Below are 57,671 nucleotides of genomic sequence, written 5' to 3' on the forward strand. Positions count from 1 at the left end.
AACGATGCCGCCGCCTATGGCTGCCTGGATGGCGATCTTGAACATCTGTCTGGGGATCTCTTCGCTGAGTCGCTCACAGGCGTTCAGGCCCCGTTCCCTGGCCTTGGTGCGATGGGTGAGCTGGGAGAGGGCATCGACCTGGTCTCCGTTGACCAGGATGTCGAGTTTGACCAGGTCACTGGTGCGGTAGTCCAGGAGCTCGTAATCAAAGGAGCCGTAGCCCTGGGTAACGGATTTGAGGCGGTCATAAAAGTCGTAAATCGCCTCGGCCAGCGGCAACTCGCAGGTGAACTCGATTCGACCGGGCATGGGGTAGTGATAGTTGGTGTTTTCTCCGCGCCGTTCCATGCATAGGGTCATTACCGCCCCCATATAGCGTTCCGGGATGTGGATGGTGGCCTTGATAAAAGGCTCTTCGATCCGATCGATGGAGCCGGGATCCGGGAAGTAGGCCGGATTGTCGATCTCCACCTTGGTCTTGTCCTGGAGATAGAAGTAATACTTTACCGTGGGAACGGTGAGAATCAGGGAGATGTCAAACTCGCGTTCCAGTCGTTCCTGAACCACCTCCAGGTGGAGCAGGCCCAAAAATCCACAACGGAATCCAAATCCCAGGGCCGCCGAAGAGTCCTTCTGGTAGGTCAGGGCCGCATCGTTGAGCTTCAGTTTTTCCAGGGCAGTAGCCAGATCCTCGTAATCCTCGGTGGAGATGGGGTAGATCGAGGAAAAGACCACCTGTTGTATCTCGCGAAACCCTGGCAGCGGGGAGGAACAGGGGCTCTCTTTTAAGGTGATGGTGTCGCCTGGTCGGGTGTCGGAGACGGTTTTTACCCCGGCGATGATATAGCCGACCTCGCCGGCAGAGAGTGACTTGGTCTTGGTGCGTTTCAGACCAAAGACGCCCAACTCCTCTACCCGGTATTCGGCCAGGTTGGACATGAATTGGATCTGATCGCCGCTCTTGATGGTGCCATTGATGATCCGCACAGAGATAATCGTACCCCTATAGGGGTCATAGTTGGCATCAAAGACCAGGGCCTGAAGAGGCTGGTCAGTCTCTCCCTCGGGTGCAGGCAGATACTCGACAATAGCCTCCAGCAGCTCCATAACCCCTTCACCGGTTTTTGCAGAACAGCGCTGGATCGATTCTCCGTCCAGGCCCAGATCCTCCTCGATCTGGGCGGCTACCTTTTCCGGCTCTGCCGCAGGCAGGTCGATCTTGTTGATCACCGGAATGATCTCCAGGTCGTTCTCCATGGCCAGGTAGAGGTTGGCCAGGGTCTGGGCCTCGATCCCCTGGGCGGCATCGATCAGGAGCAGGGCGCCTTCGCAGGAGGCCAGGGCCCTGGACACTTCGTAGCTGAAGTCGACGTGACCGGGGGTATCCACCAGGTTGAGGGTATAGGTATTGCCGTCTTTGGAGGTGAACGGCAGGCAGATCGTCTGTGATTTAATGGTGATGCCCCGCTCACGCTCAATGTCCATGTTGTCCAGGAGCTGATCCTTGAATTCCCGGTCAGTGACCATGTTGCACAGCTGGATAATCCGGTCGGCAAGGGTGGACTTGCCGTGGTCGATGTGAGCTATGATGCTAAAGTTTCGTATCTTGTTCATAGGATGATTGTCTGGTGGAGGTGAAAGTGCATCTTAGGCGGCGCGTATGAATAGCATAGTTCAGGTGAAAAAAAAACTCTTCCGCGAATAGTTGCTATATAAAGTGAAAAAAAAGACAGAATGGAGTATGATATTCATAACCATGATTCACAGTATTGCTTTCTGATTCCTCTTTTTTTAAAAGATCCCATCGTACTGTTGAGCTTATCTCTCCCCGGCAGGAGACACAACAGGCGGTTGAGAATTACCTCTTCAGCGCACTGCGCCCATTTTTTTTATTATCCACAACACGGTCTCTTTATATGACGCAATCACGCGATACCGGCAGGCTTGATCCCAACAGTGCCCAACATCACCCTCTGGTGGTGAGCTCCAACGAGGAGAATCTGCCGGCCCTGAGCAACCCTGCTCTGCACAGATATCTGCAGGAGATCAGCCAGTATGAGCTACTCAGCCGGGAAGAGACCGATGAGCTGGCCATCCGCTTTCAGGAAACCGGTGATCCGGATGCCGCCTATCGCCTGGTTTCTTCCAATCTGCGCCTGGTGGTCAAGGTGGCCATGGATTTTCAGAAGTACTGGATGCAGAACTTCATGGATCTGATTCAGGAGGGCAATGTCGGTCTGGTCCAGGCCACCAAAAAATTCGACCCCTATCGAGGGGTCAAATTTTCCTACTACGCCGCCTACTGGATCAGGGCCTATATCCTTAAGTTTATCATGGATAACTGGAGATTGGTTAAGATCGGCACCACCCAGGCCCAGCGAAAACTCTTTTTCAGCCTCAATAAAGAGAAGAAACTGCTTGAAGCACAAGGCTTTAAGCCGGAGGTAAAACTTCTCGCCGAACGCCTCAACGTCAAGGAAAGTGAGGTGATCGAGATGGGGCAGCGGATGGATAACTGGGATGTATCCCTGGAAGCACCGGTCCGCAGCGACTCAGAGGACGAGCAGAAGAGCTTTCTGCCCCACGAAGGCCCAGGCATCGAAGAGATTGTTGCCAGTCATGAGATGCGGGAGCGTTTGATGGAGGTGTTGGCAGGCCTCAATCCGCACCTCAATGAAAAGGAACAGGTCATCCTCAGCAGTCGGTTGTTGAGCGACGAGCCCAAGACCCTGCAGACCATAGCCGATGAATTTCACATTTCCCGTGAACGGGTGCGGCAGATAGAGGCAAATCTTTTAAAAAAGCTGCGCAAACAGCTGGAAAAGGAGATGCCTGACATCCATGATTTTTTCAGCGGTGACAGTACCATCTTTGCCCAGCGACCCCTCAAGGAAACGTCCTAACTCATTTTTTCATCTCTTTCTTTTACCCCATTTTATTTCTAATGAATGTACCTTTACTTGATCTGAAGCCCCAGTTGGAGCCGCTTCGCCGGGAAATTATCGACTCTGTTACCCAGGTTATTGATTCAACCGGATACATCCTCGGGCCTGCGGTCCAGAAGTTTGAAGAGGAGGTGGCCGCATACACCGGCAGCCGCCATGGAGTCGGCGTCTCCAGCGGTACAGATGCACTGTTGGCCTCCCTGATGTCTTTGGATATCGGGGCAGGTGATTACGTCCTGACCACCCCATACACCTTCTTTGCCACCATGGGCACCATTCTCCGAACCGGAGCCCTGCCCCTGTTTGCAGATGTGGAACCAGGTACTCTTAACCTGGATCCGATCCAGGCCGAAGAGGTCCTGGAGCAGGCCTTGAAACGAGGGCAGCGGGTCAAGGCGATCCTGCCGGTGCACCTCTACGGCCAATGTGCCGACATGGAGCGACTGTTGGCCTTGGCGAGGCGCTATGAGCTGCCCGTGATTGAGGACGCGGCACAGGCCATTGGCGCAGAGTACCCCTTTGAAGTGGATGGCAGGGTGGATTGGCGAAAAGCCGGATCCATGGGGATTGCAGGCTGTTTCTCTTTCTTCCCCTCCAAAAATCTGGGCGGCATCGGTGACGGCGGCATGATCACCAGTTCGGATGATGACTATGCCGACATCCTGCGCTACAACCGCAATCACGGTGCTGAACCCAAGTATTACCATGCCAGGATTGGGGGTAATTTTCGGCTTGATGCGATCCAGGCCGCGGTCCTGTCCGTGAAGTTACGGCACCTCGAGTCCTGGCACGCGGCCAGGCGGGCCAATGCCGCTACCTACCGCCTTCTCTTCAAGGAGGCGGGCCTGGTTGGCCAGCCGGTGGAGTTGCCGTCAGCAGCCTTCAGTCAGGTGGCAGGTGCCGACGAGCACAACTACCACATCTACAACCAGTTTGTCATCCATGTGCCGCGGCGGGACCAACTCCGCGAGCACCTCATCACTCATGGGGTGGGTTGTGAGATCTACTATCCCCTCTGTCTCCATCAGCAGGAGTGTGTCAGCTCCCTGGAAGAGGTGAGCCGTCAGTCTTTCCCTGTGGCTGAACAGGCCGCTGCCTCGTCGCTGGCCTTGCCGATCTACCCGGAGCTTAACCCGGAGCAGCTGGCCTATGTTGTAGAAACCATTGCTGGCTTTTTTCGGTAACAGTAAGAGCGAGTACTTTCCTGATGGACCGAATCTCTCCAGGCTCCCTGTTGGCAGCCATAGCCCTGGTGCTGCTCCTCCACTATCCGGGGACGGCGGCTGCAGAATCCCCTGGAGAAGATCCGGACAGTCGGCTCAAGCTGGTTCCTGAGCGTGATATCGCCTATGCAGCTCAGCAGGAACCCGCCTGGAAAACCTCATGGGATGAGGCCAGGGAGTGCTCCCGTCAGGGAAGCTATGATCAGGCCATGGCCGGCTACGAGCTCCTGTTGGCAGCCAAGCCGAATCTGGATGCGGCTCGCTGGGAATACTGCTCGATCCTGCTTCATCTCAAACACTGGGAAGAGGCAGATCGTCAACTCAATATCCTGCTGGCAAACGGCCCGAACAAGGTCGCCTATCGTGCTGCCCAGGCAATGATCGCTCTGCATACCGGCAACCTGCAGCAGGCGACCAGTCTCTACGAACAGCTCTACCTAGAGCATCCCCAAGGGGATGCAGGGCTCAAGGCGCTGGAAGGGTTGACCCGATCCCTGCTCGCTCAATCCAGATGGCTGGCAGCCCTACCCCTGGTTGAAGATCTGGTGGGGCATCAGCCAGAGCAGCCGAGCGCCCTTCGTCTGGCCTTTATCACCTATGCACACCTGGACAAACAACAGGCCGCAAGAGAGATTGCGGCCCAGGTCTATAACAACTTTTCCAGGGACCCGGAGGTGCTGGCCCTCTGCGCTCAGCTGGCGGAGCGGCAACAGTTGCCCGGCGCTGCTGCTGGCTACTGGCAGGAGCTGATCGGGGTCGATCCAGTTAATCTGGCTGCCAACCAGGCCCTGGTGGGCTATTACCGTTCCGCCGATAACCCGATGATGGAACTCCGCCACCTGGAGCTGCTGTCTGCCCAGAATCAGCTCAGCTTTGACCAGGCCCTGCGACGAGGCCGACTCTATCTTCTCACCGGCAGAACAGACAGAGCCCTGGAGGTCTGTGATACTCTGTTGGAGCGCTACCCGGAACAAACAGAGGTCGTTATCCTGCGCAGGGAGGTCCTGGTCGTGCTGGCAAGCGATCTGTTGGTCCTGGTCGAAAACAGGGGCAGTGCGCTGCTCTGGGAAGATCTTCTTCAGGTGACGAACCAGCGGCTGGAGATCTATGCCATCATGGCAGAGCTCCTCCGTAATCAGCACAAGATGCATGAACTGGCCGATGTCCTCCTGGCCATGGCTAAAGAGGTTTCGGCCGACGATCCTGTGCTTGAAGAGTTGAAGGACTTGCTCCGGGCACAGGGAAGATATCATGAACTGGGTACGTTACAGGGCAGCACATCCAGCCGGACAGCTGAAGGTCTGAACTAAAGATAGATTGAAAAATGAGATTCGAATTATTTATCCTGCCCGGGGCAGGGTATGAGCAGTCCTTGGCGAGAGGGGACGACGCCACTTAATGGTGTCAGTCCCCGATGAAGGCCCTGGGCATAAAAATTGAACCGGGAGGGCGGCAACAGCAGCCTGCTGACTCGGTTTATTCATTAAGTATTACCTATGTAGAGGAAGAAGGAATGGTTGAACGGATACCAATGTCCAAAGCAGGAAATCAGCGGTTGCGGGAAGAACTGGAGCAACTGGAACGAGTTGATCGTTTTGAGGTGGTGAGAGCCATCGAAGTGGCCAGGGAACACGGCGACTTGAAAGAGAACGCAGAGTACCATGCAGCCAAGGAACGGCAGAGTATGATTGAAGGCCGGATCATGGAACTGAAGGACAAACTGGGCCGGGCAGAGGTCATCGACTGTTCCAAGGTCTCCATTGATCGAGCCGTCTTCGGTACCGTGATCACCCTCATGGATATGGATAGCGATGAAAGCGTAACCTACCAGTTGCTTGGTCCGGAGGAGGCTGATGTCAAGAAAGGGTCCATCTCGGTACTCTCCCCCTTGGGAAGGTCCATGCTCGGCAAGGAGATCGGTGATGAGGTGCGGGCCAAAACCCCAGGTGGAGTGCGCGAGTTTGAGGTAATGGAGATTGCCAGCGGCACCATCGCCTAGGATTGTAACCTTCCGTAGGCCTGGCCTGTTAGAACAGAGTTGAAACCTGTGGTCGTCCTCGGCATGAGATTTCGGCAACAGGGCTGTGGGGGGGTGTTTATGGCTCGGAGCTGAGCCTAAGTTGCCCTGGATCAAAAGCCTTCATCGGGAGAATTCAAGGCTCGGCTGATCAGTAGCAGGGTAAAAAAGTGCCCCCGCCTTCAGGCAGCGAATAGGGTCTGCCAAAGGCGGGGGCACCAGGAATTGGAGGCGGTTGACCCTTAAAGAGGAACAAGCGGTGAACAGGAAACGGCTACTCAGGCTGGCCCATGACTCCCTGTTGAAAGATGGAGGTCAACTGGGCGCTCACCTCCTCCACGGTGAAATCCTGATCTATATCGTTGCTTGGCCCCCAGATACGGGAGATCTCGTCCAGGGAACCAAAGATGATCTGTTTTGCCAGGTCAGGGACAATATCGTTGCGAAAGACCTTCTTTTCCTGCCCCTCGATGATGATGGACGAGAGAATGTTCAGGTACTGGCTGAAGTTGTTTTTTCGGTATTCGCGGATGAGCTTGTTGGTTTGGCGAAGTTCAATATGGATCACTTCTGCCAGGTTTCTATTTTTCTTCATCTCCTCCAGATGTTTGGTGATGAAGATCTCCAGCTTTACCTTGGGATCATCCTCCTTGTTCAGCAATAGCGTGATCTGTCCGATCAGTTTTCCTATTTCCTGCTCAAAGACCGAGATGAGAATATCAAACTTATTTTTGAAGTAGAGATATATAGTGCCATCAGCCACCTTGGCCTCTTTGGCGATATCTGAGATCCGGGCATTGAAAAAACCTTTTTTGGCAAAGACTTTCGTGGCTGCACGAATAATTTTCCGATGCTTGTCAATAGATTTCATTTATATGTATAAACAGGAAGTTGCTGAGAAAAATGAATGAGCCCTCATTCTGAGCCTAACAGCATCCATGCTATAGTGTCAAGAAAAATGCCGGAAGATCCCGTTGAAAAAGGGGGTCTGGCCTCCAGGGCAGAGCAGGGTCTTGGCAAAGCTTTATATTTTTACTGGACGTATGTGGTAACTTTTTATTACTAATGGGGAAAAATGGCTGAACGCCATGTTTTTCCGCTGTTGACCGGCCACTGGTCGAGCTGATCAATTCCCGCGTCTCCTGATCAGCAATCCGGACGGTGTCTTCCAGGTACGGGAAAGCCCTGTCTCTAGCTCAACCATATGGGGGCATCTGAGCTCAGGGGGTGCATGGACGAAATACACCGTTGCAATCATTGGATTGAGAAGACGCTATTAACACACCTTATCTGTAGGGGAGAGTAACGAATGAAAATTTTGGTAATCGGTAGTGGTGGTCGAGAACACGCCATGGTCTGGAAGTTGAAGCAGTCACCCCGGGTGAGTACGATCTACTGTGCCCCTGGTAATGCCGGTATCGCCAAAATGGCGACCTGTCTTGATATCGCTGCAGATGATATCGAACAGCTGGTTGCCTTCGCAGAAAAGGAAGCCGTGGATCTGACCGTCGTCGGCCCAGAAGACCCTCTGACCCTTGGTATCGTCGATCTGTTTGAAGAGAAGGGGTTGCGTATTTTCGGCCCTGGCAGGGGAGCTGCCGAGTTGGAGGCCAGCAAGGCCTTTTCTAAAGATTTCTTAAAGAAATACAATATCCCCAGTGCCTCCTACAAGGTGTTCAGTAAGGCGGGGCAGGCCAAGAAGTATATCGACAAAATCGGGGCGCCCTGTGTGGTCAAGGCCGATGGTCTGGCTGCAGGTAAAGGGGTGATCATTGCCGAAACCACTGCCAAGGCCAAGCAATCGGTGGATGCGATCATGAAGGATAAGCTCTTCGGGCGGGCCGGCAACCGGGTCGTGGTGGAGGCCTTTCTTCGTGGGGAAGAGGCCTCGTTTATTGCCTTCACCGATGGTAAAACCGTGCTGCCCCTGCCTTCGTCACAGGATCACAAGGCGGCCTTTGAAGGAGACAAGGGGCCGAATACCGGAGGCATGGGCGCCTACTCGCCTGCTCCCATCCTGGATGATCATATGACCATGCGGGTGATGAATGAGATCATGCTGCCCACCGTACGTGGTATGGCGGAAGAGGGACGGCCCTACAGGGGGATGCTCTACGCCGGTTTGATGATCGAGGGCAAGGAGATCAATGTCCTGGAATTTAACTGTCGCTTTGGCGATCCTGAGTGTCAACCCCTGTTGATGCGCCTCAAGAGTGATTTGGTTGAGGTGATGGAGCACTGCATCGATGGCACCCTGGCTGAGATTGAACTGGATATCGACCCCAGACCTACGGTCTGTGTGGTCATGGCCTCAGAGGGGTATCCCGGGAGTTACACCACAGGTAAGGCCATCACCGGCCTGATCAAAAGTTCAAAGATTCGCGATGTCGAAGTCTTTCATGCCGGTACGACGCTGGCCAACAGGCGTACGGTAACCAACGGGGGGCGGGTCTTGGGGGTCACCGCCATTGGCCAGAATATTGAAAAGGCCATTGACCTGGCCTACCAGGCTGTCGATGAAATCCAGTGGTCTGGAGCCTATTACAGGCGAGATATCGGCCATAAGGCCCTGCGAAGATTGCGCCAGAATGAGGGCCCTTCTGTTGGTATTCTGATGGGGAGTGACTCGGATCTGCCGGTGATGGAGGCCGCGGTCGAGGTCTTGAAATCCTTTGAGATCAGCTGTGAGGTGCGGATCGCCTCTGCCCACAGAACGCCGGCCATGGCCATGGAGTACGCCCAGACTGCCCAGGAACGAGGATTGAAACTGATCATCGCCGGCGCTGGAATGGCTGCCCACCTCGCCGGGGTCCTGGCCGCCCATACCACCCTGCCCGTTATCGGGGTGCCCCTGGATGCCTCCCCCTTAAACGGAATGGATGCCCTGCTGGCCACAGTCCAGATGCCTCCCGGTATTCCGGTGGCCACCATGGGCATAGGTAAGGCAGGAGCGAAAAATGCCGGGGTCCTGGCCGCGCGCATCCTCGGGGTCAGCGATGAGAGGATCCGGGCCAAGTTGGAACAGTATGCCCGGGATATGGAAGCCCAGGTGATGGAAAAAAATCGCCAGATCAGGGTGTGAAGGAGCTGCTCAAGGTCAATCCCGCGGCCATTGGCCGGGCTGTAGCGGTCTTACGAGACGGTGGGCTGGTGGCCTATCCCACGGAAACCTACTACGGCCTTGGGGCTGATCCTTTTAATCAAGCAGCCCTGGATAAACTCTATCGGCTGAAAAATCGGGACCAACAGCTGCCCATCCTGGTGGTCGTTGCCGGCAGCATGGCCTGTCAGCGGTTGACGGAAGGCCCTCTGCCGGCCGATTTTCACCGTCTGGCTGCCAGGTTTTGGCCCGGCCCGCTTACCCTGGTCTGTACGGCCCACCGCCAACTGCCCCAGACACTCACCGGCTCCACCGGCACCATCGGGATGCGTCACTCCTCACATCCGGTTGCTCAGCAGCTGACCGAGGCCTTTGGCGGGCCTGTCACGGCCACCAGCGCGAACATTTCCGGGCTGCCTGCGGCCACCACGGCCCAGCAGGTAGCGGCGGTGTTCAGCCAAGGACTTGACCTGATTCTGGATGGCGGGCCCACGCCCGGGCTCAAGGGGTCGACTCTTATAGGCTGCGGCCATGAGCGGCTGGAGTACCTCCGCGAAGGAGTGATTCCCTTTGCAACCATTGACAAGGCAATGCAGGAAGATAAGCCTTAAACCTAAGGAAAAATATGACAAGCGTATCGTTACAGTGGAACAGGGACTTTGCCCTGGAGCAGACCGCAGGTGATGAGGAACTATTGGCAGAGTTGATCACCCTTTTTCAGGATTCTGCGCAGTCGGACTTTCAGCAGCTGCAGGAGGCTGTAACCGCTGGTGACAGCGATCAGGTCATTGCAGCTGCTCACAGTCTCAAGGGAGCTTCAGCCAGCCTGGGGATCGAGGGAATCAGGGCCCTGGCCATGGAGATCGAGGAAGGGGTCCGGGGCGGACAGAGTGAGGTGGATCAGGCCAAGCTTGCGGCCATGGGAACCTTAATCAAAGAACTGCAAGGCTTGTAATCCCAGCTCACGGGGCTGGGCTGCTGAAAAGCGAGCGAGACTCCCGACAGCCGGCCCCGGGTGGTTGTACCCCAGGGCCGGCAGGGCGCTCTTATGGTTTGATGATCTCGCAATCACAGTCAGCATCCGCGATGTTGAGCAGGAGAAACTTGGCGTTATAGCCATTCTTGATCAGCTCACGGTAGGCCATGTCGGCCCGAGCGCCGGTGGCACAGTGGACATAGACCTTCTTGTCCTTGGGGATCTCACTCATCCGGCTGGGGATCTCATCCAGAGGGATGTTGATCGTATTTTTGAAGATGCCCAGTTCTGCGACCTCTTCCTTGGTCCTGGCATCAACGATGACCGCCTCCCGGTCTTCCCCGGAGGCTGCCTTGCGGAAGTCAGCAAGGGTGACCTCGCCCTTGCCCAGTTGACGGACCCAGCGGATCTCGGTGTTGAAGATCGGCCCTTTTTCAACGGGTTCACCCGAGGCGACCCAGCCCGCGAATCCGCCCTCAACCAGGGAGAGATATTTAAAGCCATCCTCGCGCATTTCTTCCACAGCGTCCATCACCTCTGCCTCTCCATAGAGGATGACCGGAGCGTTGCGGGGGATATCATCCAGGCGATCATCCAACTGATCGTAGGGGATGGAGTAGGCACCCTTGATGCGCCCGGCTACGGCATCGGTACTGGGGCGGATATCCACCAGGACAACATTGCCTTTTTTTATAAAGTCATGGTTCGCATAGGTGGGCAGGTTTGCCTTGGACCAGGCAGGCTCGCCGTCCAGATAGACCCGGATGTTGGTATAGCCAAATTTCTTCGCCAGACCGGCGGAGGTAGTTGACATGCCTCATGTAGGGCCTCCACAGTAGAAGATGAGGAGTCTATCCCTGTCCGCAGGCAGCAGTGCCGCCTTCTTTTTCTTGAGCAGGGGAACCGGGATGGAAACAGCTCCAGGGAGGTGGGCCTGACCGTAGCGACGGGCAGGCCTGGAGTCTACCAGATAGAGTTCCTGCTGCTCGTCCACCAGGGCCTGCAGTTCCCTGGTCTTGATCTCTGTGACCCCTTGCGGCAGCTTGGCAAGCTTAGGCTTGATCGAGGTGGCAACGGTTTCTCCCTTGCGTTGTTCATAGGTTATGATAGCGGCATGCCCCTTGGCCACATGCTCCATCCCCTTGGTCTGCTCGTCAAACTTGACCATCATGACCTTGGCCTGCTTGCCCTTGCCGACCTCGATGGAGATGGTCTTGGCCTTGTTGGATTTGCCGACAATCTTGCCCTTATAGAGTTGGGCTGATTTCTTCTGGGTTTCGGTCGGTCCCCCGGCCTTGATCGCCTGGTCCGCACCCTGGTTACCTGCGCAGCCAAAACTGATCAGGCCTACCATGAGTAGCATTGGTACAAATTTACGCATCGTTTTTTGCACGCTCTTCCTCCTGTGGTTATGGATTCGATCTTGATTCGATCTTGCCGTGTCCTCTTATCCGGTTGGTCGCCTTGACCAAGCAGGTCAACCTGGTTGGCAGACCCGGACACCATCCTGGCTCCGAACACCTTAGCGAACACGGTCGATTAGCTGTTCCAGTGTGGTAGCACATTCCATACCGAAAACCGCGAGGGTAGAAATAAATGGCTGAGCCTCCTGGGGCTGACAGGGCCGGGATGATGAGGCCGGCTGCCGTCGCCCTGGAGAGTTCTGCTCAGCAGGAACGAGCCTTGCTGCAATCCTGGCCCCCTGTCGGCAAAAGGATCACCTCTGTGGCTCCCTCTAGAAAAGGGTATCATATCCGCTTGCTGCTCTTCAAGGAATTGGCTTACGGGAGTGCCTGCTCAGCCGGCAGGCGTCTCTCTCCCAGCTCACCCCGGGAGCAGCCGCTCAAGGGGTGCAAAAATACTGGACCAGGCAAGGCCTCCCAGGGGAGGCTTGCGCTGCAGTAGAGGAGCCGCCGATAGGGGGAGGGAAATCGGCAGCCCAGGCCAAGGTTTGGTGGAGAGATTGTTTCTTTCCGGTTGGATATGTCCCCAAAATAAGGTGTCTTCAGGAGGCTCGCGCTTTGCAGGCCGAGGAAGGCGCCGCTGAGCTGCGGGTAGGCTGCGAAAGATATGAGCGGTGGTCTGGAGGAGTGTCCATTATTTTGCACCGGTTGAACCGGTCCCCCGCTTCCACGGCAGGAGAGGCATTGAGAAGATCGATGAAGGTACGGAGCTATATTTTTTTTCTGGTGATCGCCCTGGGGCTGCTGCCCCTCTTTATCCTGGTCAGCCTCAATCTGCCCAGGACCGTGTCCCGTTTTGAATCAGCTGCCCGACTGGAGAGTCAGGCCCTCTCTGCCGCCAGTCTTACCCGGCTCAACGCACGGATCAGCTGTATCAACAAGAGCCTGCTGCGCACGGCCACCCTCCCGTATACGCACCAGCTTCTGCAGACAGGAACCCAGCAGGCGCCTTTGGAGCAGACCCTCTCTGCCTGGTTCAGCGACGATCTCCAGGTGAGCAGTATCCGGCTCTATTCGGCTGGCGCCGAACTCAAGCTTGCCATGGATCGTTCCGGAGATCAAGGGCCCTTACACCATCTGGAGCTGCTGGATGTTCAGCTGCAGGCCGCGGTGAGCGCCAGCCGCAGCCTGGTGCTGCCGGGAGAGGTCCATCCCCAACTGCTGGAGAGTGAGCAGCTGCCGCCCCATCTCAGCGGCCATCAGGACTACCTGCTGATGATGAGCACCCAGGTGGTTGATAGCCAGGGCCAGTCCATCGGCGTGGTGGCTATGCTGGTCAACCTTTCCCGCTTTCTCGATGATTATCGGGATTCCATCTGGGCCAATTTTGCAGGCCTCCCCTTTTATGGCTGCGGAGCCGGGGGGGAGGTCTCCTGTCAACTCACGGCCAGGCCACCTGATATCTCCGTAGTTAACACTGCAGGCAACAACCGGCAACCACGTTTCAGCGCCATGGATGCCGATCAGCAGCGAACGGCATGGCTGCCTCTCTTCTTTGGAACAGAATCAACGCCTGTGATCTGGGTGGGCAGCCCGGTGGACGAGAGCAGTATTCACCGCTGGAAACGCTCGCTGCTGGTCAATGTGCTCACCATTGTCGGCCTGATGACCATGATGGTCTTTGCCCTTGCCGGCGGGATCAGCCGGAGGATCGAAGACTGGCGTCAAGAGCTGTTGAGCGGTTTAAATACCATCATGAGCCAGGAATTGCCGGTGGCGTTCCATTGGCGGGGTCCCAGGGAGTTGCAGGATCTGGGGGCGGAGCTCTCCACCCTCTCCCAACGTTTTGCCCTGGTTGCGGAGGAGCGCAACCAGGCCCAGCGGATCTCCCGTGAAAGTGAGGAAAGATTCCGCGGCCTCGCCGATTCGGCCAGGGACGCCATCCTGCTGATCGACTCCATGGGCAGACTGGTCTATCTTAACGGTGCTGCGCTTGAACTCTTCGGTTTTTCTGAGACCCAGGTGCTTGGTCAAGAAATCGAACAATGGCTGCAGCTCCAGCCGCTTGATCCGGAGGTTTCCCTGGTGCAACTGGTGTCTGAATCTGTGCTCTATCGCTCCGGTCACGGCCTGGAGTGCAGCCTTATAGATACCCTTGGTCGGCAGATACCGGTGGAGCTGGCCCTCTCTTCTGCCACGATCATGGCTCAGTGGTACGGCATCTGGATCATCCGTGACCTCTCGGAGCGGAAGAAAAGTGAGCAACTGGCCATTCGACAGCAGCAGGAGTTGCTTCAGGCCGATAAGATGATTTCCCTGGGCCTGCTGGTATCCGGGGTGGCCCATGAAATCAACAATCCCAACTCCATCTCTCTCTTAAACCTGCCCCTGTTGGCCAGAAGCTGGGAAAGTATCCGGCCGGTACTCGATGAGTACTACGGTGACTACGGTGACTTTACCGTGGCAGGCATCGATTACTCGGAGATGCGTGAGCAGTTGCCCCGGATCCATGGAGAGCTGGCGGAAAGTGCAGCCAGAATTCGGCAGATCGTTCAAGACTTGAAGGACTACGCCCGCCAGGAGTCCTCGGAGAGTTTTGAACGGATCCAACTCAACCAAGTGGTGGAGTCTGCCATCCGGCTGACCACCAGCAGTATCAACAGGGCCAGCTGTGCATTTGAGGTCCACTATGGCAGCGGCCTGCCCCTGATTCTGGGCAATCGCCAGCGCCTGGTGCAGGTGGCGATCAACCTGATCCAGAATAGCTGTGAAGCCCTTGCGGTTCCAGGGCAAAAGATGATAATAACCACCAGGTCCCAGCGACAGCCTGCCATGGTGGAGCTCGAGGTTTTTGACCAGGGGAGCGGGATCCGTGAGGAGCTGCTGAAACAGATTACCGACCCCTTTTTCACCACCAAACGTGCCCAGGGCGGCACCGGGCTGGGCCTGTCGGTCTCGCTGGCTATTGTCCAGCAGCACCATGGCACCCTTTCCTTTGCATCCAGTGAAGGCGAGTGGACCAGGGTCACCCTTCGACTCCCTGTTGCTTCCGTGAGCTGAGAGGCCGCCTGACCAGGGCGTCTCAGCCGCTGACCGGCCCCATAACCCCAGCGAGGTACTCATTCTTGAAAGGCCAATATCCCCGACAACCGATCCTGCTGGTCGACGACGAATCGGCCTGGCTCCATAGCTTCCGGCTCAGTCTCTGCTCTGCAGGAATGAATCATGTCATCACCAGCGATGATCCCCGCACTGCCATTGAGTTGATTGGTGAACACCGTTGTCCGGTGGTGGTCCTGGATCTGAATATGCCCTATCTGGCTGGTGAAGAGCTACTCCCGCAGATCGTAGAACAGTACCCCGGGGTAGCGGCCATCGTCGTCACCGGCCTGGACACCGTGGAGGCGGCGGTCAGCTGTATGAAGCAGGGGGCATACGATTTTTATACCAAGGTCAGTGAGGAACAGCGGTTGATAAACGGTGTCCGCCGGGCCGTTGAAGTTGCAGAACTGCGCTCAGAGAATGCGGCCCTGAAGACCGGCTTCTTTTCCCAGGAGCTGTTTTGCCCCGAGGCCTTTTCAGAAATCATTACCCATAACCGGCAGCTGCACACCATCTTCCAGTATATGGAGGCCATTGCCTCCACCAGTGAACCGGTGCTGATCAGCGGAGAGACCGGGGTGGGCAAGGAGTTGTTTGCCCGGGCTGTTCACCGCCTGAGCGGACGAAGGGGAAAATTTGTCGCCATCAACATCTCCGGTTACGACGAGACCCTGCTCAGCGATACCCTCTTTGGTCACAAGAGGGGAGCCTACTCAGGAGCAGACACCAGTCGCCAGGGCTTGGTCAGCCAGGCAGCAGACGGCACTCTCTTCTTGGATGAGATCGGTGATCTCAACCAGGTGGCTCAGGTAAAGCTGCTTCGCCTGATTCAGGAACGGGAGTACTACCCTCTGGGTTCAGACACCGCCCGTTCAACCAGTGCCAGGATGATCTTTGCCACCCATCAGGATCTGGAACAGCTGCAGCAAACCGGGGCCTTTCGCCAAGATCTCTTTTACCGTCTCTGCACCCATCAGATCCATATCCCGCCCCTGCGAGAACGGCTGGACGACCTCCATCTCTTACTGGAACACTTCCTGGCCGTGGCCGCCAAAAAGTTGGCTAAACCGCAGCCTGCTTATCCAACAGAGTTGCCGATTCTCCTGGGCACCTATGATTATCCAGGCAATGTCAGGGAGTTGGAAGCGATGATCTTCAACGCCCTCTCCAAACATCAGTCCCACACCCTGAGCATGGATGAGTTTAAACACTACATCTGCCAACGCAACAGCTCGCGGAGCATGGTCCAGCAGGAGTCCCCCCCGGAGATGGGACTCTTTTCCGATGTTCACCCCCTGCCGACCCTCAAGCAGGGCAGCGAGTTGCTGATCACCGAGGCCCTCTCACGGGCCCAGGGCAACCAGGCCATTGCGGCGCAGATGTTGGGTATCACCAGGCAGGCCCTGAACTGGCGCTTGAAACAGGCGGGCTCCCAAAGTAAAAAGGTCGCCTAAACCGACACTGCCAGCACCTTTTCCACCGCCCTCTGCAGTTGGTGAAGGCGTCCTTCCAGGCTGCCGGTGTAGCCTACGGCCAGGCGGAGCAGCCCTGGTGCTAAGCCCATCTTTTGCTGGTCCAGTTCGCCAATCTCTGAAGAGGTCGAGGCGCTGGAGCAACTGATCAGGGTGTCAAAGTAGCCCAAGGAGACGGCCAGCAGACCAAATTGCTCCTCGTTCTGCAGCACCCGCATCAACTCTTCGGCCTGCCCTCGGCTGCCGCAGTCAAGGGTAAGCATCCCGCCGTACCCATAGCCCTGATTTACCATTCCAGCAAACAACTGATGCTGGGGATGACTGGCAAGCCCCGGGTAACGCACCGTTAATCCCAGATCTTCGAGGAGCTCGGCCATGGCCATGGCCCTCCTACCGTGCTCGCGCATCCGCAGGGGAAGGTGGGGCAGGCGTTGATGGATATCAAAGGCAACCCTGGGATCCATGGTCGGCCCTGTAAGCATGATCCTGCCGCTGTGCAGATCCATCAACTCCCGGATAAATGCCTCACTGCCGCAGATGGCACCGGCAATGAGATCGCTGGCCCCGTTGATGAACTTGGTTAAGGAGTAGACCACCACATCTGCTCCCAGCAGGGCCGGGGTGACCACCACCGGTGAGAAGGTGTTGTCGACCACCAGTTGCAGTCCATGATCGTGGGCCACCGTGGCCAGGGCTCTGATATCGGCTATCCTCAGGGTCGGATTCCCCATGGTCTCGCTATAGATCACCCGGGTGTGCGGGGTAATGGCAGCCTCCACTGCAGCCGGATCGCTGGAGTCGACAAAGGTGGTGGTGATATTGAGCTGGGGGAGCAGGGTCTCCAACAGGGCATGACTGCCCCCATAGATGGTATCGCTGGCCACGATGTGATCTCCATGGCGGCAGAGCTGGAGCAGGGTGGTGGCAATGGCGGCCATGCCGCTTGCCGTACCCATGGCAGCCTCGGTTGCCTCCAGGGCGGCAAGGGAACGGCAGAGGACATTCACCGTTGGATTGAAGGAACGGCTGTAGAGAAAACCGTCCTCCCTCTCTCCGGAGAAGAGGGCGGCCATGGATTCGGGATCATCGACAACAAAGGTGGAGGAACGGGAGATGGAGGGGGCGACCCCGCCATGTTCGCCCAGGGTTCGGCTGCACTGTTCAAGGGCCTGTTCCGGGTTGTGGAATTGCATGATAACCTCCTTGTTATTGGTCTCTGCTCCAGCTGAATGGTTTTTTGGGAGTCTCACTGCTCGTCCAGAGGCAGCATCCCGGCTGACTCTATCTCAGAAAAGGCCAGAAAGGTTTCGCTGCGGCCAAAATCCGGCAGTGAAGCGATTTCGACCTTGACCAGTTTCCCCAGTTGCTGCAGATCCTCTGCAACCACCTGGAGGAGGTAATCGAAGCGGCCGCTTACATGGTAACAGGCAGTAATGTTGCTGCAGCGCTTAATGGCCTGTTCAAAGGCTTGAATGTCACCGGCCTCATGGCGATCAAGGGTGATGCCCACAAAGGCCTGGACATGTAACCCGATCTTCTCTGGTTCGATTACGGCCTGATAGCCGCGGATTATTCCCCGCTCCTCCAGGCGTCGTATCCGCTCCTGGAGCGTGGTTGCTGCCAGCTGTAACTCCCTGGCCAGCTCACTGTTTTTTATTCTGGCCCGGGTCTGCAGGGCGGCAAGTATCTGACGGTCAGTATCATCCATGGACAACCTCCTCTCTCAGGTATCTCTTAGACAACAAGCTAAGAGTGGAAATCGCAACTGTAAAGGCTTTTTTGTGTAAGATTTACCAGAATAATGCACTGTTACCGTTGTTATGGCCATTTCTGCCCACGAGGTCCTGACCCGCTCGAGAGCGGCAGGGAATCATGGTCTCGGATTTAATCCAGGCTGGTGTCTGCAAGGACAGGGAAGAAGATGGCCCATTTGGGAGAGTGGTTTGAGACGGCGAAGCTGTTCAGCCTGGAGATCGGGCATAGGAGGAATAGGGGGATGAAGAGGTCTCTTGAATAGAGTCATCGGGGGAGCCTCTCGCTCCCCTGTTCGTGCTGCTGGTAGGGGAAAACAACCAGATGGAGAAGGCATGTTCCTGCAGATGCCCGTGCATCGGACTCAACCACGGCGATCAATAGATCTCAGCCTCCATGGCAGAGCTGGCAGGCAGGACTGGCTCTCTTAAAGGAGTCAGCCGAGGATGTAGCCAATCCCATGATGCAATTGCTGGCCTGGCCGATCAGTACAGAACTCTGGGATCAGGAACCCGCCTTGATTGCCCCAAAGGCGGCAAAGCAGGCGTTCTTGTGGAGCAGTTCCACCTGGGAGTAGCCAACCCGGCGGAGCAGGTCCAGTTGAAAGGTGACCGGCCTGGGAGAATCTTCCCTGCTGATATAGGCAAAGACCTTATCCCGGTAGGCGGCTCCCCCCTGTGTCCCCAGATACGCGCCGTAGCGCTGCTCCATCAGAGCCTGCACCGGTGGATGTTCCTGGCTGACCAGGTCGCTTATCCAGAAACCGCCGCCCGGGCTGTTCAGGGAAAAAATCATGCCCAAGGCCTGCTGCCAATCCTGGTCATCACGGAGATGATGGAGTACCGCGGCTGCCAGGATGACATCATAGTGGTTATGCTCCAGGGGCTGAGTGCGGAAATCCCCCTGCAAAAGACGGATCGCGCCCCCGAAGTTGGCCCTGATCCGCTCTTTGGCCCGTTGGAGCATGGGCAGGCTGAGATCCACCAGGGTAATGGTCTTTGGGGAACATAACTCCAGTAGTTTCATGGTGTTGTTACCGGCGCCGCAGCCAATATCCAAGAGATGGTTTACCTCTGGGGTGGAGGCCACGGCTGCCTTGGTGATCAACTCCATGGTTAGAAGAGCATCCATGGTGGCAGCCTGACCGGTGTTGAGGTTGGAAAAACGCTCTACATCCTGGTCAAAACGGACCCTGATCTCTTCCAGGCTCGATTTATTGTCGTATGCATCGGCTTGCATCTGTTTACTCCTTCAGGGGGAATCGACCGGTGGTCATGTCTGACTCGGGGGAGCTGCGCCGGTAAGGCAAGACCCTCGGGCCCCAGCTCATCGAGGACGAACCGGATTGTGGGCTCTTTAGGCTTGGGGATGAATACTCTCTTCTCAGCTCGATCTAGCATGTGCTCACTGATTGTGCAATGACCGTGTTCTCGGGGAGGTCGATCCCAGCAACAAGAAACGTTCGGGATTGCCGTAATTTTTTATGTAGCCTTGTTGGCAGGCATTTTTTTCTAATTGCGTGAAATTACTTACACCTATTCTGGGTCGGGCGTGGTAGGCTAGGGCCAATAGTGGCAGGTTGCAGAAACTCTGTGCTGATTTCCGCAGCCATAGCCTGCAGGGCCTGTCGCCTACCTGTTCTCTGTCCCCAATACTTTTTTCCCAAGGTGGTGATCCTATTAAACAGCTTACTTCGGAGTCAGCACCACATGTACGAGAGGAGGAGTTGACCTCTGCCCTCTGCCAGGCCCTTATCCTGAAAAAACAGGTTTCAGCGGAACGATTTTCCCTGCCGGATTATGCAGAGCCGATGGACTGTCCCGCCGACTGTCACGCCTGCTGCCGCCGGGGTGTTACCCTGGACCTGACCTCGGTGGAGGCCCTTGTCATCTACCTCCTGAACCGAGGGGTTGTGGAACTGGTGGAGGAATATACCAACCTTCATGGAGAGAACGGGTACTGTCCGTTCCTGATCATGGACAGATGCCGAATCCACCACTACAAGCCCACGGCCTGCCAGATGTACATGCCCTTTGCCTACCACGGAGCGCCCATCTGTTACTATCTTGCCCAGGAGGAGCAGCTGTCTCCCAGGGGAGAGGTCAGGGAACCCAGCCATAACTCCCATGCCTACGATATCCACGGTTATATGATGAAGATGCAGTGTCAGGTCGACCGCTATCTCTCCTGCTCTTTTTTTAAAAATATTTACGATGGCATCCTCTGGTGGGAGTGCCATTACCACAGCCTGCCAAAGGCCACGGTCCGCTGTCTGGAATCGATCTTGTCTGAAGAGCCAAGCGGTCAAAAGATCATGCTGGATTTCGATCTTCGCGCGGCTCTGGCCGAAGGGCACGACCGTTATGAGATGCTGCACGCTCACCCTTAACAGAACTTGACCCACTTGTCGGAAAGATCGAGTTTTCAGCCGAGCCTGGACTGGTCAGCGCCAGGCATGGGCTGGATGTCCTTTAACCATTTTATATCGTTTTCCTGAGCCCCATGAAATACTGTTACTCCTTGAGTTGGCTGCTGGCACTGTTGTTCTTCTGGTTGAACACCTGCCCAGCCAAAGGCAATGGCCTTGCCCCCTTTGATCCCGACCAGGTGCCGGAACGGCCTGACTACGGTCAGGAACAGAGTTGGATTGTCCTGCCCGAGTCCCCTGATCAGTATGGGGTGGATGTTTTCTGGGTTTATCCCACCATCCTTAGCGACGAAACAGCTTGGCTGATGGAGATCAGCGATCCGCAGCTCCAAGAGGCGGCGACCCGTACCCTCAGCCGTCAGGCCGGAGTCTTCAGCGGTCAGGCCAACCTCTATGCCCCCCTCTACCGGCAGATGAACCTGGCAGCCCTGGACTTAGACAAAGAACAGCAGGAACTGCTCATGGCCTATGGCTACCAGGATATCCGGCAGGCCCTTTTGTACTATCTCCGCCGCTATAACCGGGAGCGTCCCTTTATCCTGGCCGGCCATAGCCAAGGGGCGAAGCTGTTGACCGAGCTGCTGGTTCGGGAGTGGGGCAAACTGGGAGGGGAAGAGCGACTGGTTGCCGCCTACCTGATCGGCTGGTCCGTGACCAGGGGTGATCTCCAACAAAACAACCGGCTGGGTCTCTGCACAGCTCCGAAACAGACCTCCTGTATCATCAGCTACAATACGGTGGCCCCGGGGATGCAGTCTCAGGCGCCTACCGTCCTTCCCGGGGCCCTGGTGGTCAACCCGCTCTCCTGGACTACAGATCAGGCCATAGTCAGTGGCCGCCAAAACCTGGGTTCGGTCTTCTTCCATGGGGACGACAGCCGTACCGTTATTCCAGGATTCACCTCGGCCCAGATTATTGACGGAGCCCTGGTGGTCAGGCCCACCCAGGTTTCGTTGTTGCCGTCTCCGTCGCCTGCCTTCCCCCAGGGGGTGTATCATCCCTATGACTATGGTCTGTTTTATGAAAACATCCAGGCCAACCTGGCTCAGAGGATCCAGGCCTTTCTGACGCTTCATCCCGAGCAGTCAGGCGGGCCCGGCCTGAACAGGGGATACCCGGCCCAGGACCAGGCAGAGAGGGAAGCTGCGGCAGACGAGTAACCGGGCCAGCAGCCTGTTTGCCCGGAGTCAGGGCTGGTCCTCTAGGATGGGATCCTGTGGCTGGCGTGTTGCTTCGGGCACAGCGGCGGGAGTGTACCAGGGCAATGTACCGGCAGAGGCGGTAAGGATTCTTCTTTACACCTTACAGCAGTTTGAAGAGGACAAACTGCCTGTTCCGCGCTACTCTCCTGGGGTTGTGGTTGGTTTTTCCCGGAGAAGGGTCCTGATCAGAGAGGCGATCTCCTTTTTAAGCAGAGGCTTCATCACAAAACCTTTGATCCCCAATGCCCGGACATCCTTTTCCGCAACAATACTGGAGTATCCTGTGGCCAGGATGATCGGTACCCCCGGCCGGAGCCGAAGCATCTCCCGGGCCAGGTCCAAGCCGGTCATTCCCGGCATGGTCTGGTCGGTTATGACCAGGTCAATGGCGTGTGGTTGCTCCTGAAAGATTCTCAGGGCCTCTGTGCTGCTGGATACGCCGGTTACCCTGTAGCCCAGACGCTTGAGCATGATCCGACCCAGGTCAACCAGCATGGTCTCGTCGTCCACCAGGAGAATATGCTCGCTTCCGGTCAGGGGCAGGTCCTCCTCCTTGAGTGCAGGAGTCCCTTTTTCCGAGAAGACCGGCAGAAGGACCGTAAAGGTGGAGCCCTCTCCCTCCCTGCTTTTGCAGCTGATAACTCCGCCGTAACTCTGGACGATTCCGTGGACAATGGCCAGCCCCATACCAGTACCCTTGCCGGTCTCCTTGGTGGTGAAATAGGGCTCAAATATCTTGGCCATAACCTGGGGCGGGATTCCAAGGCCGGTGTCGCTGCAGCGCAGTTCCAGATAGTGCCCAGGGGGGGCTGTACCGGCCTCTGCCAGTTGTGATAAGTCATCAAGGGAGTAGTATCTTTGCCGGAGAGCAAGAGAAAGCGTTCCCCCCTGGGATTCCATGGCATGAAAGGCGTTGGTGGCCAGGTTGATGATAATCTGGTGGATCTGGGTGGGATCTGCCAGTATGGAGCCGCAGCCTGGATCGATATCCTGGTGTACGCTAATAGTCGTGGGAAGGGAAGAGCGGAGCAGTTTGAGGCTCTCTTTTATGATCGTGGCAGGTTGACACGAAATCCGTTTGCTCTCGGCTTGTCTGCTGAAGGCCAGGATCTGTTGGACCAGCTCCTTGGCCCTGTGGCTGGCGGTAATGACTTCCCCAAGTTCTTCACGGATGGTGGAGTCTGAAGGGCTGTCCTCCCAGGCCAACTCGGCATAGCCCAGTATCGCGCCAAGTATGTTATTGAAATCACGGGCAATTCCTCCTGCCAATGTACCGATGGCCTCCATCTTCTGGGCTTGATTGAGCCGCTCCTGGAGGAGTTTTTTCTCCCGTTCGATGAGTTTGAGCTGAGTGATGTCCCGGGAAATGCCGATCACACCGATGACACGGCCTGCAGCATCCCGGTAGGGATGCTTAGAGGTCAACCAGCAGGTTTCCCCCTGGCTGGTTGTCAACTTTTCTTCGCTGGTATACGACGTTTTCGAGTCAATGACCCGGGCATCGTTCTCTTTGATGGTTTGCAGCTCCTCCGGAGGAAACAAATTCTGGTCGTCCCTGCCTATGATGGCTTCCTTCCTCTGCCCCAGGGCCTCCTCGAAGGCCGAATTGACCAGGAGGTATTCGCCCTTGAGATTCTTGACATAGACAGGATCATCGGTACCCTCGATAACGGTTTCCAGCAGGCTGTGCTTGGCCTTGATTTCCATCTCCCTCTGCCGCCTTTTTTCCATCTCTCCCCTTAACTCGCTATTGGCACGGTCTAGTTCCAGGGTACGGGCTGTGACCAGTCGTTTCAGGCGGGCGTTAAAGAATAGGAAAATTAGGGTACAGAGGACAAGCCCGCTTAGACCGAAGACGAGCAGGATGATAATTCTTTTTAAATCGCCTCTCTCTTTGGTTGGGGTATAAATAAAGCCACTGAGTGCATAGTCGGCAGGGATTAGTCCCTGCTTCGCATAGATCTCGGCGATACGTTCAACCCGGTAGGGATTGATGTGTCCGATCTCCACGATGTCGGCCATGATCAGTCTTTCGATGGCCTGGGCTTCAAAACGCAGCTGTTCCAGGGATTTTTCAGGAGCATAGTGTTCACGGATCAGGGCGATCATTTCCTCCTGGTGGTCCATGGCATACTGCCAGCCACGGAGTGAGGCGCTACGAAATTTGTCCACCACCTCAGGTTGTTTTTTGAGAAGTCGGGCCGAGGTAAAGAGACTATCTCCGTAAAAGTCGATCCCGTAGTTGATTGGTCGGATGGTGGTGTAGGCGAGCTTCCTGCGTTGCAGAAGGTAGGTTTGGTTGCCGATGCTGCCGTTAAAGCCATCGATCTCGCCTGTGCTGAATCGGGAGATTGCGCTCTGGTCTTTAGGCTGGAGGGAAAGCTGACGGTAATCGACCCCCTCGGCAAGGAACATGGCCTGGAATTCGATATCCTCGTTAAGGTTGATCATCAGGCTCTTACCAATCAGGTCTGCAGGGCTCTCCACCCCCAACTCCGCCCTGATCAGGAGGACTCGGGTGGAGTGCTGGAAGAGGGCCGCCAGCAGGACCATGGGCTCCCCCTCGGCTTTTTTCTGGATCAGCTCAGAGGCGAGGACACCGAAATCGGCGTGACCGGAGAGGACCTGCTCATCGACCTTTATCTGGGGTCCGCCTTCCAGGAGTTGAACATCCAGGCCCTGGTCCCGATAAAAACCCTGATGCAGGGCCGCATAGTAACCTGCAAACTGGTATTGATGATGCCATTTGAGTTGGAGGCTGACCGCTTGCAGAGCTGTTGTCTGCTCTCCATGAGCAGCACCGGCTTCGATCAAGAGGAGGAGCAGGACCAACAGAGGAAGGAGCAGGAGGCTGTACCATTGGCGGGAAAAGAGGGGAGAGGCCAGCGTTGTCGTCGTTGGATCCATGGAAGGGATTCCTTGGCAGTGTAGCTGAGAGCAGGTGATCCGGGAATCTAGTCGGCCAACCACCTGGCCGTTCCCTGTGGATAGAGGGTACTATAGATTTAGGGTATTTTATCACATTACGCGGAGGTGAGATCCAGATTTTACTTAAGGGCACCTTGAAAAATCAGATTTTTCGATCAAGATCAGGTCAGCGCAGTCTCCGAGGCGTGGGGATAATTGTACCGCAGGCATTTATCTGGTAATCCGAGCATGAAATGTTAACCGTAACCCAGAGATCGGAAGAAAAAGCAACATTTCAAGTAGCCTCAAGTCAGGAGGCGTGGGCCTGAGGGGCGCCGGACACTGGACACTGGGCAAGGAGCTGAGAACATGGTATCCTACTCCAGTTGTCTGATCTGGAAATCAAGACCCTTTTGGGCGGCTGCCAGGTCGGGCTGACAAAGGTGAGAGGCGAGAGAGGGAGCGGCTGCCAGTTGCTCGCTGCAGTGGCTGCTGAAAAATGTACAGCCAGTAACCCCGGAAGAGAGTGTTATGCAGAAACAGGAGTTGCAAAAGTTTCGTCAGACCTTGCTGGGCCGCCGCCAGGAACTCCTGGCCGCCCAGGAAGCGAACAGGGAATGTACCCAACCCGTTGCCCTGGATCAGTCCAGTGTCGGGCGTCTCTCTCGGATGGATGCCATCCAATCCCAGGCCATGGCTCAGGAGACCAGCAGGCGCCGTGGGGTTGAACTCGTCCGCATTGAGGCCGCTCTGGAGCGGATGGATGAGGACGAGTTCGGTTACTGCGCCCTCTGCGATGAGGAAATCGATCTTCGCCGATTGTCCATCGATCCGGCTAATCCCTTCTGCGTCTCCTGCGCCTCCAAGATGTAGCTCCCCTCCGCCTGGCAGGAGGTCTTAAGCCAGGCTCAACAGAGCCCCCGGGGCGGCCTTGAAAAGCATCATTCCAGGTGAGCTCCTTTTTTCGGCAGGGTCCGGACCTGCATGGTCTAGGCTGGCTGAAGGACCCAGGTGATGGCGCACCGCATCGTACAAGGAGCGGTGCCGATCAATGAGAGACCTCTGAACCTACTCTCCCTCGGCTCAACAGAAAGAGACCCGCACACCTGGGCCAACTATTATTTTAAAAAGTCTTGAAAAATGGCCATTCTCTTGTTGCATAATGGGGGGAACCATGTAATAGTTCCCTTATTACATGTGCACGTTAGAGCATATACGATGATATTAAGGATCGGATTTCAGACTCTAATCCTGGTAGCTTAAGTCTTTGCTCTCTTCTACATGAAAGAATCGGCCCCAACCTCTGGCCTGTGGACAAAGCTGGACACCATGGTAACCACAAGCCGTTAAGCAAATGCGTGCTTGTGGCCGAATTATCCACCAAAGGGTACTTTTTTGTACACCCCAACATGCACAGGCAGCCGGATGAGCGCGCATCTCCGGTCAGTTGCCAGTGATAAAAAAGCAATATTAATAAATACTTGCTTTATAAGAAACCGTAATCTACAGTGTGAGATTACATACCGGGTATTAATAGGAATCACCCGGTTTTTTAAAACAAGGGTGAACACAGTAGCCCTGTAGTTAGGAGTGGTATTCATGGTTGAAGGTACAGTTAAGTGGTTTAACGACTCAAAGGGATTCGGATTCATTGAACAGGATGGCGGTAAAGATGTATTTGTCCACCACTCTGCAATCCAGGGAACAGGATTCAAAAGTCTCCAGGAAGGCCAGCGAGTAAGCTTTGATATTGTTGAAGGACAGAAAGGACCTGCAGCGGAGAACGTTGTCAGCCTTTAATTCCTTGAACAGATAGTTGTAAGAAAAACCCCGCCCATGGCGGGGTTTTTTTTTATTTGCGTTCCATCTCCATCCCCTCGCAGCATCTCCGTTCCCCTGTCTGACCCTCCCTCCCACCCCCCTGAAGCTGAAATGTTAAGCTAAAGTTACTTTTTTTTTGACTTTTAATTTCCTCCAACCATACAATGGCAGAAGTTTAACTGTAGACACTGCAATCACTCCTCTTCTTAAGGGTATGGTTGCCCAAGATCCCATCCAGAGAATGCGAGTCCCCCCTATGAATGTACGATCAATCGGATTTAAACTTATTGTCGGCGGCTGCCTGGCCGTAACCCTGCCCCTGGCTGTTGTCGGGGTTTTAACCGTGCAAAAGGCCTCAGATGCCTTGCAGACCATTTCCAGGGACAATGCTGAATCCCAGGCCGTCAAGGTTGCAGCCATCATCGAGGCAACCCTCAGCGCCCAGAGTCAAACCGCTGCCGCCCATGCCACGGATAAGGGGGTACGTCAGGTCGGAGAAAAGGTCCGTCAGGTGGGGATCGCCAATGCCCGGGAAGAGGTTGCCGAGCTCCGTCTGCTGATGAAGGAGAAATTCAAGCTGCTGGACCAGAACTATCTGGGAATCTTTGTCACCGATGCCGCAGGTCAGATGTATACCGGTGAACTCCACAACGGCAAGGAGTATAAGGGGGTTAATCTGGCGGACATGGAATACTTCCTCAAAGCCAAAAATTCAGGACAGGCCGTTACCGGCAAGATCGTCAACTCCAAGGTGACCGGTGAACGCATCTATGTGGTCAGTTCTCCGATCTACTCGGACAACCGGACCTTCTTGGGTATCTTTGGGATGTCCCTCAAGGCGAAGCCTCTGACCAGCCTGGTCTCAACGGTTAAGGTAGGAGAGAGTGGTTATGCCTTTATGACCGATAAAGATGGAATTATCCTGGCTCATCCCAACCATAAACTCGAGATGACCCTGGACCTGAAGACTCTGCCAGAGATGGCTGCCATCAGCCAGGCCATGATCGCCGGCAAACAGGGGGCCCAGGATTATATCTTCCGGGGTACTCCCAAGATTGCCGGCTATGCCCCGGTCCCCTTGAAAGGTTGGTCCATTGCCATGACCCAGGATGAAGACGAGTTCCTGGCTTCTGTCCACTCCATCCGCAACAGTATCCTGATCGCAGCCGGCGTTACCCTGGTGGTGGTCCTTGTTCTGGTCATCTCGGTTTCCAGATCCATCCTCAGGCCGATCGGCCATGCCGTGGAAGGGCTCAAGGATATTGCCGAAGGCGAGGGGGATCTCACCATGCGACTCCAGGTCAGCACCCGGGATGAGATCGGAGACCTGGCTCGCTGGTTCAATATCTTCATTGAAAAATTACAGGGAATCATCGCTGATGTGGCCAAAAATACCAGGGCCATAGATGACTCTTCGACGACGCTCTCCCAGGTGGCGGGCGAGTTATCGCAAAGCTCTGAAGATACCTCCCAGCGAGCCGACAATGTAGCTGCGGCCGCCGAGGAGATGACCGTCAATCTCAATAATGTGGCTGCTGCCATGGAACAGTCCACCACCAATACCTCCATGGTGGCCAGTTCGGCCGAAGAGATGACCGCAACCATCAATGAGATTGCCGACAGTACCAATAATGCTGCTGCCATTTCGATGGAGGCCGTTAAGAAGGCGGAGAGCACCTCCCTGAAGATGGCTGATCTGGGCAGTGCCGCCCAGGCCATCGGTAAGGTCACCGAGGCGATCAACGAGATTTCTGAACAGACCAACCTGCTGGCCCTGAACGCCACCATCGAGGCGGCCCGGGCAGGTGAGGCCGGCAAGGGCTTTGCGGTGGTTGCCAATGAAATAAAGGAACTGGCCAAGCAGACCGCCGAGGCCACCCAGGATATCAAGGAAAAAATCAGCGGGATCCAGGAGACCACCATTGTCACCGTCGAAGAGATCAATCAGGTCACCACCGTGATCCACGACATCAACCAGATCGTCTCCACCATCTCCTCATCGGTCAGCGAACAGTCGGCTGCCACCGAAGAGATTGCCAACAATATTGCTCAGGTTTCCCTGGGCATCGGTGAGGTGAATGAAAACGTCAGCCAGAGTACGGTGGTTGCCGGGACCATAACCCAGGATATTATTACGGTGAATACTGCCTCCTCCGAGATCTCAGGGGGCAGTGGTCAGGTCAAAACCAATGCCGCAAACCTTCAGGAACTTGCAGCTGAACTCAACCGGATTGTGGGTAGTTTCAAGATCGCCTGAAACAGTCCATGACCGGGGATGGATGACAGCTCCTGAACAGGGGCACATGGCAATCGCCATGTGCCCCTGTTTTATTGCTGCTGCGGCAGCTTTACCGTGAAACAGGAGCCCTTACCGGGATCGGATTCCACGCTAATGGTACCGCCATGGGCAGTGATGATCCCATAGGAGACAGAGAGGCCCAGGCCTGTGCCCTCCACCTCCGGTTTGGTGGAGAAAAAGGGCTCAAAAATCTGTTTCTGATCTTCCCGGCTGATACCCTGGCCATTGTCCGCCACCGAAAAGAAGAGATACTCCCCGTTGCACCAGGTGGAGATAATCAACTCCCCCCCCTTTCCCCTGGTCGCATCAACTCCATTGAGGATCAGGTTGGTAGCCACCTGGGTGATCTGATCCTTGACCGCCTTACAGGGAGGCAGGTCCGGCAGGAAATGGGTCTGGAGCAGGATATTTGCCGACTCCAGGAGTTTTTGATAAAAGAGCAGGGTGTCTCTGAGGATGAGTTGGATGTCACAGGGTTCGGCCTCACCGGAAGAGGGGTGTGAAACCTGACGGAGTTTACGAATAAGGGCCTGGAGGCGGCTGCATTCCTTGAGTCCGATCTCCAGCAGTTGTCGCCGTTTAGGGGAAAGCTGCTCATGTTTGTCGATATCGCTAATCAAGAATTTGAGCCCTAACAGCGGGTTGCCGAATTCATGGGCAATGGAGGCGGTGATCCGGCCGATGGCAGAGAGCTTTTCGGAATGGAGCAGTTGACGCTGAGTCTGTTGATGTTTTTTTATCTCCTGGTCCATCTTGCCGACGGTCTCTTCAAGTTCTGCGTAGAGGATGGAATTGCGCAGGGAGATGGCGGCCTGGTAGCCCAGGTACTGGAGCAGGTCTCCCTGTTTGCGCGAAAAGGCACCGCTCAAGAGGTTATTCTCCAGGAAAAGGATACAGATGACCCGGTCCTGGGTGAGGACCGGGGCACAGTAGACGGATCTGCTCTGCTGGGAGGAAATGTAGGCGTCTCCGCGGAACATGGTGCTGGAGGCAGCATTATCCAAGATGATCCTTTCCCTGGTCCTGGCCACATAGTTGACCATGGACTGGGGAGCAAGGGGCTGGGAACTGATCTCTACAGGATCTTGCAATATCTGGATAACGCCTCCCTGGACCCGGCCTTTGATCTTGACCAGCCATTCCTCTTCCCTCTCAAGAAAGAGCATTCCCTGCTCGGCACCGGCGTGTTCCATCATGATCTCTAACATGGATTTCAAAAAACTCCCCAGCTTGATCTCCTTGGCCAGGGCATGGGAGGTCTTGACCATGGTGATCATGTCCAGGGATGAGAGCTGTCCAGATGGTCCCTGCTCATCCTGCCCAGTGCCAGCGGCAAGGGCCGGCAGAGCCTGAAGGGGCTGGCTGCCCAGTTGGGAATATTTGGCAGCCAGCTGCGTGGTCTTTGCCGCGGCACCCCAGCTGCGATAGCGGGAAAAAGCCTCTTGGAGATAGGTGGTTCCGATCAGCTCCATCCCCTTGTCCAGATAGAAGCTGGCTGCCAACTCATAGGCCAGGGCCTCGTAATGAATAAAATCATGTTGCCTGGCATTGGCAATGGCCTGTTCGTACAACTCAGTGGCCAGGCTATCTTCACCGGCAAGCCTGTAGCGTTCTGCCTGGACCAGTTCAAAGAGGTGGAGAAAGTTACACGGGGCATGTCTGGCCCAGGTGGAGAGTTTTTTCTGGTTGGCCTGGATCTTACGTTTAAGGGGCCGGGCTGAGCGGCGGTGGTCCTTGGCCAGGAGCTGTATCTTGGTCAGGGAGGAAAAAAAATAGAGCTGGGGCAGGAAGGCAGAGGAGATGGAGCTCTGCACCAGAGGCCAGGCCTTCTCCTCCACGGCCTCTGCCCAGCTGTGTTCACCCAGCAGGAAGGCCTGACTCAGGCTGAAGACGTAGAGTTGGAACAGGGTGGTCTGATCGCCGGATTCCAGATGACGGGGGATCATCGCCTCCTCATCATAGTGACGGCCGGAAAAGCGGGTGGGTTCAGCAGTGGGATCGAGCAGATTTTCCACCGCCTGCTGGGCGACCGCCTGCCGGGAGGTCATGATTTCCTGGCCGATCTGTTCCAGAATATTCCTGGATTTTGCCATCTTCTCGGCAAGGACCTCCAGATTGCTTCCCAGCTGAAATAGGCGGTTGTTGTAACTGTAGAGGGCAAGAGCGGCGTGCTCGGTCTCACCGAGTTCCAGGGCGTGATGGTAGGCCTCCTTCAGGGGCCCCAGGGTTGCCTCAAGGGGTTCTTTCCAGTGTTGGATCAGGTTGGCAAAGATAAATTGGGTTGCCGGTAGAATCGATTGCGCCACAAAACGATCCTGGAGTTTGAGGGCCACCAGGCCGCAGGCATAGCCATGGTTGATGTCACCGACCAGTCCACACTCCATGATGGCAAAGGTGGCATAGCCAACGGCAGCGGCATGGCTGGTATTGCCGTGCTTGAGAGAGAGCTGCACGGTCTTGCAGGCCACCAGGGCCAGAAAATCGGCTCCCTTGTAGTAGGCTGCAGTGCCGATCCGGTAGAGGATCTGCATGGCGGCCTGTTTATGGGGGTTTTCCATCTTAGGGAGATCAAGCAGCTCTTCCGATTCTTTTCCCCTGAGCAGATACCTGGTCTTCAGGTAGGCCAGAACCAGGTCGAGCTTACTGGGATTGGTGGGGATCTCTTCATCAAGCAGGCGAAGTGCCGTAAGGGCCCTGTCCACGGCCTGGTTGAGCTTGTTTCTGGCCGTAAGGGCCTGGATCTCTATCTCGTAGATTCGGATGGTATCCAGGAGGCAGCGTGCATGTTCTTCCACCAGGAGGACCAGTTTCTGCATGGATCCAAAGCTGCCGTTGAGGTACATGGCCTCGGCGCAATCTATATGGAGATCCAGACAGAGCTGGTACTCTCCCCCGGTCCAGGCATCTTCCGGAAGCAAGGCCAGCCCGGTTTCAAGGTAGCTACAGGCCCAGTCATAGGCCACGGTGGAGAACGCTGCCTGTCCGGCCTGAAGGTTCAGGGCAGCCAGCTGGCAGCGTTCTTCCCGGTCTTGGAGCAGCTGGTGCCCCTGGTTCAGGTGACTGGCAACGATAAATGGATCCCTGGGCTGATATTGATCCCCATCCGCCTGGAGCAGACGTCGACCAATGGTCAGGTGATAGCCCTGTCTGGTCTCCGGATCAGGCTCCAGATATACGGCCTGACGGATCTGATCGTGGGAAAATGTATAGCTGGGGTCCATGGTTTCGCTGGTACCTGATCGACCCTCAGCCGGTCGCCCTGAGCCGCTCGGCTGCTCGTCCGAGCGGCAGCGTTCCAGCAAAAAGCCCTGGGCAACGGCCTGCTGGAGATGAGAGTCGAGCTGCTCCGGGGAAAGTTCGCTAACCCGGAGCAGGGTTTGCCGGCTGCAGCTGTTGCCGAGGCAGGCGGTCAATTGGAGCAGCTGCCTGCACTCGGGAGCCAACTGGTTGAAGCGGTTCAGGATAAGGGTGGCGACATTCTCAGAGATGGTGGAGCCGCTGATCTGGACCTTATCAAAGTACCACTGTTTGCTCTCCGGGTCTATCTGGAGATGCCCTTCGTGGAACAGGGTGCGTATGAACTGATCAAGGAAAAAGGGGTTGCCGTTGGTCTTCTCCAGACACAAGCCTGCCAGCTGATGAAGAAAGGTACAATCGTCCGGCAGGAGCCGTTCCAGGTAGGTCTTGACCTGGGTAAGGCTGAAATCATGGAGGCGGATAGCCTGGAGGGTGACCTCTCTGATTTTGTTTCGCTGGATAAGGGTCCTCAGGGAATGGTCGGCGGTCAGCTCATCGTGACGATAGGCAGCGATTACCAGCAGCCCCCGGTTGCTTTGATCAGAGAGAAAGAGGTCCAACAGGGCCAGGGACGCAGGATCGGCCCACTGCATGTCATCGAGAAAGAGGATCAGGGGTGTGTCTTCTGAAGCGATAACGCCGATAAACTGTTTGAGCGAGCGCTCAAACCTGGTCTTGGTTTCAGTCGGATCCAGCAGGGGCAGCTCAGGCTGCCTGCCGGTGACCAGAACCAGGTCCGGGATGACATCGATGACCACCCGAGCATTGGGGCCAAGGGCCTTGAGTATTTTTTTCTTCCAGCTCTCCAGGCCAACCTGATCCAGACCTAATAACAGCTGGGTCAACTCCCGCAGGCATTGGACCAGGGGTGCAAAGGGCGTCTCCCGCTGATACTGATCAAACTTGCCGCTTAAAAAAAAGACACTCTCCTGGGCCAGGGAGTCTTTAAAGGCCTGAACCAGGGCGGTCTTACCGGTCCCGGCAGAGCCTGACACCCTGATAAGGGAGGTAGGTTTTCTCCGGGCTGCAGCATAGCCCTGGTGGAGCTGGTCCAACTCAAGTTCGCGGCCATGGAGGGTGGCCGACCTGTCGCGTTGCTGCAGCCCTTGGCAACCCGGTTCAAAACTGGAGATGGTGTTGGCTGCGCTCAAGTCATCAAGACCGTGTTGGAGATCAAGCTGCAGCGAGACAGCACTCTGGTACCTGTTGGCGGGAAATTTTTCCAGGAGTTTGAGGATGATCCGGGAAAGGGTCAACGGTATTTCCGGGTTGAGGCTATGGGGGGCTGACGGTCTGCTGGCAAGGTGGGCATGGGCCAGCTGAAGGGGATCCTGACTGGTGAAGGGCAGGGTGCCGGTGAGCAGTTCGTAGAGGAGAACACCCAGTGAATAGAGGTCCGAGGTGCAATCCAGCTGCCGCCCTGGTCGACGGCTATACTCTGGTGAGGCGTAGCTTAACTCCTCAACCATGGCCTGATCTCTGGCAGAAGAGGGGAGAGGACCTGCCTGCTGGCCGTCGGCTGCAGGGTATTGAGAGGGATGAAGCGAGGCTATGGGGGCAAAGGCCGAGGTGAGTTGCTCTCCCTTTTGATCGGTTCTCTGCTCCCCAAGGAGCTGTTCACCAGCCGGCGGTTCGGGCAGAGGATCAAGTCGGCATGCCCTGCTGAAATCAATGACCTGCAGTTGTCCTGAGTCAGGGTTATAGAAGATGGCGTCAGGCCTGATCCGGTTATGGATGAGTGCCTTGCCATGGATGGTGACAAGGGCCCTGGTCAGTTGCAGGGCCAGTTTGAGAAAGCTGCCCAGCTTGAGGGGTTCCCGGTGGGTACTGAGCTGAGAGAGGGGCACCCCCTTGATGTCCTCGAGGAGAAGCAGCTCCTGCTCCCTATGTTGACGTAAGGAGTAGGCTGTGACGATCAGGTCGGAGTGAAACAGGCGGATGAGCTCAAATTCCCGGGAGAGCTGACCGGGGCTGTGTTGCCCCAGAGCCTGGAGACTGGAGAGTTTGACCAGCAGAGGGGAGCCACTGCTGAGATGGACGGCGCGGTGGAGCCGGAAATGCCCTTGATTCAGGATCTCTTCATGGATTTCAATTCCTTCGATATTCAGCATACCACGCTTTTACTCCAGGATTAGACGCTGTCTCCGTTCTTGCCGAAGCCTACAGGAAGCAGGGACTGACTGATCATTTCAGGATCGATCTCAAAAAAAAAAGCGGTGCCCTGGCAAGGACAACCGCTTTTAGGGACCAACAAGATGGACCAACAAGATGAAACCAGAGGCTTTACATGTTGAAACTCCAGAGGATTCCAGCGCAGATGGCAGAACCGATGACCCCGGAAGAGTTACAGGCCATGGCGTGCATGAGCAGGTAGTTGGTGGGGTCGGTCTTCAGGCCCATCATGTGTACCTCTCGGGCAGACCCGGGTACGGCGGAAACACCGGATGCGCCAAGCAGGGGATTGATTTTCTGTTTGAGAAACAGGTTCATGAATTTGGCAAAGAGGACTCCCGAGCCGGTGGCTATGCTGAAGGCGATGGCCCCAAGGGCGAAGATGCCGATGGACCTAGGGTTGAGGAAGACATCGCCCTGGGTGCTGGCACCCACGGTAAAACCGAGAAAGATCGTAGCCGTATCGATGATGGCTGAGCGTGCGGTCTGAGCCAGTCGTTCCACCACGCCGCTCTCCTTCATCAGGTTGCCGAAGAAGAAGGGCCCGAGCAGGGGAATGGAGGCCGGGGCAAGAAAACAGCAGAGCATGACTCCGACGACAGGAAAGATCAGCCGTTCCTTTCTGGAAACCTCACGCAGATCAGCCATCCGGATGCGCCGCTCCTTGTCCGTGGTCAGCAGCTTCATGATGGGCGGTTGAATGATCGGGATCAGGGCCATGTAGGAGTAGGCGGCGATGGCGATGGGGCCAATGAGTTCAGGTGCCAGCTTGGCGGTGAGAAAGATGGAGGTCGGCCCGTCGGCGCCGCCGATGATGGCGATTGAGGAGGCCTCGTTGGGGGCAAAGCCCAGGGCCATGGCACTGAGCAGGGTGAAGAAAATCCCCATCTGTGCGGCAGCTCCCAGCAACATCAGTTTGGGATTGGAGAGCAGAAAGGAGAAGTCCGTCATTGCCCCCAGGCCAAGAAAGACGATGGAGGGATAGAGTCCCGAGGTCACCCCGAAGTAGAGGTAGTGCAACACCGAGTTTGCCTCGTAGATTCCGATGCCGAATCCTTTAAAAAAGGGAATGTTGCCGATGATTACCCCAAAACCGATGGGCAGGAGCAGCAGGGGCTCATACTCTTTGGCAATGGCAAGGTAGACAAAGACAATGCCCACCAGCAGCATGATCAGGTTACGGTAGTCTGCCAGGTAAAAACCTGTGTTGGTCAAAAATTGTATGAACAGTTCCATCTATGTAGTCCTCCTTTAAGGTCTAGGAAAAAGAGAAATTATGCAGCCAGCCGAAAGTAGCCGTCACCAAGAGATTCCAGTTTGCCGGCTTCCCGCAGGCAGCGAATGGAGAGGTGAGGGTGGGGGAGGTGGTATTTTTCGGCAAGCTCATAGAGGTCTGCCAGTTGGAACTGTTCCTCGAGTTCCTCAACCAGTGGTTGGTAGATCTCAATGGTAACAGCGATATTGGAGGGGCAGTTGTCCGCAGCAACAGAGGGTTTTGGATTGCCTTCAGCTTCCTGGGGAACTTCTACGCTGACAGTCGCCTTTTTCTCAAGCAAGCCGACAATCTTATGGAGTTGAGATATGATCAGGGACAGAATGGTCAGGCCTGATAAAACAATGGTAGCCCCAACGATTGCCATAGCCCATCCATTGTAATGTGTAATAGCTTCGATACCAGACAAACGAAACCTCCTTGTAGTTAACGGATTGGTTATCAATTTTCCTGAACAGGAAAATTTTTCCAGTCTAGACGCAGATTAGTAAATATGTACATAAAATCCGACATATTGTCAAATTTTAACCACCCTGGTCTCCAATTCATCCCAAAGTGGGCATGCTCATTTTTCAGCGAGCCGCCGGTTAAGGTCTCAGCCGGCTGCTATTTTTGAGACCAGCGCCTCCATGTTGCTGCGCACCTGGAGATACCCCTCTTTACTCAGCCCGGCACCAAGGCCGACTTTCTCTGCCATGGCAGCGCTGAGGAAATCTCCTGGACCGTGGGCATCGGAGTTAATCGCCAGGCCGGCCTTGGCTTTTTTCGCCATCTTGGCCACATGACCATTTGTCAGGCTATGGCCCTTGCGCCCCGAGAGTTCCAACAGTACCCCGTTTTCGGCCGCCATGGCCGCCTCCTCCTCGCTGATAAAACCAGGATGGGCCAGGATATCAACGCAGGCATCGATGGCCGCCCGGTTGGTTCCGGGCTGAACCGGTTCCACCGGAGTCTCCCCATGGACCACCACCAGCTCCGCCCCAAGGGCCCGGGCCTGCAGACTCAAGCCTTTGATCAGTGGCGGCGGGACATGGGTCAGCTCCACACCGACGATCAGGCGGGTGGAACTGAGCGGATTCAGGTCGTTTGCCGCCTGGCGCAGGTGGCTGATCAAGAATTCCAGGTTGGAGGAATCGGCATGGTCGGTGATGGCGATGGCCTGGTAGCCAAGGGTCTCGACCCTGCGCAGATGCTCCGAGGGAACCAGGCCTCCATCGCTGAAAAAGGTATGGGAGTGCAGGTCTATCATGGCAAACCTCCTATCAGTAAAATTTATGTCAAGTGTAAGGGAATCTTCAGTGATCTATCTCGGCTTCAGGGACGACGATGTTCCCCCTAAGGGAGTGCTTGCCTGCATGGTCGATGCGCACCAGAAGACAGTCCCCGGGCTGATGTGGCTGTGCTGCAGCCGGAAAGTGGACGATATGGTTGGTGGTGGTTCGTCCCTTCCACATCTCGGACTGGGCGCTCTCAACCATGACCTCCACTTCCTGTCCCAGTTGTTCCTGGTTCCTCTCCAGGCTGATCTGATCCTGGAGTCCCTGGAAGCGGGCAAGGCGTTCGCTCTTGACGCTCTCCTCGACCTTATCGCTGAACTCTGCGGAGCGGACGTGGGGGCGATCGGAATACTTAAAGGAAAAGGAACCGTGGTAACGCACCGTGCGCAGGAGCTCCATGGTGGCCTCAAAGTCGGCCTCAGACTCTCCGGGAAAACCGATGATCATATCGGTGGCCAGGGCGATCTGCGGACAGCGCTCTCGCAGGGCAGCAACCTTTTCCAGATACTCCTCCACCGTGTACTTGCGATTCATCAGCCGGAGGATCCGGTTGGAACCTGATTGCACCGGCAGATGAAAGTGAGGACAGAGGTTGTCCAGCTCACCGAAACAGGCGACCAGCTCTGCTGAGAGATCCTTGGGGTTGGAGGTGGTGAAGCGAAGTCGCTTGAGTCCGGGCACAGCTGCCACCAGGCGGAGGAGCCGGGCAAAGGAGGTGGGGGTCTCGGCCACCGGATTGGTCATCCCGTAGGAGTTGACATTCTGGCCAAGCAGGGTGATCTCCTTTATTCCCTGACTGACCAGGATTTCCACCTCTTCAAGGATATCGGCCACCGGACGGCTGACCTCCCGGCCCCTGGTATGGGGCACCACACAGTAGCTGCAGTAGTTGTTGCAGCCCTGCATGATGGTGACAAAGCGCCTGAAGCCTTCCGGGTTAGCCGGCGGCTGGTGGGTAAGCAGCTGCTGGAAGGGAGGGATGGCAAAGGCGGCATCCAGATCGGTGGCCAGTTCATGGCTGGTGGCCCCCTGGTCGAGCCGCTGGAGAATCTCGGGCAGCTGATAGATCTGCTGGGTGCCGACAATGAAGTCGACATGGGGCATCCGGCTGAAGATCTTCTCCCCCTCCTGTTGCGCCACGCAGCCGGCAACGCCGATGCGCATCCCTGGGCGGAGCTGCTTCTGCTCCCTCAGTTGCCCCAGGAGACTGAAGACCTTTTGCTCGGCCTTGGCGCGAATGCTGCACGTGTTGAGGATGACCACATCGGCCTTGTCTGCCCCATCCACGGCCAGGTAGCCATCCTGGGCCAGGAGTTGTTCGATGATCTCCGAGTCACGCTCGTTCATCTGACAACCAAAGGTTTTGATATAGAGGGTCTTGCTATGCATGGTAAAGCTCACGAAAGGGAAGGGGAGTCGGCCGGAGCCGGGTAGGGGCTAAGTTCACCTGCCAGGGCGGCCAACAGGGCGAACACCTCGCCCAGGGCCGCCCCTGTGGTCCAGATCCGTACCAGGCCATCACTCACAGAGATGGTGGAGATGGTGGCCATGTTGTCATAGCCTTCCAGGATAAACTTCAGCCAGCCGATCTTTTCCTTGCGGATGCGAAGGAAAAAACTGTAGCTGTCCAAAGGAAAATGATGATTGTTCAATGGGATACGCTACACAGTTAAGGTTGAATCGATCTCTTCCAGATCGTCTTTGTTGGCCTCCAGCAGAGGCGTGACCACCTCCTGGAGATACTCTTGGGTCTGCTCGCTGGCCCGACCGGTGAACTCCTGGTAGTTGCCCAGCAGACCATCCAGCTCGCCCTGGTCAAAGGGCACCCGATCGTCACGGCCCAGCCGCTCCAGCAGGTCGTTGACCAGCCCATGATTTTTGACCGCAGCACCGGCCGCCACCGAGTGATCCCGGATGATCTCGTGCATCTCCTGACGGCTTTCACCGCGCTCAACACAGGCCATAAGGATCTTTTCCGTGGCCATGAAGGGGAGCTCTTCGCGAAGATACCTTTCCACTTGATTCGGATAAACAACCATATCGCTGCTAATGTTAATATAGAGCTTTAAGATCGCATCGGCCAGGAGAAAGGCCTGGGCCAGGTCCATCCTCCGGATGGCAGAGTCATCCAGGGTCCGCTCGAACCATTGGTTGGCAGCGGTGGCGGCAAAGTTGGCGGGCAGGCCCATCAGTTTACGTGCCAGGCCGGTCATCCGTTCGGAACGCATGGGGTTCCTCTTGTAGGCCATGGCAGAGCTGCCCACCTGTTTGCTGGCAAAGGGCTCTTCCTGCATCTTGAGGTTGGAGAGCAGCCGGAGGTCGACGCCGAACTTATGGGCCGAAGCAGCGATCCCGGCCAGGGTCTCACTGATCTTCATGTCCAGCTTGCGAGGGTAGGTCTGGCCGGTGACGCTGAAGGTGGCATCAAAGCCCAGTTTCTCAGCAACCCGGCGATCCAACTCGCGCACCTTGGCATGGTCACCGCCAAAGAGTTCAATAAAGGTGGCCTGGGTGCCGACCGTGCCCTTGGCACCCCGGGCCTTGATCTGCTGCTCCAGATGTTCAACATATTCGAAATCCATTATAAGATCTTGAATATAGAGAGTATTTCTCTTCCCGATGGTGGTGGGCTGGGCAGCCTGGTAGTGGGTAAATCCCAGGGTTGCCATGTCTTTATACTGCCCGCTGAAGGCGGCCAGGTTCTGGATGACCTTGAGCAGGGACTTCTTCACCAGTTTCAGGGCCTGTTTTTGAACCGTCAGGTCGGTGTTACAGACCACGAACTGGGAGGTAGCGCCCAGATGGATGATCGGCTCGGCAAGGGGACACTGTTGACCATAGGCAAAGACATGGGCCATGACATCATGGCGAATCTCTTTTTCCTTGGCAACAGCCACCTCGAAGTTGATGTCTGCAGCATGGGAATTGAGTTCGGCTATCATCTCAGCAGTGACAGCGGTCAGTCCCAGTTCATGCTGGGCCTCGGCCAGGGCGATCCAGCATTTGCGCCAGTGACTGAACTTGAACTGTTCACTGAACAGTTCCTGCATGGCCTTGCTGGTGTAGCGGGAGACGAGTGGTTCCTGGTAAATTTCTCTGTTCATGGGATTCCTTAAGGGTTAGTGCAACGGATCAGCAGGGCCAAAGCCATGATCAGGGTCCTGATCATGGCTTTGGCCCGATACCGAATGTCGCATAATATATATTATGTTAAGTTTTAACTGTGGTTACTCTGGTCGCACAGCAGGGATATCGCCCCCCATATCGTCCCTGATTCCAGGGCTGCCGGCTGTTTCGGGGCGATGCTCAGCATCCTAGCGCATGGCGATCATCTGAATCTCTTTTCGTTGAACGCCTCTGAAGAACGAGCGTTTGAGCTTAAAGACCAGGTCAACCGGTCCCTGTTGAGCCTGGTCGATCTTTTCGCCTAGAAAAAAACCGATTCCGGGTAAGGACGGACCCGTGTCGCGGCTCAGGGAAAATTTCAAATGGCCCCGGATATCCTTGAGCTTGTTGAGCCGCTGCGCTCTGAGCAGAAACAAGGGTTCCGGGTTACCCTCGCCAAAGGGCTGAAACAGCTGGAGCTTACTTAAAAACTCGTCGCTAAAGATCTCCTGATCCTGTTGCAGACAATACTCTTCGGCCGTCTCAGCCGCCGGCACCAAGGCCGGCTCCTGGTCGCAGCCGGCCTCAAACGCCAGGACAAAATCGGGCCAGCGTTCAGGGTCCAGGCTTAAGCCGATGGCCATGGGATGACCTCCAAAGTTCTTGAGGCAGTCCCTGCAACTGCTTACTTTCCGGTGCAGATTAAAGCCCCGCACAGAGCGCCCCGAGCCCTTGAAGATCACGCTCCCGTCGGCCTCGCTCTCCCTGGTAACCACGATGGCCGGACAGCTGAACCTGTCGACCACCCTTGAGGCGACGATCCCCAGAATCCCCGGGTGACAGCTCGGGTGGTAGATGGCGAGCCCCTGGGCTCCGTCGGCTCTTCTGGTGGCACATTCGGCAAAAACTTCAGTCAGAACATCCTGCTCCAGTTGTTTTCGCTGCCGGTTGAAGCCCTCCAGATCTCCTGCCAGTTGTCTGGCCCGGTGCTGATCACTGCAGAGAAAGAGCTCGACCCCGACCTCGGCCTTGCCCATCCTGCCGGCAGCATTGAGTCGTGGTGCCAGCTTGTAGGAGACATCTTCAGGCACCATCCGATCGCGGGGATGGATGTTGCACTGCTCCATCAGGGCGCGCAGTCCGACCCTCTGCCTCTGGTTGAGTACCTCCAGTCCGGCCCTGACCAGGATCCGGTTGGTTGCCACCAGCGGCATAACATCGGCTATGGTGCCAAGGGCCACCAGGTCCAGATACTGCCTGAGATTGGGGATTTCGCTCTGCTTGCTCCACAGCCCCAGTTCGATGAAGTGGCGTCGAAGGGCCGCTACCAGAAAAAAGGCGACCCCGACCCCGGAGAGTTGCTTGAAGGGAAAGGAACAGCCCCCCTGCTTGGGATTAAGCAGCGCGTTTGCCCGGGGCAGCTGCTCGGCCGGTTCGTGGTGATCGGTGATCACCACCTCAAAGCCGTGGTCTCGGGCATGTTCAACGGCCTCACAGGCGGTAACCCCGCAGTCCACCGTGATCAGCAGCTGCTGATCACCGGGAAACTGTCGGCGGATGGCCTCAACCGATTCCACGGTAAGCCCATACCGTTCGGTCAGACGGTTGGGCAGATAATAGTGACTGCTGATCCCTAACAGGCTGAAAAATCGAACCAGGAGCACGGTGGCGGTGATCCCGTCCACATCATAGTCTCCATGGATAATGATCTCGCGCCCTGCCTCATGGGCTCGGGCGATGCACCCTACCGCCTCGGCCATCCCAGCCATCATCTCGGGCCGCGGCAGGCACGAAAAATCGGGATAGAGGAAGTGCTCCACCTCCTGCTCCGTGGAAAAACCACGCTGCCAGAGGATCTCTGCCAGGGTTGCTGGAAGGTTGAATCTCCTGGCAAGTCCCTGGTAATCGGTGACTGCGCCCCTGGGGTCAGTCATTATCCTGCTTGCCCGCAGCCGTCTCCAGGGCGCTGCTCAGCTCCCGTACCACCTCGTCAGGGCTATCGACCCGGTACCAGCGCATCTGCTCATACTGCTTGAACCAGGTCATCTGTCGCTTGGCATACCTGCGGGTGTCACGGATCAGGGTCTCTACGGCCTGCTCCCGGTTGTACAGCCCCTGGATGTAACCAACGGCGTGGCGATAGCCGATGGCCTGCATGGAGGAGAGGCCGCCGTGGTAGCCCATGGCCAGGAGCCCCCGCACCTCTTCAATCAAGCCGCTTTCCATCATGATCTCGGTGCGCAGGCCGATACGTTGGTAGAGTTTTTCCCGTTCCGTGGTCAACCCCACCAGGAGCAGCTGATCAAAGCTGTAATCCTTGGCCCCCTGCCGCTGGCGGCGGAGATGCTCGGACCAGGGAATACCGCTGGCCTGGTAGATCTCCAGGCCGCGGATCAGCCGCTGGGTGTCATTGGGATGAATCCGCTGGGCCGAGGCAGGATCGACCTCCATCAGCTCTGCATAGAGTGCCGCCCTGCCCTGCTGGTGCAGCCGTTGTTTCACCTGCTCCCGGACCGACTCATCCACCTGAATTTCGGTAAAGAGGCCATGGATCAGGCTGGAGAGGTAGAGGCCGGTGCCGCCGGTGATAAGCGGGATCCGTCCCCGCCCGGCGATGGCCTCTATGCTGTCCAGGCAGTCCCTGACAAAGGAGGCCGCATCGTACTGCTCATCGGGATCTCGAATATCGATCAGGTGGTGGGCCACCTGGGCCTGCTCTTCAGGGGTGACCTTGGCTGTGCCGATATCCATCCGCCGATAGACCTGCATGGAATCCATGGAGATAATCTCGCAGCCGAACTGTTCGGCCAACCGCAGGGATAAGGCCGTCTTGCCGATGGCCGTGGGGCCGACCAGGACGATGACCGGAGTAGTAATGCGTCGTTCAGATGCAGTCATGGGCTAAAATCCAGCATAGGGGTGAGGATGGCGGCAGATCTCTCCCCTATCCCGGGGACAGCGCAGAGGTCGTCGGCAGAGGCAAAGGGCCCCTGACTCCGACGAAACACCAGGATCCGCTCTGCCAGTTGAGGTCCGATCCCGGGCAGCAACTGCAGATCCGACCTGTTGGCATGGTTGATGGCAAAGGGTTGTTGGAAAAAAAAGGCCAGCCTGGGGGAGAGTTCACTCTCCGGACCCATGCCGGCCAAGCCGGCGGCGGCGCACGGGCTGTCCTCTGGGGAGACCAACTGCAGTCGGCCGCCGGCAAAGGAGTAACAGTTGGTCTGGCTGGGATCAGGGCGCAGCCCGGAACCCAGGGAGCAGCTCAGCACCAGGGCAGCAAAGCCGAGCAGGAGCAGTAAGCGTCGATCCCGGGGAGCAGGTTCCAGCTCTCCCCTCCCCTGGAGTCCACCGGCTTTACCTGTTCTTCTCATCCTTGAGCAGCTTGTAGTTGATACTGTCCACCAGGGCCTGCCAACTGGCCTCCATGATGTTGACCGAAACCCCCACCGTGCCCCAGCGGTCATGGAGGTCTTTACTCTCCACCAAGACCCGGACCTTGGCACCGGTTCCGTACTCACCGGTCAGGACCCGGACCTTGTAGTCGACCAGTTCCATGTCCTCCAGGCTGGGATAAAAGCGGGTCAGGGCCTTGCGCAGGGCAGAGTCAAGGGCATTGACCGGCCCCTCCCCCATGGCCGCGGTGTGGACCTCGTTGCCGCCCACATGGAGCCTGATGGTGGCCTCGGTAAAGGGCTGTTTATCCATGGAGTACTTGTGATTCATCACCCGAAATGCCTCCAGCTGAAAGAACCTGCGCTGCAGGCCAAGGGTGGAACGCATCAAGAGCTCAAAGCTGGCCTCAGCCGCCTCGTACTGATAGCCCAGGTTTTCCCGGTTCTTCAACTCCGAGATGATGGAGGACATCAGGGGATCATCCGCCTCGATGGGTACCCCGAACTTGCGAGCCTTGGAAAGGACATTGGCGCGCCCTGCCTGGTCGGAGATCAGGATCCTCCGGATGTTGCCCACCTTTTCCGGTTCAATGTGTTCATAGGTCAGCGGGTTGCGCTGGACCGCGCTGACATGGATGCCGCCCTTATGGGCAAAGGCGGACTCACCCACATAGGGCTGGTACTGGTCATGGGGCAGGTTGGCCAGCTCGTCCACCAGCCTGGAGGTGGTGTAGAGCTGCTCAATCCGTTCGCCCACCTTGCAGGAGCAGCCCATCTTGAAGACCAGGGCCGGGATGATGGAGGTCAGATTACTGTTGCCGCAGCGCTCACCAAAGCCGTTGATGGTCCCCTGGACCTGACGCACCCCCAGATCAACGGAGATCAGGGCGTTGGCCACCGCGGTCTCCGAATCGTTATGGGCATGGATGCCCAGCTTCACCGGACGGGGTTGGCGCTCCATGAAGGCCTGGACCTCGGTGATGATGGCAGGGATCTCCTGGGGCAAGGTGCCGCCGTTGGTATCACAGAGGACCAGGGTCTCAGCTCCGCCGGCAACGGCCCTGGCGAGGGTGGCCAGACAGTACTCCTTATTGTGTTTGAAGCCGTCAAAAAAGTGTTCGGCATCGTAGAGCAGGTGCTCCACCCGCGGACGGAGGTAGGCCAGGGAGTCCTGGATCAGCTCCAGGTTGTCGTCCAGACCGATGCGCAGGGCCTCGGTGACATGAATATCCCAACTCTTGCCAAAGATGGTCACCGCCGGTGTCCCGGCCTCCAGCAGGGCCTGGAGGTTGGCATCCTTGTCCGCCGGATTCTGAAAGTGGCGGGTGGAACCAAAGGCGGTCAGGCGGGCATGTTTGAGCTCCACCTGCTTCATGCTCTTGAAAAAATCAATGGCAAGCGGATTGGATCCAGGCCAGCCGCCTTCGATATAATCCACCCCCAGGCGGTCGAGTTGGAGGCAGATCTTTACCTTGTCCTCGACCGACAGGTTGAAGTTTTCCGCCTGGGTTCCGTCGCGTAAGGTGGTGTCATAGATCTCTATCGGATGCGTCATGGTCAATCAGTTGGTTTCCTCGGCAGGCATGTTGTTCTTGTCCAGGGCAAAGGCATCGTGGAGCGCACGGACGGCGAGTTCGGTATACTTCTCGTCGATGATACAGGAGACCTTGATCTCCGAGGTGGAGACCATGATCATATTTATCCCCTCTTTTGAGAGGATCTGAAACATGGTTGAGGCAATACCTGAGTTGTTGCGCATGCCCACGCCCACGATGGAGACCTTGGCAATCTGCTGATCTCCGGTGACCGCATCGGCCCCTATCTCCCGGGCCGCCTCGGTGACGATCTCCATGGCCCGTTCATAGTCGTTGCGGAGCACGGTGAAGGTCATGTCCGTCATCTGGCCGTCCCTGGTATTCTGGATAATCATGTCCACCAGGATGCCGGCATCGGAGATGGGAAGAAAGATCCGGGCCGCGGTTCCGGGCAGATCCGGCACCTTCTTGATGGTGATTCTTGCCTCGTTCTTATTATAGGTGATACCTGACACCAGGATGGATTCCATAATTTTTTCCTCCTCAACTACCCATGTGCCGATGGTATCGGTAAAGGTTGAGCGCACATGAACCGGAACCTTGAACCGTTTGGCCAGACCGACTGCCCGGATATCGAGCACCTTGGCTCCCAGACTGGCCAGCTCCAGCATTTCATCATAACTAATCCTGTTGATCTTCTGCGCCTTGGTGCAGATATTGGGGTCGGTGGTATAGACCCCCTCGACATCGGTGAAAATCTCACAGGCATCCGCCTCCAGGGCGGCAGCCAGGGCCACGGCCGTGGTATCGGAACCGCCGCGCCCCAGGGTGGTGATATTACCCTTCTCATCCACTCCCTGAAAACCGGCAATGGTAACAATCTTGCCCTCATCCAGATGCTGGTTGATCAGGTGGGGATCGATCTTTTTGATCCGCGCCTTGGTGTGGACGTCATCGGTATGGATGGAGACCTGATCGCCCAAGAGGGCAATGCCGTCGACTCCCGCCTCCTTGACCGCCATGGTGAACAGGGCGATGGTGACCTGTTCACCGGTGGAGAGCAGCATGTCCATCTCTCTGGTACTGGGGCGGGGCTGGACGGCGTGGGCCAGCGCGGTCAGGCGATCGGTCTCCCCGGACATGGCCGAGAGCACCACCACCATCCGGTTGCCCTTGTTATGCTGGGCAATGACCCGCCGGGCGACCGCCTGGATCTTCTCCACCGAGCCAACGGAAGTCCCCCCGAATTTTTGAACAATAAGTGCCATTTTTTAAACCTGGAATGAAAAAGAGAATAGCTCTTGTCGAATGTCAGGGCATCTTGAACAGTTGCTCTGGGGCCGAAGCCGTCCTGAAGCCGGCGACTAACGATCATGCCCGGGCGAGCGGAGTGTCCTGTTCTGTACACCCTCTTTCCCTCTGCAGCCGGCTGTGGCTCACCGCGCTCAGCGGCTGACAGCCGGCTGCGGCCCGTCCCGAAGCTCCTCTCGCTGCAGGAGATCGTGAGAACAGTGCCATCCTGCAGGATAGGCGGAGCGGAGAGAAAAGCAAACCAAGAATGTAAGACGATTTTTTAAATTTGCAACCTCAATCGATATCTTGTACATACCTGTCTTCAATCATCTTTACGGCTGGCTTGAAGAGTTGTTTTTTCTTCCAATCCCGGCCTTGGGCCTTAAGGGTGAAGTTTCAGCCGCGGAACATCGTTATATGCCTATAAAAAAATCTCCCGGGCCTGGCCCTGATCGAGAAACCACACGCTTCAAGGTACCCCATATCGGCGGAAAAACACCATGAGACCCTTACACATTGTGCTTGTTGAGCCTGAAATACCACCAAATACCGGATCCATCGCCCGACTCTGCGGAGCCACGGACACGGTTCTGGACCTGGTCCACCCCCTGGGCTTCAGCGTTGACGACAGGCATCTCAAACGTGCCGGCCTGGACTACTGGGACCAGGTGAGCATCAACCACTGGCCGAGTCTTGAGGCCTTCTTAGCGGAGCAGGACGAAAACGACCTCTTTTTCCTGACCACCAAGTCGGATCAGGCCTACACCCAGGCCCCCTTTGTCCCTGGCGCACGCCTGATCTTCGGCAAGGAGACCAGGGGGCTGCCGGAAGAAATTCTTGCGCTGTACCATGACCGTTGTTATACAGTTCCGATGAGTAATCCCAAGATCCGCAGCCTCAACTTGGCCATGACCTCAGGCATAGTACTGTACGAAGCCTTGCGCCAAATCAGCGAATAATATTCCGTCATCCCAACTATCACAAGGAGAATATCATGCCTGACCGGATATATAATTTCAGCCCAGGACCAGCCACCCTCCCCTACCCGGTGCTCGAGGAGGCTGCCCTTGATATCGTCAACTACCATGACAAGGGGATCGGCCTGATCGAGCTGAGCCATCGCTCCAAGGAGTTCATGGCCATCGCCGACCAGGCTGAGCAGGGCATCAGGGAGCTCTTGGCCGTACCCGACAACTACAAGGTACTCTTTCTCCAGGGCGGTGCCTCGTCCCAGTTCTTCATGATCCCCATGAACCTGCTGACCGGCGGCAAGAAGGCCACCTACCTCAACACCGGTACCTGGTCCAAGAAGGCCATCAAAGAGGCCAAGCTCTTTGGAGAGATCGAGGTGGCCTACTCCAGTGAGGAGCAGTCCTTCAACCGGGTCCCCCTGGAGTCCGAGTACAGCGTCGACAGTGCCTCTGAGTACCTCTACCTGGTCTCCAACAACACCATCTACGGCACCCAGTTCCCCACCTTCCCGGACAAGGAGGTGATGCTGGTGGCTGATATGTCTTCAGACATCTTTTCCCGGCCCGTGGATGTGGAAAAATTCGGGATCATCTTTGCCGGTGCCCAGAAAAACATCGGACCTGCCGGGGTAACCCTGGTGATCATCCGCGAAGACCTGTTGGCAGCCGCGGGTGAGCAGGTGCCGACCATGCTCAAGTACCAGACCCATGCCGATAAGGGCTCCATGTTCAACACCCCTCCCTGTTTCCCCATCTACTGTGTGGGTCGGGTGATGCACTGGCTCAAGGAACTGGGCGGGATTCCGGCCATTGAAAAGATCAATCAGGACAAGGCTGGGCTGCTTTACCAGGCCATCGATTCAAGCGATTTTTATCGTGGTCATGCCGAAGAGGCCTCACGCTCGCTGATGAACGTGGCCTTTAACCTGCCCACCCCTGAGCTCGAGGCCCAGTTCATTGCCGAGGCGGCTGCCCTTGGCCTCGACGGCCTCAAGGGCCACCGTTCCATCGGCGGCTGCCGTGCCTCGATCTATAACGCCTTCCCCAAGCAGGGGGTTGAGCAGCTGGTGGACTTCATGGCAGACTTTGCCAGGAAGCACGGCTGAAGGCTACCTGAAGCCGAGCTGTCCGGCGGCATGGCCTGCTCCATGCCGCCGTCCCCGGCCTGACCACCCTTTTCAAGTTCACCGCAAGGCCAGCCCGCCCCTCTTTTGAGTAACCTTTCTTTCTTTCAGCGTACCCACATGGACTATCAGGGAGACATTATCCGCCCTCCCAGTGAGGCCAACTCGATCATCCTCCAGGTGACCACCGGCTGCTCCCATAATGGCTGCACCTTCTGCGGAGCCTACCGCGATAAGCGCTTCGGTCTCAAGCCCTGGGCCACCATCAGCGCTGATATCGACTTTGCCGCCCGCTGGTGCAGCCGCCAGAAGACCCTCTTCCTGGCCGATGGCGATGCCCTGGCCCTGGAGGATCAGGTCCTGGTGCGGCTCCTGGGCGAGATCAGAGAACGGCTGCCCTGGGTCAGACGGGTGGCCTCCTATGCCGGCGCCCGCAACATCGACGAAAAGAGCGACGCCCAGCTGGCTCGCTATCGCCAGCTGGGCCTGAGTCGTCTCTATCTGGGCCTGGAAAGCGGCCATGATCCCACCTTGAAGGCCATTGCCAAGGGTGCGGATAGTGAACAGATGATCTCTTTTGCCCACAGGGTGCGCCGGGCCGGGATGTTTCTCTCGGTGACCTGCCTGCTGGGCATTGGCGGAGTCCGCGATTCCCTTGCCCATGCCCGGGCAACGGCAGAGGTGCTCAATACCATGGCGCCCAACCAGGTCGCGGTCCTGACCCTGATGATTCTGGCCAACACCCCGCTCCAGCGAAAACTCAAGGCCGGCACCTTTCAGCCCCTGGACCAGGAGCAGCTCTTTCGAGAACTCCGTACCCTTCTCCAGGGGCTGCACCTGGAGCGGGCCCAGTTTCAGGCCAACCATGCCTCCAACTACTTCTCTTTGAGCGGACGGCTGCCCAAAGATCAGGCCGCCATGCTGGCCACCATTGACCGGGCCCTGGCAGGCACCCTCCACCTCAAAGAAGAACAGCAGCGATTGCTTTAGACATGAATCACCCACCTGAGTTTACCGACCTGAAAAACCTTACCCAGGACCAGCTGGTCCGTTTTGTCGAATCCCTCGGCCAGCCGGCCTTTCGCGGCCGCCAGCTGCTGGCCTGGATCTACCGACCGGGGATCACCTCCTTTGAGCAGATGACCGACCTGGCCAAGAAGTTCCGGGCCGTGCTCAGTCAGACCGCTCACATGAGCAGGTTTGAACGGGCCATCATCCAAACCTCCAGAGACGGCGCAGTCAAGTTCGCCTTTCGCCTGACAGACGGCCAGGTGATCGAGTCGGTACTGATCCCTGAGGAGGATCGCAACACCCTCTGTGTCTCCTCCCAGGCAGGCTGCGCCATGGGCTGCAGCTTCTGTCTGACCGGCCAGATGGGTTTTCGCAGAAACCTGACCACCGCCGAAATCATCAACCAGGTCTGTGCGGTCCGGGACTGGATGCTCCAGCGAAATATGGGTCAGCTCTCCAACCTGGTGTTCATGGGCATGGGTGAGCCCCTGGCCAACTTTGACAACCTGATGGACAGCATCTCGCTGCTCACCGAACAGCGGGGCCTGGACTTCTCCTCACGCCGGATCACGGTCTCCACCTGCGGCCTGGTTCCACAGATGCACCAACTGGGAACCCAGACCAAGGTCAACCTGGCCATCTCCCTGCATGCCGTGGACGATAGGGAGCGGGATCAGATCATGCCGATCAATAAAAAATATCCCCTGGCCGAACTGATCGAGGCCTGCAGGCAGTATCCCCAGAAGAAGCGCCAGCGGATCATGTTTGAGTTTACCCTGCTCAGAGGGGTGAATGATTCCAGGGAAACGGCAGAAGAGCTGGCCCGCCTCCTCAGTGGAGTGCCCTGCAAGATCAACCTGCTGGCTGTAAACAGTGGTGGAGGGGACGCGTTTCAGCACCCTGGTCGGGAACGGATGCTCGCCTTTCAGAAGATCCTGCGCGATCAAGGTTTTACGGTTTTTATTCGCCAGAGCAGAGGCGACGATATCTCGGCGGCCTGCGGCCAGCTGGCCGGGCAGGAGTGGTGTGAGGATGCGGCAGAGTCGCTCACCGTCCCGGAGCCGGCCAGCAGCGACGGCTCACTTTAGAACTCCACCTGGATATTTCGATCCGCCAGGATCGCCCGATGTCGCATGGTCGCCAGCCTCGTCCTGAAGGCTGTTTCTGCCTTATGACCGCGGACCAGGGTCCAGCAACAGTTGATCAGCCCCCTGGCCAGCTTGATCTTGGGTGCGTCGGCGGACAACTTGACCACGCCCTTGGAGTATTCAAAGTAGCCCATGAAGGGGTCGAGAAAGGGGTAGGTGTCCAACTGTGAGTTGATATGGGTGTTGAGTTCAGCCAGCGGATCTGCCACACCCTGTTCCTGGATGGTCTGGACAAAGAGAAAGAGGAATTCCTCCAAGGCCGGTCGGAGTCGCGAGTAGACCGGATTGACCACCTTGGCAGCGGGAGGAGCGCTGCCGACTGCTGGGGATGACGGAGAAGCGGCCTGGGACACCGGCGCTGCCGGCTCGCTCTGCTCCTGGGGATTGACCTGGGCACCAGCCTCTCTTGGTTCTTCCTTTTTCAGGTAGGAGCCAAAGGTAAAGACTCCCTCATTGGCCTGGACCCTGCTCAAGAGGCTGTTGTAATCATCGTCCGAGGTGCTCATCCCCCCCTTGCCCCAGGAGTAGGAACCGCCGATGCGCTCTCCCTGGTGAAAGAACAACAAGCCTGCCTCTTCCCTGTTATTGATCTGCACCTCGATAAAACCGGAAAAGAGTTTCTGGCGAAGTCGGAAGATGAGATCAGGCAGGGGAATCTCAACGGACTTCAATGCAGACTTGGCCCGTTGAAAGGCGGGCATCTGACCCCAGAAAAAAACGGCATTGGCGGCCAGGGCAAAGATAGTGATCGTAAAGGTGGCCTGCTGAAAGAGCTGATGAATGGGCGCAAGGTCCTGGCAGATATCGATCTTGGCGTCACGTCCCTTGCTCAGGATCCGGATGATCTGGTGTTCATCAAAAAAAATCAGAATTTCCCCGGAAACAGCCCTGCCGTGGATACCTCCGGCACCAAGTTCTCCCTGCAGATGCTCGATCAGCTTATCCAGGTGCAGGTAGTAGCTGTTGAGCCCCTCTAAAAAAGGGGTTTCTTTGGGCAGTAGCATCCGTTAGATCAGGGTATGGGTGAAATGGATTCGGATCAACATGGCTTGCTCAGGCTACAGTTTTCATCAGGGCATCTTGAAGAAGGAGGCATGGGCTCCCAGCTTTGCTGGAGTAGAGTTATCCTTTCTCCCTTCAGGCTTCGGCGGCGCAGCTCTGCTCAGTTATGGGGCGCGGGTTTCGGCTCGCTCGGCTCTGGCGGCTGTGATTGCGGCCTTTTGACCACAATAATATGGCCGCATTCATAACAGGAGAAGCGGGCTTGGTCGCTCTTCATCATCGCCAGATCAATGTTATATTTTTTGGAGCATTCTTCACAGATTACCAGCATGTTGTCCCTCTCTCTCCGGGATTGGCGGTTGTCTTGAACCTTGAGTTATACCGATCAGGATCAGTTCACTGCAGCCTTCGGAGCAGCGGGAAAAACAGCCAGCCCCTGAGCCATTCCGGAGTGGTCTGCTCAAACAGGCGGCTAAACAGCTCTCCTCCACTTCCGGCCACCTTGAAAAGTTGCCTCTTCTTCCAATCTCTACCCTATGGCGTACATTGTATCCTCGGAACATCGGTTGTTGCCTGCGCTTAAAAATACGCCATGCCTTGGTCGTGATCGAAAAATCTCATCTTTAAAAGCACCCTCTTGTTCGGGACAGGGGTAAGGCATTCTCCACCAGTATATAACCAAAATACGAAAATGTAAATGGAACCCTGGTGGTCGCAAAGGCCTGCGATCCGGGTGCGTGAGCGCAGCAATCACGGCAGGGGGAACAAGGACCCTGCCGTGACCAATCCGCCCATCCCTGTCAGGGAGAGGAACGGGCGGATGCCGGCCGGCTCAGCCCTTGATCTTTTTCAAGAGCCAGGCCATGTTCCTGCCCAGGTCGCGCATGGTGGTGATGCCTTCCCTGTCGTCCGCTACCTCGCCCTTTTCCCTCCCATCACCGATGTTCCAGTAGGAAGAGCCCACCGTGATCATCTGGCCGATGGTAAAAAAGTGATTCATGGTGTCAAAGGCATGGATGGCGCCGCCCCGACGGCGGGCGACGATGGCGGCACCTACCTTGCGTTGAAAGAGGTCGCCATTGGCCCTGGCCGTCATTCCGGTACGGTCGATCAGGGCCTTCATCTCGGTGGAGATATCGGCAAAGTAGGTTGGCGAGGCCAGGAGAATGCCGTCGGCCGCATCCATCTTCTCGATGCAGGCGTTGATACAGTCCAGGTCAACGATACATTGTTTATTCTTCTTCTTGAAGCACTGGTAACAGGCGATACAGCCATGGGGATGTTCCCCGGCCAGTTGAATCAACTCGGTCTCGATGCCTTCCTTCTCCAGTTCTTCGAAGACATAGCCCACCAGCATGGCGGTATTGCCGTTCTTGCGGGCACTGCCGTTAAAGGCCACAACTTTCATATTACACCTCCTCTTCTTCATTGATGATGGAACGGGGCAGCTCGGCAAGATTGATCTTCTCAGCCTCTTCGATGCCGCGCTGAAGCGCCTTACTGTTGAGCGACTCCGTTCCCTTGGGAACTCGGCTGAGCAGCGCCTTTTCCAGGTTGTTCAGGTCGACCCGTTCACAGAGCCGGCCCACGGCGCCAAGGGCCACCATGTTGGCCACCACCTCTCTGCCCAACTCCTCCTTGGCGATCTCGGTAAAGGGGATGGCAATGATCCGGCTGGTGGGGTACTGGTCCACCAGGGTGGAATCCACCAGGAGCAGGCCATCGGCGTTGAGGTCAAAGAAGTAGGCATCGCAGGCCGCCTGATTCATGGCCAACAACAGGTCCAGATTCAGGGATTTGGGATAGTCGATGGGGCTGTTGCTGAGCACCACCTCGGCCTTGGACTTGCCGCCTCTCGCCTCCGGGCCGTAGCTCTGGGTCTGGCAGACGTACCTGCCGTCATAGGTGCCTGCAGCATCGGCAAAGACCACGGCTGCGGTGATCAATCCCTGGCCGCCGGAGCCGCTGAAACGGAGTTCATATCTGTCAATAATCGGTTTGAGTGTTTTCATACCTTCCCCTTGGTGGTACTGGCCCGCTGACGGACTTTTTGGTATTCCTCGGTGGAGATGGGCATCTCGCGATCGGTGAGCACCCCTACGGTCGTCTTGCCCTCAAGCTCCTCGGCAGAGAGCTTGGCCGCCCTGGTCACGGTGACCGAGTTCTCCTTGAAGCTCTGGAGCATCTCCACCGCATTGCCCAGCTTGTTGCGTCGACCGTACTGGACATGACAGTTGGAGATCACCTCCACCACCGCAAAGCCGCGTTTCTCCATGGCCTGTTCGATCAAGCGGTCGAGCAGTTCGCCGTGAAAAACCGTGGCCCGGGCAACAAAGGAGGCCCCGGCAGTGACGGCCAGTTCGGCAATGGAAAATGCGTGCTCTATGTGACCGTAGAGTGAGGTGGTTGAGGTGGAACCAAAGGGGGTGGTCGGCGAGTACTGCCCACCGGTCATGCCGTAGATGGAGTTGTTGATGATAATGGCGGTCAGGTTGAGATTGCGCCGGGCCGCATGGATAAAGTGGTTGCCGCCGATGGCGGTGGCGTCACCATCCCCCATGATCGCCACCACGTTCAGGGCCGGGTTGGCCAGCTTGACCCCGGTGGCATAGGTCAGGGCACGGCCATGGGTGGTGTGGAGGGTGTTGAAGTCGAGATAGGTGGGCATCCGTCCGGAGCAGCCGATACCCGATGCCAGGACCACCTCGTCCTTGCTCAGTTCCATCCGGTAAACAGCCCGGAGCAGGGCGGCCATGACGATCCCGTTGCCGCAGCCGGGGCACCAGACATGGGGAAATTTTTTGTTATGGCGTAGATACTCGTGTCGTATTGCCTGTGCAGAAACTGACATGGTTGGTTCTCCTTAAAGCTTGATCAGGTGCCCATGGATTTCGTTGGGAGTGATGAACTGACCATCAATCCGGTTATGTTTGGCAACCACACATCTGTTCTGATTGACCCGCTGCACCTCCCGGCTGATCTGGCCCATGTTCATCTCCGGCACCAGCACCGCCCGACACTGCTCAAGCACCGGGGTGACCTGGCTGCGCGGGAAGGGAAAGAGGGTGATCAGCTGGAGCAGGCCGGCCTTGACCCCCTGTTTACGGGCATCTTCCACCGCCTTCAGGGCCGAACGGGCCACAGAACCGTAGGCGATCACCGCCACCTCGGCATCTTCCAGCATGAAACCCCGGGTGATCATGATATCTGCAAAGCCCCGGGTGATCTTCTTGGTCAGCCGCTGCTGGAACTGGAGCACCTCGCTGGGCCTCTGGGTGGGAAAGCCATACTCATCGTGGACCAGACCGGTGACGTGATGACGATAGCCATCGCCAAAGGCGGCCATGTGGGGGACGCCGCGGGTATCGCCCTCGTAGGGTTTGTACCAGTCCGGGGGGACACTGGGACGGATCCGGTCCACCACCCTGATGGTCTTCTGCTCCGGCAGCTGGACGCATTCCCTGGTATGGGCCACCACCTCATCGGAGAGCAGGATCACCGGGACCCGGTACTGTTCGGAGAGGTTGAAGGCCTTGACCGTGATCGAAAAGGAATCGCTGACAGAGGACGTGGCCAGGACGATCACCGGGTGATCGCCGTGGGTGCCCCATCGGGCCATCTGGACATCACCCTGGGAGGGACAGGTGGGCAGGCCGGTGGAGGGGCCGCCCCGCATCACGTTGACCACCACGCAGGGCACCTCGGCGATACAGGCGTAACCCAGGTTTTCCTGCATCAGGGAGAAGCCGGGACCAGAGGTGGCGGTCATGGACTTGACCCCGGTCAGGGAGGCGCCGATGATGGCGGCCATGCTGGCGATCTCATCCTCCATCTGGATAAAGGTGCCGTCCACCTTGGGCAGTTCTGCAGCCATCAACTCGGCAATCTCGGTGGCCGGGGTGATGGGGTAGCCGGCAAAGAATCGGCACCCTGCCGCCAGGGCCCCATGGGCGATGGCCTCGTTGCCCTGAAGAAGAAGGCGTCTGCTCTCCTGGTTAAACATCATCTTTCCTCCTCTTGGGACGGCTTTCCGAGACCGTAATCGCGAAATCCGGACAGTGGATCTCACAGAAACGGCAACCGATACACTTCTCCGGTTCCTTAATCACCGGCTTCCCTGCCTTGTCGGCACTGATTATCTGTTTGGGGCAAAAGGCCATGCAGATGCCGCAGGCCTTGCACCAGTCACGGTAGAAGGCAATCTCATAGTGCTTCTTCCTCTTAACCGGTGGTTTGGCTGGAGGGTCCTTCTTGGTAACGGCTGGTTTTTTTTCTTTTTCTGTCATTGTCTTAGTATCCCAACTCGAAAGAGAAAAGAGTAAAGAGCAAGGCATCCTGCCCCGGGGCATTCCACCACCCTGTATCTGTCCTCCGGCATACAGGTTCTATCCGGAAATTGCAAGACTTTCTCGACCACAGCCAGGCGCCTCTCTCCTTGGTAATTTTCTCAAGATTAACTTGTAATGACTGCAAGAGTCTTATATAAAAAACAGGGTGTTTAAACTAGGCGAATTGTGCAACAAACAACAAACGGAGGGATGAATGAAAAAAGGACTGTTCTGTTCCATCGCACTGGCTGCCGGTATGCTGATGAGTGTCACCGTGGCCCAGGCTAAAACCCAGTTCGTCACCATCGGCACCGGCGGCATTACCGGGGTCTACTATCCCACTGGCGGTGCCATTGCCAAGATGGTCAACAAGAAGAAGAAAGAGTACGGCATCCGGGCCACCGTGGAGTCCACCGGCGGCTCTGTCTTCAACATCAACGCCGTGATGAACGGCGATCTGGAATTTGGAGTGGCGCAGTCTGATCGTCAGTTCCAGGCCATCAAGGGCCTGGCAGAATGGAAGGACAAGGGCCCCCAGGAAGATCTGCAGGCGGTCTTTTCCATCTATCCCGAGGCCGTCACCCTGATGGCCGCAGTTGACGCCGGCGCCCACGACATTGTCGAGCTTAAGGGAAAACGGGTGAACATCGGTAATCCCGGCTCCGGCCACCGCCAGAACGCCCAGGATGCCTTTGTTGCGGTCAATATTGATCCGGAGAAAGACCTGACAGTGGAAGGAATCAAGGCCTCGGAAGCACCCAGCCTGCTCCAGGATGGCCGGATCGACGCCTTCTTCTACACCGTTGGTCATCCCAACGGCGCCATCAAGGAGGCCACCTCCGGGGCGCGCAAGGTCCGTTTTGTCTCCATCAATCATGTGGATGAGCTCCTGGCCAGCCACCCCTACTATGCCAAGACCTTTATCCCTGTCGCCATGTACCCTGGGGCCCAGAATGAGAAGGATGTGCCCACCTTTGGGGTAAAGGCCACCCTGATCACCTCTGCCAAGGTTCCCGATGAGGTGGTCTACGCCATCACCAAGGAAGTCTTTGAGAACTTTGAAGAGTTCAAGAAGCTGCATCCTGCCTACTCCACCCTGACCAAGGAGGCCATGCTCGAGGGTCTCTCTGCACCGATTCACCCCGGTGCGATGAAGTACTATAAGGAAGCAGGCCTGAAGTAGGACCTGGTTAGCCACCTGGCAGGGGCTCCAGTCCCTGCCGGGTCTCCCCGTTTTCCCTGCCGGTGATCTGACCGGCGTAACAACGCCCCTCCCCTGTTTACCTGTATTCCGGCCCCCAAAAATCTTCCGGAGTACCAACCATCGTCCGGTCCCCGGGACCACAGCAGCAGACGTCACTTACCGCAAACATTAGCAACAGGAACGCGTTGATGAGTAAGATCCGCATTGATAAAGTTGAAGATGGCTTCCATGAAGCCCGCAGAATGGCCGAAGAAGAGGAAGGTATCGGCCGCAGACCCGATGGCTGGCAGCGATATATCATCCCCTTTGTTGCCATCTGCTGGAGCCTGTTCCAGCTGGCCCTGCCCAAGTGGTTGCTGATTGATTCCACCTATATCCGGGCCATCCATTTTGCCTTTGCCCTGGCCCTGGTATTTCTCAACTATCCTGTCTTGAAAAAGCCCTGCTTCGGCCTGAAATATTTTGCCGAACATAAGAAGATACCCCTGCTGGATATGGTACTGGCCGCCTTTGCCGCCTACTGCGCCCTCTATCTGGTCCTCAACTACGAGGAACTGACCGGCCGCTACGGCAGCCCCTCCACCCAGGACATCGTCATCGGCCTCTCCCTGGTGGCCATCCTCCTGGAGGCGGCCAGGCGAACCATCGGTCCGGCCCTGCCGGTTATTGCCTCCGGCTTTATTGCCTACGCCTTCCTTGGCCCCTACATGCCCGACCTGATCGCCTTCAAGGGGACCTCGGTTGACCGCTTCATCGGCCAGATGACCATGTCCACCGAGGGCATCTACGGCATTCCCCTGGATGTCTCGGCCACCATTGTCTTTCTCTTTGTCCTCTTTGGGGCCATGCTGGACAAGGCCGGAGCAGGCCACTACTTTATCCAGCTTGC

Annotated in this window: 47 protein-coding genes (2 of these 47 running past the window's edge); 20 read left to right on the top strand and 27 right to left on the bottom strand. The window is 56.7% G+C overall.

The features are described from left to right. A protein-coding gene (gene lepA / locus G494_RS0110330; RefSeq protein ID WP_028584486.1) for a translation elongation factor 4 crosses the window boundary here: on the bottom strand, nt 1-1,614 show its 5' portion. The gene continues 180 nt to the left of window position 1, outside the view; 1,614 of the gene's 1,794 nt are visible here — the first part of the coding sequence; it begins with the start codon at nt 1,612-1,614; the stop codon falls past the left edge of the window. Between the two features lie 302 nt (nt 1,615-1,916). On the opposite strand from lepA, the gene G494_RS0110335 reads away from it, so the two are divergent. The 4 genes from G494_RS0110335 to greA all read left to right on the top strand — a co-directional run bounded on the left by G494_RS0110335 (nt 1,917) and on the right by greA (nt 6,167). Continuing rightward, nucleotides 1,917-2,903, top strand: coding sequence for a sigma-70 family RNA polymerase sigma factor (locus tag G494_RS0110335; protein WP_028584487.1), 987 nt, complete (start codon nt 1,917-1,919; stop codon nt 2,901-2,903). A 41-nt stretch (nt 2,904-2,944) separates the two neighbouring features. Continuing rightward, entirely contained in the window at nt 2,945-4,129 is a 1,185-nt protein-coding gene (locus tag G494_RS0110340) for a DegT/DnrJ/EryC1/StrS family aminotransferase (RefSeq protein ID WP_028584488.1), read from the top strand. A 23-nt stretch (nt 4,130-4,152) separates the two neighbouring features. Further along, nucleotides 4,153-5,478: a tetratricopeptide repeat protein gene (locus tag G494_RS0110345; protein ID WP_028584489.1), complete on the top strand. Its 1,326-nt coding sequence runs from the start codon at nt 4,153-4,155 to the stop codon at nt 5,476-5,478. Between the two features lie 203 nt (nt 5,479-5,681). Beyond that, a complete protein-coding gene (greA, locus tag G494_RS0110350; RefSeq protein ID WP_028584490.1) occupies nt 5,682-6,167 on the top strand; it encodes a transcription elongation factor GreA in 486 nt (161 codons plus the stop codon). A gap of 292 nt (nt 6,168-6,459) precedes the next feature. Here the strand turns inward: greA and G494_RS0110355 are convergent, their stop codons facing one another. After that, nucleotides 6,460-7,056 carry a TetR/AcrR family transcriptional regulator gene (locus G494_RS0110355; RefSeq protein ID WP_028584491.1) on the bottom strand — a complete coding sequence of 199 codons (597 nt, stop codon included), beginning with the start codon at nt 7,054-7,056 and terminating at the stop codon, nt 6,460-6,462. 438 nt (nt 7,057-7,494) lie between these two features. Here G494_RS0110355 and purD point away from each other — a divergent pair, with 438 nt between their 5' ends. The 3 genes from purD to G494_RS0110370 are packed head-to-tail and all read left to right on the top strand — an operon-like array spanning nt 7,495 to nt 10,240. Beyond that, the gene (gene purD, locus G494_RS0110360; RefSeq protein ID WP_028584492.1) at nt 7,495-9,267 is read left to right on the top strand and encodes a phosphoribosylamine--glycine ligase; all 1,773 of its coding nucleotides are present in this window, start codon (nt 7,495-7,497) and stop codon (nt 9,265-9,267) included. Then, nucleotides 9,264-9,896, top strand: coding sequence for an L-threonylcarbamoyladenylate synthase (locus G494_RS22835; protein ID WP_035246149.1), 633 nt, complete (start codon nt 9,264-9,266; stop codon nt 9,894-9,896). Before purD ends, G494_RS22835 begins: the two co-directional genes overlap by 4 nt. Before the next feature lie 14 nt (nt 9,897-9,910). Continuing rightward, complete coding sequence (locus tag G494_RS0110370) at nt 9,911-10,240, top strand: Hpt domain-containing protein (protein WP_028584493.1); 330 nt, start codon at nt 9,911-9,913, stop codon at nt 10,238-10,240. Between the two features lie 91 nt (nt 10,241-10,331). On the opposite strand, the gene G494_RS0110375 is transcribed toward G494_RS0110370, so the two are convergent. Continuing rightward, nucleotides 10,332-11,075: a rhodanese-like domain-containing protein gene (locus G494_RS0110375; RefSeq protein WP_028584494.1), complete on the bottom strand. Its 744-nt coding sequence runs from the start codon at nt 11,073-11,075 to the stop codon at nt 10,332-10,334. A 3-nt stretch (nt 11,076-11,078) separates the two neighbouring features. After that, nucleotides 11,079-11,654, bottom strand: a complete 576-nt coding sequence (locus tag G494_RS0110380; RefSeq protein ID WP_153305833.1) for a rhodanese-like domain-containing protein — start codon at nt 11,652-11,654, stop codon at nt 11,079-11,081. A 766-nt stretch (nt 11,655-12,420) separates the two neighbouring features. On the opposite strand from G494_RS0110380, the gene G494_RS25390 reads away from it, so the two are divergent. Together G494_RS25390 and G494_RS0110395 are read left to right on the top strand one after the other, a co-directional pair. Next, complete coding sequence (locus G494_RS25390) at nt 12,421-14,724, top strand: two-component system sensor histidine kinase NtrB (RefSeq protein WP_051305589.1); 2,304 nt, start codon at nt 12,421-12,423, stop codon at nt 14,722-14,724. 65 nt (nt 14,725-14,789) lie between these two features. After that, nucleotides 14,790-16,220, top strand: coding sequence for a sigma-54-dependent transcriptional regulator (locus tag G494_RS0110395; protein WP_028584497.1), 1,431 nt, complete (start codon nt 14,790-14,792; stop codon nt 16,218-16,220). Here G494_RS0110395 and G494_RS0110400 read toward each other — a convergent pair. From G494_RS0110400 to G494_RS0110415, 3 genes are all read right to left on the bottom strand, one after another. Further along, nucleotides 16,217-17,431 (bottom strand): aminotransferase class I/II-fold pyridoxal phosphate-dependent enzyme, encoded by a 1,215-nt coding sequence (locus G494_RS0110400; protein WP_028584498.1) that lies wholly within the window; start codon nt 17,429-17,431, stop codon nt 16,217-16,219. The two genes, G494_RS0110395 and G494_RS0110400, sit on opposite strands and share 4 nt — an antisense overlap. A gap of 53 nt (nt 17,432-17,484) precedes the next feature. After that, the gene (locus G494_RS0110405; protein ID WP_028584499.1) at nt 17,485-17,946 is read right to left on the bottom strand and encodes an Lrp/AsnC family transcriptional regulator; all 462 of its coding nucleotides are present in this window, start codon (nt 17,944-17,946) and stop codon (nt 17,485-17,487) included. A gap of 548 nt (nt 17,947-18,494) precedes the next feature. Next, nucleotides 18,495-19,229 (bottom strand): class I SAM-dependent methyltransferase, encoded by a 735-nt coding sequence (locus G494_RS0110415; protein WP_028584500.1) that lies wholly within the window; start codon nt 19,227-19,229, stop codon nt 18,495-18,497. Nucleotides 19,230-19,716: 487 nt separating this feature from the next. Here G494_RS0110415 and G494_RS0110420 point away from each other — a divergent pair, with 487 nt between their 5' ends. After that, nucleotides 19,717-20,379: a YkgJ family cysteine cluster protein gene (locus G494_RS0110420; RefSeq protein ID WP_028584501.1), complete on the top strand. Its 663-nt coding sequence runs from the start codon at nt 19,717-19,719 to the stop codon at nt 20,377-20,379. Nucleotides 20,380-20,492: 113 nt separating this feature from the next. Next, nucleotides 20,493-21,578: a DUF3089 domain-containing protein gene (locus tag G494_RS22845; RefSeq protein WP_051305590.1), complete on the top strand. Its 1,086-nt coding sequence runs from the start codon at nt 20,493-20,495 to the stop codon at nt 21,576-21,578. 180 nt (nt 21,579-21,758) lie between these two features. On the opposite strand, the gene G494_RS25395 is transcribed toward G494_RS22845, so the two are convergent. Beyond that, nucleotides 21,759-24,527: an ABC transporter substrate-binding protein gene (locus G494_RS25395; protein ID WP_051305591.1), complete on the bottom strand. Its 2,769-nt coding sequence runs from the start codon at nt 24,525-24,527 to the stop codon at nt 21,759-21,761. Between the two features lie 531 nt (nt 24,528-25,058). Between G494_RS25395 and G494_RS0110435 the strand changes: the two genes are divergently transcribed. The 3 genes from G494_RS0110435 to G494_RS0110445 all read left to right on the top strand — a co-directional run bounded on the left by G494_RS0110435 (nt 25,059) and on the right by G494_RS0110445 (nt 28,605). After that, a complete protein-coding gene (locus tag G494_RS0110435; RefSeq protein WP_028584502.1) occupies nt 25,059-25,400 on the top strand; it encodes a TraR/DksA family transcriptional regulator in 342 nt (113 codons plus the stop codon). Nucleotides 25,401-26,126: 726 nt separating this feature from the next. Continuing rightward, on the top strand, nt 26,127-26,327 hold the full coding sequence (locus tag G494_RS26120) for a cold-shock protein (RefSeq protein WP_084456664.1): 201 nt from the start codon (nt 26,127-26,129) through the stop codon (nt 26,325-26,327). 277 nt (nt 26,328-26,604) lie between these two features. Continuing rightward, a complete protein-coding gene (locus G494_RS0110445; protein WP_028584504.1) occupies nt 26,605-28,605 on the top strand; it encodes a methyl-accepting chemotaxis protein in 2,001 nt (666 codons plus the stop codon). A 71-nt stretch (nt 28,606-28,676) separates the two neighbouring features. Here G494_RS0110445 and G494_RS0110450 read toward each other — a convergent pair whose 3' ends face one another. From G494_RS0110450 to G494_RS0110505, 12 genes are all read right to left on the bottom strand, one after another. Next, a complete protein-coding gene (locus G494_RS0110450) occupies nt 28,677-34,055 on the bottom strand; it encodes a trifunctional serine/threonine-protein kinase/ATP-binding protein/sensor histidine kinase (RefSeq protein ID WP_028584505.1) in 5,379 nt (1,792 codons plus the stop codon). Nucleotides 34,056-34,227: 172 nt separating this feature from the next. Then, complete coding sequence (locus tag G494_RS0110455) at nt 34,228-35,352, bottom strand: sodium ion-translocating decarboxylase subunit beta (RefSeq protein ID WP_028584506.1); 1,125 nt, start codon at nt 35,350-35,352, stop codon at nt 34,228-34,230. Nucleotides 35,353-35,390: 38 nt separating this feature from the next. Beyond that, entirely contained in the window at nt 35,391-35,756 is a 366-nt protein-coding gene (locus G494_RS0110460) for an OadG family protein (RefSeq protein ID WP_028584507.1), read from the bottom strand. 228 nt (nt 35,757-35,984) lie between these two features. Further along, a complete protein-coding gene (locus tag G494_RS0110465) occupies nt 35,985-36,638 on the bottom strand; it encodes a histidinol phosphate phosphatase domain-containing protein (RefSeq protein ID WP_028584508.1) in 654 nt (217 codons plus the stop codon). A gap of 46 nt (nt 36,639-36,684) precedes the next feature. Further along, on the bottom strand, nt 36,685-38,055 hold the full coding sequence (gene miaB / locus G494_RS0110470; RefSeq protein WP_028584509.1) for a tRNA (N6-isopentenyl adenosine(37)-C2)-methylthiotransferase MiaB: 1,371 nt from the start codon (nt 38,053-38,055) through the stop codon (nt 36,685-36,687). Nucleotides 38,056-38,063: 8 nt separating this feature from the next. Beyond that, a complete protein-coding gene (locus tag G494_RS22855; protein ID WP_161629969.1) occupies nt 38,064-38,297 on the bottom strand; it encodes a DUF4911 domain-containing protein in 234 nt (77 codons plus the stop codon). A gap of 30 nt (nt 38,298-38,327) precedes the next feature. Beyond that, complete coding sequence (gene purB / locus G494_RS0110480) at nt 38,328-39,770, bottom strand: adenylosuccinate lyase (RefSeq protein ID WP_028584510.1); 1,443 nt, start codon at nt 39,768-39,770, stop codon at nt 38,328-38,330. Between the two features lie 210 nt (nt 39,771-39,980). Continuing rightward, the gene (gene recJ, locus G494_RS22860) at nt 39,981-41,705 is read right to left on the bottom strand and encodes a single-stranded-DNA-specific exonuclease RecJ (protein WP_051305592.1); all 1,725 of its coding nucleotides are present in this window, start codon (nt 41,703-41,705) and stop codon (nt 39,981-39,983) included. Continuing rightward, nucleotides 41,698-42,669: a tRNA (adenosine(37)-N6)-dimethylallyltransferase MiaA gene (gene miaA / locus G494_RS0110490; RefSeq protein ID WP_028584511.1), complete on the bottom strand. Its 972-nt coding sequence runs from the start codon at nt 42,667-42,669 to the stop codon at nt 41,698-41,700. Before miaA ends, recJ begins: the two co-directional genes overlap by 8 nt. Then, the gene (locus tag G494_RS0110495; RefSeq protein WP_028584512.1) at nt 42,666-43,145 is read right to left on the bottom strand and encodes a ComEA family DNA-binding protein; all 480 of its coding nucleotides are present in this window, start codon (nt 43,143-43,145) and stop codon (nt 42,666-42,668) included. Before G494_RS0110495 ends, miaA begins: the two co-directional genes overlap by 4 nt. Further along, nucleotides 43,129-44,721 carry a citramalate synthase gene (gene cimA, locus G494_RS0110500; RefSeq protein ID WP_028584513.1) on the bottom strand — a complete coding sequence of 531 codons (1,593 nt, stop codon included), beginning with the start codon at nt 44,719-44,721 and terminating at the stop codon, nt 43,129-43,131. Before cimA ends, G494_RS0110495 begins: the two co-directional genes overlap by 17 nt. Nucleotides 44,722-44,727: 6 nt before the next feature. Next, nucleotides 44,728-45,969, bottom strand: coding sequence for an aspartate kinase (locus tag G494_RS0110505; protein WP_028584514.1), 1,242 nt, complete (start codon nt 45,967-45,969; stop codon nt 44,728-44,730). Nucleotides 45,970-46,494: 525 nt separating this feature from the next. Between G494_RS0110505 and G494_RS0110510 the strand changes: the two genes are divergently transcribed. From G494_RS0110510 to rlmN, 4 genes are all read left to right on the top strand, one after another. Further along, nucleotides 46,495-46,953, top strand: a complete 459-nt coding sequence (locus G494_RS0110510) for a tRNA (cytidine(34)-2'-O)-methyltransferase (protein WP_028584515.1) — start codon at nt 46,495-46,497, stop codon at nt 46,951-46,953. Between the two features lie 35 nt (nt 46,954-46,988). Beyond that, nucleotides 46,989-48,071 carry a 3-phosphoserine/phosphohydroxythreonine transaminase gene (gene serC, locus G494_RS0110515; RefSeq protein WP_028584516.1) on the top strand — a complete coding sequence of 361 codons (1,083 nt, stop codon included), beginning with the start codon at nt 46,989-46,991 and terminating at the stop codon, nt 48,069-48,071. A 138-nt stretch (nt 48,072-48,209) separates the two neighbouring features. After that, on the top strand, nt 48,210-49,079 hold the full coding sequence (locus tag G494_RS0110520) for a radical SAM protein (RefSeq protein ID WP_028584517.1): 870 nt from the start codon (nt 48,210-48,212) through the stop codon (nt 49,077-49,079). Nucleotides 49,080-49,081: 2 nt separating this feature from the next. Continuing rightward, entirely contained in the window at nt 49,082-50,188 is a 1,107-nt protein-coding gene (rlmN, locus tag G494_RS0110525) for a 23S rRNA (adenine(2503)-C(2))-methyltransferase RlmN (protein WP_028584518.1), read from the top strand. Here the strand turns inward: rlmN and G494_RS0110530 are convergent. The 7 genes from G494_RS0110530 to G494_RS22865 all read right to left on the bottom strand — a co-directional run bounded on the left by G494_RS0110530 (nt 50,185) and on the right by G494_RS22865 (nt 55,536). Further along, nucleotides 50,185-51,252 (bottom strand): hypothetical protein, encoded by a 1,068-nt coding sequence (locus tag G494_RS0110530; protein ID WP_028584519.1) that lies wholly within the window; start codon nt 51,250-51,252, stop codon nt 50,185-50,187. The genes rlmN and G494_RS0110530 overlap by 4 nt on opposite strands. Before the next feature lie 158 nt (nt 51,253-51,410). Next, nucleotides 51,411-51,581 carry a zinc-ribbon domain-containing protein gene (locus G494_RS28090; RefSeq protein ID WP_153305835.1) on the bottom strand — a complete coding sequence of 57 codons (171 nt, stop codon included), beginning with the start codon at nt 51,579-51,581 and terminating at the stop codon, nt 51,411-51,413. A gap of 501 nt (nt 51,582-52,082) precedes the next feature. Continuing rightward, a complete protein-coding gene (locus G494_RS0110535; protein ID WP_028584520.1) occupies nt 52,083-52,658 on the bottom strand; it encodes a flavodoxin family protein in 576 nt (191 codons plus the stop codon). A gap of 1 nt (nt 52,659) precedes the next feature. Continuing rightward, the gene (locus G494_RS0110540) at nt 52,660-53,262 is read right to left on the bottom strand and encodes a 2-oxoacid:acceptor oxidoreductase family protein (RefSeq protein ID WP_028584521.1); all 603 of its coding nucleotides are present in this window, start codon (nt 53,260-53,262) and stop codon (nt 52,660-52,662) included. Beyond that, nucleotides 53,259-54,101 (bottom strand): 2-oxoacid:ferredoxin oxidoreductase subunit beta, encoded by an 843-nt coding sequence (locus G494_RS0110545; protein WP_028584522.1) that lies wholly within the window; start codon nt 54,099-54,101, stop codon nt 53,259-53,261. Before G494_RS0110545 ends, G494_RS0110540 begins: the two co-directional genes overlap by 4 nt. 12 nt (nt 54,102-54,113) lie before the next feature. Beyond that, on the bottom strand, nt 54,114-55,256 hold the full coding sequence (locus G494_RS0110550; RefSeq protein WP_035246157.1) for a 2-oxoacid:acceptor oxidoreductase subunit alpha: 1,143 nt from the start codon (nt 55,254-55,256) through the stop codon (nt 54,114-54,116). Beyond that, nucleotides 55,246-55,536 (bottom strand): 4Fe-4S dicluster domain-containing protein, encoded by a 291-nt coding sequence (locus tag G494_RS22865; protein ID WP_051305593.1) that lies wholly within the window; start codon nt 55,534-55,536, stop codon nt 55,246-55,248. Before G494_RS22865 ends, G494_RS0110550 begins: the two co-directional genes overlap by 11 nt. A 256-nt stretch (nt 55,537-55,792) precedes the next feature. Here G494_RS22865 and G494_RS0110560 point away from each other — a divergent pair, with 256 nt between their 5' ends. Beyond that, nucleotides 55,793-56,761: a TAXI family TRAP transporter solute-binding subunit gene (locus G494_RS0110560; RefSeq protein WP_028584524.1), complete on the top strand. Its 969-nt coding sequence runs from the start codon at nt 55,793-55,795 to the stop codon at nt 56,759-56,761. A 209-nt stretch (nt 56,762-56,970) separates the two neighbouring features. Further along, nucleotides 56,971-57,671, top strand: the beginning of a protein-coding gene (locus G494_RS0110565; RefSeq protein WP_028584525.1) for a TRAP transporter permease. It continues 1,381 nt past the right edge of the window; the window shows 701 of its 2,082 coding nt (coding positions 1-701); its start codon is at nt 56,971-56,973; its stop codon lies beyond the right edge, outside the window.

It is taken from the genome of Desulfogranum mediterraneum DSM 13871, assembly GCF_000429965.1.
Classification (GTDB): Bacteria; Desulfobacterota; Desulfobulbia; order Desulfobulbales; family Desulfobulbaceae; genus Desulfogranum; species Desulfogranum mediterraneum.

What these genes read in the sequence shown, in the direction of transcription:
- G494_RS0110335 (WP_028584487.1), top strand. Translation starts at nt 1,917, where the DNA reads ATGACGCAATCACGCGATACCGGCAGGCTTGATCCCAACAGTGCCCAA.
- G494_RS0110340 (WP_028584488.1), top strand. Translation starts at nt 2,945, where the DNA reads ATGAATGTACCTTTACTTGATCTGAAGCCCCAGTTGGAGCCGCTTCGC.
- G494_RS0110345 (WP_028584489.1), top strand. Translation starts at nt 4,153, where the DNA reads ATGGACCGAATCTCTCCAGGCTCCCTGTTGGCAGCCATAGCCCTGGTG.
- greA (WP_028584490.1), top strand. Translation starts at nt 5,682, where the DNA reads ATGGTTGAACGGATACCAATGTCCAAAGCAGGAAATCAGCGGTTGCGG.
- G494_RS0110355 (WP_028584491.1), bottom strand. Translation starts at nt 7,056, where the DNA reads ATGAAATCTATTGACAAGCATCGGAAAATTATTCGTGCAGCCACGAAA.
- purD (WP_028584492.1), top strand. Translation starts at nt 7,495, where the DNA reads ATGAAAATTTTGGTAATCGGTAGTGGTGGTCGAGAACACGCCATGGTC.
- G494_RS0110370 (WP_028584493.1), top strand. Translation starts at nt 9,911, where the DNA reads ATGACAAGCGTATCGTTACAGTGGAACAGGGACTTTGCCCTGGAGCAG.
- G494_RS0110375 (WP_028584494.1), bottom strand. Translation starts at nt 11,075, where the DNA reads ATGTCAACTACCTCCGCCGGTCTGGCGAAGAAATTTGGCTATACCAAC.
- G494_RS25390 (WP_051305589.1), top strand. Translation starts at nt 12,421, where the DNA reads ATGAAGGTACGGAGCTATATTTTTTTTCTGGTGATCGCCCTGGGGCTG.
- G494_RS0110400 (WP_028584498.1), bottom strand. Translation starts at nt 17,431, where the DNA reads ATGCAATTCCACAACCCGGAACAGGCCCTTGAACAGTGCAGCCGAACC.
- G494_RS0110405 (WP_028584499.1), bottom strand. Translation starts at nt 17,946, where the DNA reads ATGGATGATACTGACCGTCAGATACTTGCCGCCCTGCAGACCCGGGCC.
- G494_RS0110415 (WP_028584500.1), bottom strand. Translation starts at nt 19,229, where the DNA reads ATGCAAGCCGATGCATACGACAATAAATCGAGCCTGGAAGAGATCAGG.
- G494_RS22845 (WP_051305590.1), top strand. Translation starts at nt 20,493, where the DNA reads ATGAAATACTGTTACTCCTTGAGTTGGCTGCTGGCACTGTTGTTCTTC.
- G494_RS25395 (WP_051305591.1), bottom strand. Translation starts at nt 24,527, where the DNA reads ATGGATCCAACGACGACAACGCTGGCCTCTCCCCTCTTTTCCCGCCAA.
- G494_RS0110435 (WP_028584502.1), top strand. Translation starts at nt 25,059, where the DNA reads ATGCAGAAACAGGAGTTGCAAAAGTTTCGTCAGACCTTGCTGGGCCGC.
- G494_RS26120 (WP_084456664.1), top strand. Translation starts at nt 26,127, where the DNA reads ATGGTTGAAGGTACAGTTAAGTGGTTTAACGACTCAAAGGGATTCGGA.
- G494_RS0110445 (WP_028584504.1), top strand. Translation starts at nt 26,605, where the DNA reads ATGAATGTACGATCAATCGGATTTAAACTTATTGTCGGCGGCTGCCTG.
- G494_RS0110450 (WP_028584505.1), bottom strand. Translation starts at nt 34,055, where the DNA reads ATGCTGAATATCGAAGGAATTGAAATCCATGAAGAGATCCTGAATCAA.
- G494_RS0110455 (WP_028584506.1), bottom strand. Translation starts at nt 35,352, where the DNA reads ATGGAACTGTTCATACAATTTTTGACCAACACAGGTTTTTACCTGGCA.
- G494_RS0110460 (WP_028584507.1), bottom strand. Translation starts at nt 35,756, where the DNA reads ATGGCAATCGTTGGGGCTACCATTGTTTTATCAGGCCTGACCATTCTG.
- G494_RS0110465 (WP_028584508.1), bottom strand. Translation starts at nt 36,638, where the DNA reads ATGATAGACCTGCACTCCCATACCTTTTTCAGCGATGGAGGCCTGGTT.
- miaB (WP_028584509.1), bottom strand. Translation starts at nt 38,055, where the DNA reads ATGCATAGCAAGACCCTCTATATCAAAACCTTTGGTTGTCAGATGAAC.
- purB (WP_028584510.1), bottom strand. Translation starts at nt 39,770, where the DNA reads ATGAACAGAGAAATTTACCAGGAACCACTCGTCTCCCGCTACACCAGC.
- recJ (WP_051305592.1), bottom strand. Translation starts at nt 41,705, where the DNA reads ATGACTGACCCCAGGGGCGCAGTCACCGATTACCAGGGACTTGCCAGG.
- miaA (WP_028584511.1), bottom strand. Translation starts at nt 42,669, where the DNA reads ATGACTGCATCTGAACGACGCATTACTACTCCGGTCATCGTCCTGGTC.
- G494_RS0110495 (WP_028584512.1), bottom strand. Translation starts at nt 43,145, where the DNA reads ATGAGAAGAACAGGTAAAGCCGGTGGACTCCAGGGGAGGGGAGAGCTG.
- cimA (WP_028584513.1), bottom strand. Translation starts at nt 44,721, where the DNA reads ATGACGCATCCGATAGAGATCTATGACACCACCTTACGCGACGGAACC.
- G494_RS0110505 (WP_028584514.1), bottom strand. Translation starts at nt 45,969, where the DNA reads ATGGCACTTATTGTTCAAAAATTCGGGGGGACTTCCGTTGGCTCGGTG.
- G494_RS0110510 (WP_028584515.1), top strand. Translation starts at nt 46,495, where the DNA reads ATGAGACCCTTACACATTGTGCTTGTTGAGCCTGAAATACCACCAAAT.
- serC (WP_028584516.1), top strand. Translation starts at nt 46,989, where the DNA reads ATGCCTGACCGGATATATAATTTCAGCCCAGGACCAGCCACCCTCCCC.
- G494_RS0110520 (WP_028584517.1), top strand. Translation starts at nt 48,210, where the DNA reads ATGGACTATCAGGGAGACATTATCCGCCCTCCCAGTGAGGCCAACTCG.
- rlmN (WP_028584518.1), top strand. Translation starts at nt 49,082, where the DNA reads ATGAATCACCCACCTGAGTTTACCGACCTGAAAAACCTTACCCAGGAC.
- G494_RS0110530 (WP_028584519.1), bottom strand. Translation starts at nt 51,252, where the DNA reads ATGCTACTGCCCAAAGAAACCCCTTTTTTAGAGGGGCTCAACAGCTAC.
- G494_RS28090 (WP_153305835.1), bottom strand. Translation starts at nt 51,581, where the DNA reads ATGCTGGTAATCTGTGAAGAATGCTCCAAAAAATATAACATTGATCTG.
- G494_RS0110535 (WP_028584520.1), bottom strand. Translation starts at nt 52,658, where the DNA reads ATGAAAGTTGTGGCCTTTAACGGCAGTGCCCGCAAGAACGGCAATACC.
- G494_RS0110540 (WP_028584521.1), bottom strand. Translation starts at nt 53,262, where the DNA reads ATGAAAACACTCAAACCGATTATTGACAGATATGAACTCCGTTTCAGC.
- G494_RS0110545 (WP_028584522.1), bottom strand. Translation starts at nt 54,101, where the DNA reads ATGTCAGTTTCTGCACAGGCAATACGACACGAGTATCTACGCCATAAC.
- G494_RS0110550 (WP_035246157.1), bottom strand. Translation starts at nt 55,256, where the DNA reads ATGATGTTTAACCAGGAGAGCAGACGCCTTCTTCTTCAGGGCAACGAG.
- G494_RS22865 (WP_051305593.1), bottom strand. Translation starts at nt 55,536, where the DNA reads ATGACAGAAAAAGAAAAAAAACCAGCCGTTACCAAGAAGGACCCTCCA.
- G494_RS0110560 (WP_028584524.1), top strand. Translation starts at nt 55,793, where the DNA reads ATGAAAAAAGGACTGTTCTGTTCCATCGCACTGGCTGCCGGTATGCTG.